Source organism: Dyadobacter sp. CY326 (assembly GCF_021390515.1).
Taxonomy (GTDB): domain Bacteria; phylum Bacteroidota; class Bacteroidia; order Cytophagales; family Spirosomataceae; genus Dyadobacter.
Map to the genome: position 1 here is coordinate 173,015 of NZ_JAJUXI010000006.1, position 57,671 is coordinate 230,685.

Sequence of the window (57,671 nt, forward strand, 5' to 3'; positions counted from 1 at the left end):
AGATCGCGGCCAATGTCAAAGCGGGAAGTGATCTGTAAATCGATCCCTTTGTTCTTCATTTGAGCAATGTTCACAAACGGAACTTGTCCGCCGCCAGCTGTTCCGATCAACGTTGGATTGTACAAAAGATCTTTAACATCTTTGATATAATAATCCGCAATCACGTCCAGTCTGCCTTTGAAGAATGTGGCATCGATACCAAAGTTTGTACTGATGTTTTTCTCCCAAACCGCGTCTGGATTCCCAATCTGGCTTTTTTCAAAACCTTCCAACGCACCCGACCCGCTTGTGCCGGAAAGGTCATAGTAAGAACTTCTGCGATTGGAGCCGTAAGTCGTGAATGCATTCCCGGACCGCACATTGATCTGGTTACCCATGATCCCGTAGTTTGCACGCAGTTTCAGGTCGTCGAGCCAGGTGATTCCTTTCATGAAATCCTCCTGCGAAACGCGCCATCCCGCACTCACGGCCGGAAAAAGGCCGTATCTTTTATTGATAAATTTCGAGGAACCATCCCGACGGATAACCGCGCCAAAAAGATATTTATCATTATAAATGTAATCCAAACGGCCTATCAATGAGAACAATGCATCGGCTGATCGGCTGCTCGAATTACTCCGCGTGCCCGAGCCAGTTCCCAAATTCATGTAATTCGGATCGAAGGAGAAATAGCCCTGTGTGTCGCCGCCTATATCGTAACTCTTGCCATTATACGCTTCTGTTCCAGCAACCACGGTAAGATCGTGCTTTTGGAAGTTTTTATGAAAGGTTACAAGGTTGGTCCAGGTCCAGTTGAAGCCTGAGTAAGCGCCTTCGGAATAAGTGTTCGTGTTGCTGTTTTCTTTGTTTTCGTAAGTTGGGAAATTGAAAGAATTCCAGCGACCTGAATAATTTTCGCCACCGAAGCTTGTCCGCAAAGTAAAGTAATTGAACAAATCAACCTCTGCGAACACATTACCAAACAAGCGATTGTCCAAACCTTTGTTATAACGTGTACGATCCCGCATGGCAACCGGGTTAAATGCATCGCCCATGCCAGCCGCACGGCTCCCAGCATAATTGCCCATAATGTCGCGAACGGGAATGATCGGCTGCATACGGAACGAGAATGCAATGGCCGATCCGCCGTCAGAAAGCGCACTTTTTGGGTTATCAGAAACAGAAAAAGCAAGATTTTCTCCGATCCTGATATGCTTGCCAATATTATACTGACTGTTTGAACGCAATGTGTAGCGTTTCAGATAAGTGTTGGTTAATGCGCCTTTTTGGTTAAAATAATTCAAAGAGAAAAGATAGCTTCCCTGATCGCTTCCGCCACTTATCGAAACATTATGGCTCGTTGAAGGCGCGCGTTTGAAGATCTCGTGAAACCAGTCCGTGCCTTCTTTGTTGGCTTTTACGATCTGATTGAATTTGTTAAAATCATCCACCGAAGTGTATTCCGGATTGACATAATAAAGGTCTGGATTTGTGCCCGGATCGCCTTCTTTCGCGCCTGTTGGCAAAATATAATCCGGCAAAACCGGATTTGGGCCCGATCCGTATTGATCGTCACCAACGGTCGCACCTTCATTGCGCTGCACCTGGAACTTCAATTGCGCTTGTTCCATCGGCGACAATGTGTTCCAAACATTGCCTTTTGGCGGCGTTTGCATGCCATACCAGGCGCTGTAACTTACCTTAACCTTGTCTTTCCCTTTTTTCGTTGTGATAATGATCACCCCGTTCGCGGCGCGGGAGCCATAAATGGAAGCCGAACCGGCATCTTTCAAAACCTGCATGGAAGCAATGTCGTTGCTGTTCAAGTCGGCGATGGAAGTTGTAGGGACGCCGTCAACCACATATAATGGCGAGTTGTTTCCGAATGTGTTCAAGCCGCGGATGCGCACCTGCGGCGTTTCGCCAGGCTGGCCCGAGCCGATAATGGTCACTCCGGAAGCCCTTCCCTGCAACTGGTTAGCTACTTGTCCGTCAGGCGTTTGTTTCAATTGCTCCACATCCACAACGGACACGGCACCGATCAAATCCTTTTTGCGCTGCGCGCCATAACCCGTTACAACCAGCTCTGAAAGCGTAGAAACATCGGGCAAAAGCTTGATGTCCACCGTCGTGCGCGAGCCAACCATGGATTCCTGCGCTGTAAATCCAATAAAACTAAAAATCAAAATGGACTCATCGCCGGCCACATTAATGGTGTAATTTCCGTCCAGATCCGTCATCGTTCCGTCGTTCGTTCCTTTGACGCGGATCGCAACGGAAGGCAATGCTTCGCCTTTGTCGTCTGTAACCTTGCCCTTAACAGGCCGCAGCAAATATTGCGACTGGATTTCGGCAGCCTCGCGCTCCATTTCCAGCCTGGTCTTTTCCGTCACACCGATCATTTTGCCTACCTGCCTGAATTCGAGCGAAGTTTGCTTTTCGATCATTTTCAGGATTTCCGGCACGGGCATGCCCATGGCGTAAAGCGTGATCTGCGGCGCATTGCGAACGAGCTTTTCGTCGAAGGCGAATGTGACGCCGGTCTGCTGTTCAATTTGTTTGAAGACAGTCTTCACTCTCGACTGCCGCACATCCATATTGACGTGCTGAGCCTCGCTTGTGCCGGCCATCAAAAGGGCCGCAGTCAGCATGTTAATGCCCAAAATAAGCGTCGAAATGCGCATAAATTTTTTAAATAAGGGGAGTCCCTTATGGTAATAATTCACCATATTTGTTTGATGTTTAATGGTTAAGCTGTTAAACCGCGCCCTTTCTGACTATTGATGGTTCGAAGCATTGCATAGCAGAGGGACATTCATTTCCGGGGACATTCGCAGTGTTCCCGGTTTCTGTTTTGAGCCCGCCTTCCTGGAAAGCCAGCTACATTTTCTAGGGTTTTTATTTTATTACAATCGTGCTGTCGTTTAATTGTGAGTAATCGAATTTTTTGGAAAAGCCCAACACTTTCAACACGTCGCCAATGGGCTGATCGTCGAGGGTCAGGGATATTTTTTCAGCGGATAAATCGGTCTTTTCAATGACAATGTGCTGCTTGTATTTTCTTTCCAATGCGTGAAAAACTTCGGATAATAATTCATCTTCAAACACCATCCGGTTGTCTTTCCAGGGTGCAATGGCAGGCTTACTGATCTCACTGACATAGATTTCCGCATTTTTTTCAGGGACAACTGCCTGTTCTGCTGGCAACAACATCAATGCGGGACGCTCCGGTTTATCGCGGATCGTTACGCCCACTTTTCCCGTTTTTACGGTCACTTTAATGTCCGGATCATTATGGTAAGCCTTCACATCGAACGAAGTTCCAAGAACTGTAATGTTCAACGTTTTGGCATGGACAATGAACGGCTTATCGGACATGTGTTTTACGTCAAAAAATGCTTGTCCTTCTTTCAAAACAACTTCCCTCGTTTTTCCTGAAAATGCGCGCGGGTAGGAGAGGCTCGAACCGGCATTAAGCCAGATTAAAGAGCCGTCGGGTAGGGTGACTTTCAATGTCTTGCCCAATGGCGCGGTCACGAGCTTAATGCTTGTTTCGGCAGTTTCGTGATGATTGGTCCAAAAAATAAAACCCGCAATGACAAGCGCAGCAACGGCCGTGGACCAGGAAACAAGACGTTTGACCAATGTGAAATCGGGGGTTTTGCGCGTGGGCCGTTGCATGGCTTTCATATTTTGCAACATGCGATCCTTCATTTCGCTCGCCGTTTCAGGACTGCGCGTAAAGACTGTTTCCGTTTCGGGAATGTCCGCTTGCTGGCTGTCATACCATTTGTGCAATATCGCTTTTTCCTCTTCGGAGGCTGTCCCGTTGAGAAATTTCTCAGCAAGTTGTCTGATGTACGCTTGTGTCATTGCAAAGCAGATAAACCCTTTGCAATACATAGAGGGGAGAAGAAGGGGAAACCCCTTAGTTGTAAAATAAAAAATTTTAGATTTTTATCGAAGCGACTTATAATTTGGTAAAAAACAATAATTGCAGAAGAAGATGTGCGACGCCGCTCAGGTTGGATCGCACCATTTTCAATGCTTTGGTCAAATGTGCTTCGGCCGTTTTGGGGGAAATGTTGAGCTCTTCGCAAATGTCCGACAAGGACCTGTCCTGCAACTTATTATACTGAAAAACAAGCCGGCATTTTTCGGGAAGGCGGTTGGTGAGATTGGTGATGATCTCCAAAAGCAGTTTGTTCTCAATCTCCTGATCGATGGAAACCGAAGTTGCTGCGTGTAATTTGATCGTAGATTCCAGTTCCTGTTCTTGCTTGGATTTGGCCAGATAGCGATAAACCTCGTAGCGTAACATGGCCGCCAAATAAGGTTTCAGCGACTGGATTTCCAGCGTCTCGCGCTTCATCCAGAACAACATAAAAGTGTCCTGCGTAATCTCCTCGGCCACTTCGGCAGACTTCACCATGCGGTGAGCGGCATAAAAAAGCTTGTCCCAATGCCGGTTGTAAATTTCGTCAAATGCACCTTCCTCGCCCTCCTTCATCAAAGCGGCCAGCGCATCATCAGAAAAATTTTGAAAGTCAGTCATTGATCGTTTACAGTTGACAAGGTTTAGTATGCTTTACCAAATATAAAAGAAATAAACTATCAACAAATGGTGATTTAATAGAAATGCAATATTAAAAGTGGCTTACTGTGCCATAGGGAGGATTTTTTAACATTAATGCTGGGAATTGCAATATTTTATTTTGCGTAGTTCTCGGAGAAGACTTTCCAAGTTTTGGAAACTTGGAAAGTCTAGCGTTGCGCAATCGCAAAACTTAATGATTAACCAGTTTCATTGAACCTTCATTATAACGTTCTCCTGTGTTTGGAAAGCGGGCCACGAGTTCGTCAATCGCTGTAAGGTTAGCTGCGGAAAGCTCCACTTCGACTGCGCCGGCGTTCTCTTCCAGATATTTGCGCTTCTTCGTTCCGGGAATGGGAATAATGTCTTCGCCTTGCGCAAGCACCCATGCTAATGCGAGCTGTGCAGGAGAGCAATTTTTGCCGGCGGCGATTTCCGCAAATCCACTGACCAGTTTCGCATTGTTATCCGCATATTCCTGCTGGTAACGCGGCAATGTTCTGCGAAAATCGCTTTCAGCCAGCGCGTCGACTTGTAATGTTGCCGTCACAAGGCCGCGCGCGAGCGGAGAATAGGGAACCAATGATATTCCTAAGTCGCGCACCGTGCCCAGAATCTCCGATTCCACATCGCGCGTAATCACCGAATATTCGCTTTGCAATGCAGCGATCGGATGCACCGCATGCGCTTTGCGAATGGATGCAGCGGAGGCTTCGCTCAGCCCGAGATAGCGCACTTTCCCTTCCTTAACAAGCTCGCTCATCGCGCCTACCATTTCCTCAACAGGCACATTGGGGTCAACGCGATGCGCGTAATACAAATCAATGGTGTCGATTTTGAGTCTTTTCAAACTGTTTTCAACAGCCGTTTTCATCCATGCGGGCGAGCCGTCGAAATAGGTGCCGTTTGCATTCTTAGCATCGCCTGCATTTTCCTTGTAACGGAAACCGAATTTTGTGGCAATAAAAATCTTATCGCGGTTAGGCACAAGCACTTTGGAGATCAGCTCTTCATTCAGGCCATTGGCATACATGTCGGCCGTATCCCAAAAGTTAATGCCCAAATCGAGTGCTTTATGCAAAGTCGCAATGCTTTCCGCATCGTCCGTTGGGCCATAAGCGAAGCTCATGCCCATGCAGCCCAATCCAATGGCTGACAGTTTTTCGTTGGTCGTTCCCAGGTTTCTGAATTTCATGATTTTAATCGCTATTAAGTCGTCCAGTTTTGTATTGCTCGAAGTGAGCTTGGTTAAAGTTATAAATTTCAGCTCCGCGACTCTAAAAATATCCTTCCCAATGTTTGAGCGGCAGGATTGCTAAAAATGTAACATTGAATTGGACCACTGATAAAATTGAAAATGGATCATTTCAATAGTCCTGTTACTTGGTAAATTTGAGATAGTAAAATTTAAATGGAATGAAAACAAGAAGTACGCAATCTGAAAAGGCTGATTTACTCAAAAAACTGCATTATAGTAAGCAGATGCTTGTTTTACCCAATATTTGGGATGCTGCGGGTGCTGCACTGCTTGAAGAAGCTGGTTATCATGCTGTTGCCACTGCTAGCGCGGCTATTGCGCGCGCCAATGGTTTCCAGGATGGTGAAAAAATGCCGTTCGAGCAGGCCCTGAATGTGATTACCCAGATCGTGAATGCGGTTGAAGTGCCAGTGACCGCTGATATTGAGTCGGGTTATGCGATGGATTGGTCCGAACTGAAAAACAACATCCGCAAAGTGCTTGCAACGGGTGTTGCGGGAATTAACATTGAAGACAGTGACCCGAAAACCAATCAGCTGCTGCCAACAGAATGGCAGGTTGAACGCATCCGGTTAATCAGAAAAGTGGCTGAAAAAGCAGGCGTGCGACTGTTTATCAATGCCAGAACGGATGTTTTTCTAAAACCCAGTTCACTTTCAAATGAAGAAAAGCTGGAAGTCGCCTTGGAGCGTGGATGCGCTTATGCAGATGCAGGCGCGGACGGGATTTACCCGATTTTTGTCCAGGACGAAGCGGCCATTGCTGCGCTCGTCAATGAGTTTTCAGTTCCTGTAAACATATTAATAACGAAAGGAACGCCTGAGCTCCAAACGCTTCACAAACTGGGTGTGACCAGGGTAAGCTTCGGGCCGAATTTTCAAAAAGCAATGCTGTTAGCCATGAAAGCATCGTTGAAGCAAATGAAGGAAAATTTCAGGCACAGCCCCATTACAGGCTTGTTGACTTAATATTCCGAACTGCTCAGCATGCGCAAACTCCCGGTCCATGAGCCGGGAGTTTTTGTTTTATCCAAAAAATAAAAATAACCTTGTAGCATTATTTGAGGCAGCGCAATCATTTATTTCAGTGTCATGCAGGAAGACATTCTTTTTCAGATCAGCAATAAATTAAAGGAAGTCAGGAAGAATAAGGGCGTTACTTTGCAGGAAATTGCGGATGAAGCCGGGGTGACCAAAAGCCTCGTTTCGCAGATTGAAAACAGCCGCACAATTCCTTCGCTTCCCGTTATGCTCGGGCTCATTAAGGCGCTGGACATTGATTTGAATGTGTTTTTCAAAGACATTATTTCCACTGCTCCGGGCGATAATGTGCTCATTCGCCGCAAAGAAGATTATCAGCCTTTCACCAAAGAAAATGCGAAAGGCTTCTATTATCACCGCATTTTTAGCAAACAATTTAAGGATAACCACATTGACGTGGTCCTGCTCCGCCTCGAAAAAGACGCGAAACGTCCGATGGTGCGAACCAATGCTTATGAGTTCAAATATGTGCTCCAAGGCTCGGTTGAATATACAGTTGGGAAAAATAGATATGTCTTAAATCAGGGCGATTCCATGTTTTTCGATGCGAATGAGCTGCATAACCCCAAATGCGTCAACGGCGAGGAAGCATTGCTGCTCGTTATCTATTTCTTCAACGAGGCGTAACTTCCCCTTCGGTTTTGTCTAAATGTTAAATATTAATTAACATTTGCTTAACTTTATTTTTCACGCATATCGTTAGTTTTGTGGCTTAATTTAGACAATCAGGCAGCTAAATGCGCTTTTTGCAGCGTTTTCGGCCATTTACATATTGACAATCCGCGTAAATCCTCTATAATAAATTCAGTATTTGTTCACCAATTAATAAGCAAGATGTTAATAGAACTGGTTGTTTTTGACATGGCAGGAACCACTGTTAAGGACAAAAATTTTGTAGGAATAGCGTTTCAACAAGCGATGAAGTCGCAGGGTTACGATATTGCCATCGAGGATGTGAATCCATTGATGGGATATGAGAAGCCGCTGGCTATCAGGATGATGCTGGAAACTTTTGAAGCGGATCAAACAAAGATCACAGATGTGCTCGTCGATGGCATTCACAAGCATTTCGTGGACGGAATGATCCAGTTTTACAGCACAACACAGGAAATCGAGCCGTTGCCGCATGTGGAAGAAACATTTGCAACATTGCGCGAAGCGGGTGTGAAAATCGCTTTGAACACGGGTTTTTCAAGAGACATTGCAGATGTGATCGTTAGCCGACTGGGCTGGGCAGACAAAATCGATTGTCTGGTTGCCAGCGACGAAGTGCCTGCCGGCCGTCCGCATCCGGATATGATCAATAAAATAAAGGCTGAACTGAATATTACATCAGCAAAACACATTGCGAAAGTCGGTGATACTGAGGTCGATATCAATGAAGGAATCAATGCAGGCTGTCAATATGTGATCGGGATTACAACGGGCGCATTCACGGCCGAGGAATTGCTTCCATACAAACCGACGCACATCATCGACGACATTGCGGACGTGATCGCGATCATTTCAGAGAGTCCGGCTTATGCTGGCGACATTCATAAATAGCAAATTTTAACAGCACTAGGCATGAGTAAATCTGCTATTGTTATTGGAGCAGGCATTGTTGGATTGGCCACGGCAAGGGCTTTGGTGTCAAGAGGTTATCAGGTTACAGTCATTGAGCGTTCGTCCAAAGCGGTTGGCGCGTCCATCCGGAATTTTGGAATGGTGTGGCCCATCGGCCAGCCGGAAGGGACATTATATAACAGGGCATTAAAGGCCAAAAGCATCTGGAAAGAGGTTTTGACAGAGGCCAAATGCTGGTTTCACGAAGGCGGAAGCTTGCACATGGCTTACCAAAATGACGAACTGGAAGTCATCAAGCAGTTTGTAGAAGTGAGCAGTTACCGGCCTGTGAAAGTGCTGAATGCTGCTGAAACTTTGGCAAAATCGCCTGCGGTGAATGGAAATGGCTTGTTAGGCTCATTGTTTTCGGCGGACGAAATGATCGTCGATCCGAGGGAAGCGATTGCGGGCGTTGCGCGCTATTTGCAGGAAAAGTGGCAAGTTATTTTTCATTGGGACACAGCTATTTCCCAGATCAATTATCCCAATGTAACATCGGGCACGAGAAGCTGGGCTGCGGATGAAATCTTCGTTTGCAGCGGTCAGGATTTCGAAACATTGTATCCAGCTGAATTCGCAGCAGCGCCTTTGACCAAATGTAAATTGCAAATGCTCCGCCTCGAAGCGCAGCCCAATGATTGGAAGATCGGGCCGGCATTATGCGGCGGGCTTTCGCTGATCCATTATGACGGTTTCAAAGCCGCGCCTTCGTTGGCCGGTTTGAAGGCAAGATATCAGTTAGAATACAGCGAACAGCTCAAATGGGGCATTCACGTGATGGCCTCTCAAAACGGTCTGGGTGAAATTACAGTCGGCGATTCGCACGAATATGCGCTGACATTTGATCCGTTTGATCGAGAATTTATAAACAAAATGATCCTGGATTATCTGGGCACATTTGCGCAGTTCAAATCGCCCGCGGTTTCGTCGACCTGGAACGGGATCTATCCAAAAATGACCAATGGCAAAACTGAAATTGTATTGAAGCCGGAACAAGGCGTAACGATCATCAACGGACTCGGCGGAGCGGGCATGTCGCTCTCTTTCGGCCTTTGCGATGAGGTGATCAGCGGAACTTACAATGCATCCTAAACCCTTAATATATGTTGCTCAGATTTTCACTTCTCTTATCATTTGCGGCGTTTTCCAGCATTTGTTTTGGTCAAAAAGACAGGCCAAAAGGCATTGAACACGTGATTATTATCGGCGTCGACGGGCTTAGTCCGGATGGGATTAACAAGGGGAAATCGCCCGTGCTGCACGATATGATCGCCAACGGCAGCGTCAAATGGAATGTGCGCACCGTGCTCACTTCCGCCAGCAGCCAGAACTGGGCTTCGATGATCATGGGTGCGGGACCTGAGCAACATGGCATTATTAACAATGACTGGGAGCTCGACAAACACACTTTGCCGCCGATTGTGCAGGAAAAGGACGGACGATTTCCAACGATTTTCAGTATATTTCACAGAGCGAATCCGAAGGCTGAAATCGGCGTTGTGTATCATTGGGATGGTTTTGGGAGGTTATTTCAAAAAGATGCCGTCAATTACGACAAGCGTTTTGGAACAGAAGATTCAACCGCAACCGATTTTATCAACTATATCAAAACCAAAAAACCTGCATTGGGTTTCGTGCACTTTGACCATGTGGACCATGCCGGACATCACGGCGGCCACGGCTCGGACGAATATTATCAGTCTGTCGCCAAAGCTGATTCGATCATTGGGAAGATCCTTTCTGGCCTGAAAGACGCTGGCATAATGGACAAAACATTGGTCATTGTGTGGGCGGATCATGGCGGAGTGGGCAAAGGTCACGGCGGCGCAACGCCTCAGGAAGCTGAAATTGCCGGGATCTTTTATGGTAAGGATGTGAAAAAAGGTTATAAGATCGAGCAGGAAGTTTACACTTATGACCTTGCATCGACGATTGCATTTGTGTTAGGCGTTCAGCAACCCTACGCCTGGATCGGCCGACCGGTGAAACCTGCTTTTGAAGGTTTGAAAGAGCCGGAAAATCTTTGGAAAGGAGAAAGTAAATGACCACGCACAACAGAACCGAGGGAGACATTAACTTATCCGACGCGCGCCGGGAATGGTATGCCGTGATGAGCGATCCGGAAACGGTTGCTTATCTGGAAGAAGATGCGGAATATTTCCTGCATCAGTCTTTGTCAACGCCTTGTCTGGATGTGCTGGCTTCGTGTGAAGGCATTTATTTAACTGACATTCAAGGCAAACGTTACATGGATTTCCATGGAAATAATGTGCATCAGCTCGGTTATAAGAATCCATTTATCATTGAAAAAATAAAAGAGCAGCTGGATATTCTGCCCTTTTCGCCCAGACGTTACACCAATGTTCCCGCCATTGAGCTTGCTAAAACGCTGGGAAATTTGCTTCCCGGAGACCTTAACCGCGTACTTTTTGCTCCCGGCGGCACTTCGGCGATTAGTATGGCGCTTAAATTGGCCAGAATTGTGACCGGAAAACATAAAGTCGTTTCGCTTTGGGACTCATTTCACGGCGCTTCGCTGGATGCTATTTCAGCTGGCGGTGAGCTCGATTTTCGAAAGGATATGGGTCCGCTTATGCCTGGCGTTGAGCGCATCCCGCCGCCTATGACTTACCGCGGACCATTTTCCGCATCAGGCCATGGTGACCTGCCTTATGCAGATTATCTGGAATATGTGATTGAAAAAGAAGGCGACATAGGGGCTTTTTTAATTGAAACTATAAGAAATACCGACGTTCAGATTCCTTCGCAGGCTTACTGGAACAGAGTGCGCGAAATATGCACAAAGCATAAAGTTCTGCTAATCCTGGACGAGATCCCGATTGCATTTGGGCGGACAGGAAAAATGTTTGCATTTGAACATTATAACATTGAACCGGACATTATTTGTCTGGGAAAAGGCCTGGGCGGAGGCGTGATGCCAATGGCCGCCATTGTTGCGCGTGAGTCGTATAATGTTGCCCAAAGTGTTTCGCTGGGGCATTTTACACATGAGAAAAGTCCGCTGGGGAGCGTGGCCGCATTGGCAATGCTCGACTATATGGAGCAAAATCAGATCCTCGAAAAAGTGCAGGAAGATGCCGTTTTCATGGCAGCTGAGCTACAAAAACTACAAGATAAATTTTCATTGATCGGAGACGTAAGAGGCGTTGGATTATTGTGGGGAATTGAGTTAGTAAGAAGCAAAGACACCAAGGAAAAAGCCGTAAAGGAAGCAGAAATTGTGATGTATGAGTGCCTCAAAAATGGTTTGAGTTTCAAAGTTTCGCAAGGAAATGTGCTGCAATTGTCACCGCCGCTGATCATTAGTCGCGAGCAGTTGCGCGAAGCCTTGGGAATTCTTGAAAACGCCCTTGAGAAAGCCTCCGTCTTTGTGTAATTCATAAAAACCGGTGATATGCGTTTACAAAAAGCATTGCAGCGTTCCAACGCGCTGTTCATTGCCTGGGCCGTCATTGCCTCATTTGGAGCTTATTTTTGCATGTATGCCTTCCGAAAACCCTTCAATGCGGGTCTTTATCAGGGACTTGAACTGGGCGATGTCAGCTACAAAGCAGTCCTGATCATTGCGCAGGTTGCGGGTTACACGCTTTCCAAATTTGCGGGCATTAAGGTCATTTCAGAGTTGAAGCACAGCTCCCGGATCAAGCTTATTCTTTCTTTAATCCTTATTGCTGAAATCGCATTGCTTTTCTTCGGACTTGTTCCTTACCCTTACAATTTTATCTTCCTGTTTATCAATGGCCTGCCCCTGGGCATGGTTTATGGCGTTGTTTTCAGCTTTCTGGAAGGGCGCAGGTTTACGGAAATGCTTGCTATGGGGCTGAATATCAGTGTTGTGGTGGCTTCCGGGATCTTGAAAACCATTTACATTGAACTCCACACCATGCTTCCAGGCATTTCGGAATTCTGGATGCCGGTGTTTATGGGCGCATTGTTCCTGCCGTTTTTCTGCTTTTTTGTATGGATGCTTTCGGTTATTCCAAAACCCACGCAGGAAGACATTCAGCTGCGTACCGAGCGGAAGCCGATGACGAGAGAGGATAAGCGAGTTGTTATGGCGCAATTTGGCTTTCCGATCGTTTGTCTGGTCGTTTTCTACGCAACGCTTGTCGTATTGCGCGATTTCAGGGACAATTTTACCATTGAAATATGGAACGAGATCGATGCAAATTGGGGAAGCAGCGTTTTCACGACAACGGAAATGATCACCGGAGTTGTGGTGCTCGTGATTATCGGCAGTCTGGCTTTTGTACGGGACAACGTCAAGGGTTTCCGCCTTACCAACCTGATCCTGTTCTCCTCTATTTTCCTGATGGGCGCTGGGACTTTCCTGTTTCAGCAAGGGAAAATCAATGGCTTTTACTGGATGCTGATGGTCGGATTGGGGACATTTTTGGCTTACACCATTTTGCAAACAGTTGTTTTTGAGCGGATGATCGCGCTTTTCAGGATGAAAGCCAATGCTGGTTTCTTCGTTTATATCTGCGAAAGCATTGGTTATCTTGGAAGTGTAGCGCTGCTGCTTTACAAGGAGTTTTTCATGAAGGACCTCAGCTGGTCCAAAGTGCTGATGCAGTTTACCTATATTCAATTTTTCCTCGGCTTTGTGCTCCTCGCATTCAGCAATATTTATCTTGAAAAAATCAGGACATCGCGCGAGCAGAAAGCAGACGATTCGAGCCTGGCCGCTGCCTGATTTCGGAAACTGCTTTTCAAAAGACACAAAAAAAGGAGAACTAAGTGGTTCTCCCTTTTAATCTCAATTTCACCTTAATAACTGACTCTCTAACTATTTTGCAACTTTAAGCTCAACGATTGAAGCTTTTTGTGCCGGCGTGTATTTGGCGTAATCATTGCTCGCTTTTTCACGTTGTGGAGCTGGCGTTTCAATGGGCTGAGCCGATGCGGGTAATGTGTTTGGTGCTGCTACTTTTGTTTTATCTTCTATGTTAGCAAATGCGAAAGTAGTGCTGAGCGCCATGGCGCAAACGAATGTTGTGATTGAATTTTTCATAGCTAAATCTTTTTTAAATCTTGTGTTTGTCTTATTTGACTGTGCAAATGTAAGCCAATGATATTATTGAACATAGGATTTTTTCACTAAATGAGCTAATGGTAATATGAGTGGTTCTAATTGATGATGAGTTATTTAACGACATTTGTCAGTTTGCAATAATATTAATTAGCGCTATTTGGATGAAAAATTTGATTCGTATTTAACATTGGAATAATGCAATAATCTTGATATTCTTAGAAAATAAATTTTCCCTAAATTGGGTGCATGGCAAAACTTATCAATCTCAGGTCATTCAAAGAGTTTGTTCAATCCGGATCAGCTGGTGGCATTATCCTCATTATTTGCGTGATCGTTTCACTGATCATTGCAAACACAAGCGCAGGGCCGGGATTGGAAGCTTTGCTGGGCACTAATCTGGGTTATAGTTTCAAAGATATTCATCTCGAATATTCCTTGCTGATCTGGATCAATGATGGCTTAATGGCGATCTTTTTCCTGATGGTCGGATTGGAGATAAAACGGGAATTGGTTGAAGGGGAATTGTCGTCATTGAAGAAAGCTGCGCTGCCGATTTTTGCCGCGCTTGGCGGTGTGATCGTTCCGGCGGTGATATTTTCCGCATTCAATAAAAACACGGAAACGGCTGGCGGGTGGGGAATTCCCATGGCGACGGACATTGCTTTTGCCATTGCGATCATTACCATGTTGGGTAAAAAAGTGCCTGCCTCACTCAAAATTTTCCTCGCCGCGCTTGCTATTGTTGACGATCTGATGGCGATTCTCGTCATTGCTATTTTTTATTCTTCGGAGCTGCATTACACTTATCTGCTTTATGCGGGAGGGATTTTCATAGTGTTGTTAATGCTCAATAAATTAGGCGTCAAGCATTTGGCCGCCTATCTCATTCCAGGCGTTTTTATTTGGTATTTTATTCACCACTCTGGCGTTCATGCAACCATCGCGGGTGTGCTCACTGCTTTCGCCATTCCCACCACGCCCGATGCGACTGAATCACCATTGGAGAAGCTTGAACACATCCTGGTTAATCCGGTTAACTATTTGATTATGCCCATTTTTGCATTGGCCAATACTAACATCAGATTTGAAGATGGCATGATTGCAGGCCTGACAACACCATTGGGTCTGGGGATCATTCTGGGATTGGTTGTTGGAAAACCTGTTGGAATCACTGCACTTTCGTGGCTGTCGGTGAAGCTGGGCATTAGCGCAAAGCCTGATGGGGCCGACTGGCTTCATATTATTGGCGTTGGCATGCTGGGAGGGATCGGCTTTACCATGTCGGTTTTCATTGCATTGTTGTCATTTGCTGGACATGACGACATTCTTTCAGAAGCGAAGTTTTCTATTCTTACCGGGTCTGTTTTGTCAGGATTATTAGGCTGCGCAATGCTGAGCTGGGTCAGCAAGCAAAGGGTGCGCGCATAAAGGCGTTATTCCGTTTTTGCTTTGATCAAAATATATTCAATGTCGTTACCCGATCCGAAAGCTGAGATCTGCGAATATTTTTCATAATTATCCCATCTTTTCAGCTGATCTTCATCTACATTTGGTTTAATGTCTTCTTTCAGATTCAAGATGCCTAACACAACGCGATCTTCGAAATCATAGTCAGAAAGCTTGTTTAACTGAATCTGATCTGCGATTTCATTGATATAAGTGATCTCAATTTTCCCTTCACGATAAGTCATTTTGGGGCACTTTTCGCAGCCGGCAACTTCGTCTTTATAGTAACTGTCCAGTTTGCCTTTTCCCAAAACAGCCTCAACTTCCTGCTTGCTGCGAAAGGCAACTTTCGGCAAATCCAGTTCTACGGTCACGGGCGCGTTTTCATCCCGGTCACGAAGCACGAAGAATTTTACAAAAATGGCGATGAGCACAATGATGAATGCAATGAATTTCCAATTTGCCCATTTGCGTTTAACTGTAGTATTTTCCATGCGGATGGCTTGATTTTTTATTAAGACTGATATTAAGTTTTTACAAAGAATATCATGCCAGTCGTCTATGAGAAGCATTATCGAAACGCCAGAGTCCAATTACGGGCAATTAACCATTGCTGAGGCAACACAGATCCAGGAAAGTTTGCGTGAACAATTGGTTCTGACGCCCATGGAAGGCGAGATCAAAACCATTGCCGGAGCGGATATTTCGCTCGATCTCAATAGCGAAATTGTGTACGCAGGCATCGTAATCCTCAGTTTTCCCGACCTTACGCCCATTGCATATTCGCTCGTTCAGGGCATTAATATATTCCCATATGTGCCTGGTTATCTGGCCTTCCGCGAGATTCCATCCATTCTAAAAGCATTTGAACAGATCCCGGTGAAACCCGACGTTGTAATGTTCGACGGCAATGGAATTTTGCATAAGAAAAGGATGGGCATTGCATCGCATTTTGGCGTTGTAACGGACTCCGTGACAATGGGTTGTGCGAAAAGAAAGCTTGCAGGAATTTATGCTGATCCGGCTGAATCAAAAGGAGAATATGCGCTTGTGACAGATAAGGGCGAAACGATCGGATTTGCATTGCGCAGCAAAAATAACGTGAAGCCGATTTTCATCTCGCCCGGACATAAAATGAGCTTGAAAGACAGCATGGACATTGCCCTGCGATGCATTGGAAAACACCGTCTGCCCGAACCAACGCGAAGAGCGCACGAGTTTGTAAACCGGTTCAGGACAGGTGAGTTAACAGAAGGATACCACGAAATAAGCGAATTGAGCTTGTTTTAATGGTCTGTTATTAACTAACAGACCATCAATTCATTATTTGAAAGACTTGTCAATCTCGTCCAGCAGATAGGTTTTCAAGTCAGAATCATATTCCCAGAACATCACACCTGCCAGTTTTTTGTCCAAAACATATTGGCATTTGTCGTGAACGGACTGCTCATCGTCGTAACTTAAAACGTCTCCCGTGGTTGCATTGAGCAAATAAGGCGCTTTTGCGGTTTTATCACGATATTCTTTAAAGCCTTTTTTGTTGATCAGGCTGTCTTTGATCATGGTGTAACCGTCCACATAATCTTGCTTGATGTGCTTTTGTCCCAATCCCTTGTCCAGCTTTGCAACACGGAACATGCGGCCGTAAAACGGAAGGCCCACAACCAGCTTGTTCATCGGAACGCCCTCTGCCGAAAAAGCCTTCACCGCATTGTCCACCGAATGACTTGCTTTGTAAATATCTGAATTGTATAAAGCAGCATGATGCACCGCAGTGTCGCCCTGAAAAAGGTCGTAAGTCATCATATTCACATAATCCAGAAAAGCCGCCGCCTTACCCATTTCGACCACTTTAAGGAACGAAGTGAAGCCCGGAACAGCAGTTGTCAGGAGTTTTTGCTTGCCTGATTCTTTTTCAAATGTGTCCAGTTCTTTGCGGATCGCTTCGAACATCAATGTGAAGTTTTGCTTATCCTCTTTCCTGAAAACATTCCCATCCTCACCTGCCATTCCGGGATATTCCCAGTCAATGTCCACACCATCCAGATTGTATTTTTTGATAATATCAACTGCACTTGCTGCAAATATTTTTCTTGAATCTGCTGTCAAAACGGCATCAGAGAAGTTTTCACTCCATGTCCAGCCACCCAGGGAAATCAGGATTTTCAGGTCAGGATTTTTCTTTTTCAGTAATTTGAGCTTGCGGAAGTTGGTGGAGTCCGTCTTTTCATTTGTCAGGAATGCTTTGCCTTTTTGCACATCCACAAATGCATAATTAATGTGCGTGAGCTTGTCAACTTCAATGCGGTCTGTGTTGATAAGTCCGCGGAAGCCGCCCACATAACCAATAACGACCGGTTTTGTGGAAGTGCTGTCGTTAGCAGCGATCTGCGCGGAGGCGGTTTCGTCTTTCTTTTCTTCGGATTTGCAAGCATTAAGAAACAGCAGCGAAGTCGAGATAAGCAGGGCTGTGAAAGCGGGAGGCAGGTTTTTTGTAAATTTTTTGAGGAACATGGGATTAGGATATGATTGAAGCAATAAAGTAACCATTACTTCAAAACAACTCCTAATGCGTGGTCGTGAATGTGTCAGAAAAAGCGATGATCAGCGCAATCACTCTGCCTGCATGGCTTCAAGCTTCTGAATCGCCTTGGCCATATCCACACCTTTTCCCAAAACACCTTTAAACAAATCTCCCTTTTCTTCCACACGTTTCAGCATGTTCTTGATTGTGAAATCTTTGGGGCTCAGTCCATGCTTCACCTCACGCCATTCCAGCGGCGCCGAAACGGTTGCTCCGGGTTTCGGACGTACGCTATATGCAGACGCAAGCGTCTGCGCAACGCGGTTTTGCAGATAATCCACATAAATCTGGTTCTTCTTCCGTTTGGAAAGTGAGCGTTCCAATGTTGTAGTTTCGGGAAGCCTTTCAGTCACCATTGTCGCGAGGATTTCAGCGAAACTGCGGCTTTCGTCAAAGGTGTATTTTTTGCCAAAAGGAATATAAATATGCAGCCCGCTCGACCCGGAAGTCTTGCAAAAACCTGTCATGCCTGTCTGGTCAATGAGGTCCTTAATGACGAGCGCAACGTCAATCACTTCTTCAAATGTGTTGTTGTCGGAAGGATCAATGTCCATCACAATGTAGTCGGGATAATCGAGCTTGCTCGTGGTCGAATTCCAGGGATTCATCTCAATGCAGCCCATGTTGGCCAGATAAAGCAGCGTTTCTACATCATTGCAGATGAAATAATTGACCATCTTATCAGTCGATTCCGCGTGGATTTCCACTGTTTTGATCCAGTCCGGAATGTTGTCGCCGGCGTCTTTTTGGAAAAAGCTCGCTTCCTTTATGCCATTCGGATTGCGCCTGAGTGACAATGGCCGGTCTTTGAGATAAGGCAGAATGTAAGGCGCGATGAGGCTGTAAAATTCGAGCAATTCGCCTTTTGTGATTTTTTCATCAGGCCAATAAAGCTTATCCAAATGCGTTAGTTCGGCTTGCTTCTTCATATCAGGATGCTTTACGTTTGGGCGCGCTCAGACTTTCTTTTAATTGAGCCATAAGATCTTTGCTTTTCGAATGCACGATCTTCATTTTCGGCGTTGCCGGTTTTTTGCCTTTGGCCTTAGCCATAATGAGTTGCAGCAGCGATTCGTTGTAAGTGTCTTTATAATTTGAAATATCAAATTCGGTCGTCAGCTGCTCTATCAACTGCACCGCCATGGCCATTTCGGCAGGCTTTATTTTAATGTCCGGAATGTCGAGTTCATCCGTTTCGCGGATTTCTTCCTGAAACCTGATTTTGTTCAAAATCAACAGATCGCCAGCCGCCTTTATTAAAACCAAACTTTCGCGGTTACGCAAAACGTAAGTTCCCAAGCCCGCTTTTCCTGTTTTTTTCAATGCATCACGAAGCAATGCATAAGGCTTGCCGCCTGACTTTTCCGGTTGCAAGTAATATGGCGTTTCATAGTAAATGCTATCAATGTCTTTTTCATTGACAAATTCTGCTATCTCAATAATCTTGGTTTTTTCAGGGCTGGCTTTTTCAAAATCCTTTTCATCCAGCACCACATATTCATCATCAACCTTGTAACCTTTTACAATATCATCCCAATCGACCTCCTTGCCAGTGTTGCCGTTAACGCGCTGATATTTAATGTTTGCGTGATCTTTTTTGTCCAGCATATCCAAGTCCAGCTCGGCATGCTGGGTCGCGCTGAAAAGTTTAACGGGAATGCTGACAAGGCCAAATCCAATGGCTCCGGACCAAATTGCTCTCATAGGTTCTTTGAAAATGATCGTTCGATAATAGGAAACGATATGCTAAAAATCCGTGCCGCGTTACTGTCCAAGCCAGCTCTTGAAAGCGCCCATCCGCTCTCGACTGATGAGAATGTCGTTGTCGGAACAGTTTGCCAGATGAACTTTCAATCGGCTGTTCGAGTAAGTGAAGACGTCTTTGATGGCAGTGATGGAGCTGATATACTTCCGGTTAATCCTGAAAAACCGCTCCGGGGCAACCATATCTTCGATCTCATCCAGAATGTAATCAACATTGTATTTTTTGCCCTGAATCGTTTGCAGGATTGTGACTTTCTCCTCACTAAAAAAGAATGCAATGTCTTGCACATCAATTGTTTGAATGCGTTCGCCGAGCTTTACCAGAAAGCGTGATTTATAGGTTTTGGTTGCAGGCTGGATCAGGTTTCGAATTTGCTCAAGGGAAATGCCAGGTTCTTTTTTGCCTGAGTTAAATTTATTAAGAGCTTGTTTAAGTTCTTCGGGGTCAATGGGTTTTAATAAATAATCAATGCTGTTGAGCCTGAATGCTTTGATCGCATATTGATCATAAGCCGTGCAAAATATGATCGGTGCCGTGACTTTGACTTGTTCAAAAATCTCAAAACTGATGCCGTCCGCAAGTTGAATGTCGAGGAATATCAGATCGGGTTCGGGATTGTTGTTGAACCAGCGGATAGCGGCGGTCACTGTATCGAGGCTTTCAACTACTTTTGCTTCGGGCAAATTCTCGCTTAACAGCTGAATTAAGCGCCGCACGGCCGGTTTTTCGTCTTCTATGATTAATATCGTCATAAGTAGGAAGCTCCTCTGTTTTCACTTTGATGACATCGCCTTTTGGGCAATGTTTAAAATGGGAAGTTTAACAACAAACCAACCGTGATCCTGGCTCACTGAAATCGTCTCGTTGCTTAACAATTCATAACGTTTGCTGATGTTCGCGAGTCCGACGCCCGTTGAATCGTCCGGAATGCTGCTTTTTGGTTGGAAATTATTTTTTGCAATTAATTGATTGTCAATAATTTCAATCTCTATTTTTAATGGCGTTTCGATCGATGCGACATTGTGCTTGACGGCGTTCTCTAACAACAATTGCAATGACAGCGGCGGCAAAAAGCCATCCGCATGGCCATTAACCTGAATGTCATATTGCAGACTTTCCTCAAAGCGGATCTTTTGAAGTGAAAGATAATTTTCCGCGAAATGCAGTTCCTGCCCGACCGTAACCAACTCCTCCTGCTGCACTTCGAGCACATAGCGATAAATGCCCGAAAGCTGGCGAATGAATTTTGCGGCTGTGTCTGGACTTTCATAAACCAGATTGCTCAGCACATTCAAAGAATTGAAAAGAAAATGTGGGTTGAGCTGGTCTTTCAATGATTGATATTGCTGCGCAAAACGCTCCGTTTTCAATTGTTCCGACTCGATTGCGGCATTTCGCCATTCAAGCAGGAATGAACGGCTGATTAATACGAACAAAATGACAAAGGAAAGTTTCATCGGAAATTCCGTCCGGTTAAACAGCTTTTTCCAGGGAATGTTATCCAATGTAAAGTTTTGCCGAAATACGTAATTATGCAGAAAAATAATGACCAGACTTGTGCAAAAAACGTAGAAGAAATAGCTTAAACATTCCAGAAAAAGCCTTTTTGCAGGATAAAGAATCCAGGGAATGGTGCGGTCAAAATAGTCTTCCATCAAGAAACCGCCATAACTCAGCGAGCAGGACATTAGGAAGGAGAATATAATGTCTTCGGCGAATTCACCCAGGTTTTCGCCCGAGACAAGACATTCGGGGCAGAGGCTTGCCGAGATCGCGAGTGCAATGAGTAGGTTAACGCTCAGGAAGGCCGGTGAGAAATTCCAGAATTTTTTTGAGCCGCGCGTTGTAAGTTTCATGGACTGCAATATCGATGAATTTTGATCAATTGTAAAAGTGGGCCTATTGACAACTTTTGACCATTTTTTCTGCAAGATTTTTGCCCCAGGTTGGCATTAATGCAGCTTTTAGCGCTGCTTCGTCCTGTGTGGCGAAGCTAGCCAGACTCTCGTATGCCAATCCGCAGGATTTTTCCGTGCCGGAGCCGAAAAACTTCGCCATGCCGTGTTCCATTTGCGCGAGCAAAACCAATGCGCGCGGATTTTTTTCATTGATTGCCAAAGCCTTCCCAAATGTCTGCATCACCTGAGCCGACAAACTTTGCCCACGACCCGCAGGATCAACGCTCAGTTTTGCCATTGTAATAAACCCCTGTAATGCTACGATCTCTGAATTATTCTTGGAAATCGCATCCGCTTTTTCAGCAATTTCTGTTGCCCTTGCCAGAACTTCGTCCCGCTTGTCGGCAGGCAAATGAATGTCCACACCCTGGAACGTGCAGGCCAATGCTTCATAATAATAAGGTTGCCATTCGTTGGGATTCAGCTGCGAGATTCGCGCAAATGCGTTAGCCGATTGCTGGTAAACAGGAAGGGAATCCGCATCCATCAGTTTCGCAATTTCCTTTTTCATAGCCGCTTGATAAGGCGAATCTTGCGCGTATGCGCTTAGGATTGTGAACAGTAATGCAATGGTAATCTGAGTTAGTTTTTTCATGTTGGTTGGTTGTAAGAGACTTGGTAAGTCTGCGTTCGAGTTATAAATTATTGCAGTTGGTTGCCGGTTAAGAGACTTACCAAGTCTTGGAGACTTGGTAAGTCTGCATTTCGAATCATAAATTATTTAGCTGATTGGCTTTTTTGTCTTTTGAAAGTGTAATGAACAGTCCCGCGAAGAGGAATCTTTTCGCGCCTTGTCCAATCGGCTGACTGGCGTAGGAACCGGCTTCGTCGGGCTGTGCAGCATATTTATAGCCGAACACGTTTTGCCTTCCGAGCACATTGGAACATGCCACGTGGAAGATCACATTAGGCTTGGGCAGGTAACTAATGCTCACGCTCAAATCGCTGTAAGCCTTGGTTTTTCGCTGCATTTCTCCCGCAAGATTTGGGTCATCGTAGGTGTAGCCGCTGTTCCAGGACCAGGACGTTCCTACCAACGATTTAATGGCAGTCACAAAATGTTTGACCACCACGGAGCCATTGTGTTTTGGGGCAAATGAAGGCTGGACCTCTTGTTCATAAGCGGCAAATTTCCGCTTGCTGTCGACAAAACTGTAAGTGATCCAGAAGTCTGTGTCTTTGATTGTTTTCTTGTCGCGCAGGAAAAAGTCGACGCCTTTCGCATAACCGGATCCATTCAATGCAATGTTGTTCGGATTGCTTGCGGGTCCTTTGTAAGTGACGAGGTTGTTATAGTTTTTGTAGAAAGCCTCAGCACGGAATGTGCGATTGTTATTGACAATGAAATAATTAAGAATGTAATGTGTCGCTGCTGAATTCTTTAAATCGGTTTGCAGCACTCTCAATTTCTCTTCCGGCAATTGTTTGAATTTTCCGGCAGCGAATGAGAACTGACCTTGGTTGTTCACCTTGTATGCAACTGAAAATCGCGGCGTAAACCAGGTTTGTTTGGCCAATGCACTGTGCCCCGTCCGCAAACCCGCAACCATGATCAGGCGGTTGCTGAAATAATAACTGGCTTCAATGAAATGGTTGAATTGGTTATCGGTAAAATCCCTTTTGCGATTTTCGTCCAGCAATGACTCGGAATAGCTTTTGGCATAAAACTCCAAGCCGTTTTTAATGGAAAATTGCGGTGAAAAATCTTTTACGGCAACGATTTTGGAATGGAAAATCTGGTTAACCTGCCTTACATCCGCTGCATTCAACTGAACATTGTCCTTATTATGGGACAAAGCAACGCCGCCGTAAAAAAACCAGCCTTTGTTGCCCGAATGGCGAAACGAAATGTTGCCATAATGATAACGGTTATGCAGTTTCACGCGATCTCCACGGCCATTGTCTCCCGGAATCTTTTGCCAGATCACCATATTGCTGCCCTCGGTGTGGAAATATGCTTTGATAAACCCGGCATTGCCTTTAACCGCATTGCCCCATTTCTGGCGCAGCGAAACCTCGCTATCCCAATTTGATGGAGCCTTTTCCCAATCAAAATTTTGCTTGACAAGCGCCTGATAGGGAGCCAGATTATAGTAATTGGCCGATGCAGTCAAAGCCCTGTTGTCCTTCACCAATGTTTGCGTGTAACCGCCGCCAAGTGACATGATGCTGACGTCGCTCTGGTTGCGCATCGGCAGGTCCACTGTGTTCAATGCCAGCGTGGACGACAGCGCTTGTCCGTATTCCGCGGAATATCCGCCTGTGCTGAAAAACGATCCTTTGAAAAGATTCGCGCTGAAACGATTGCGGGTTGGAACATTGGAAGTTGTGCTGCCAAATGCATTTCCTACTTGCAGTCCGTCAATGTAAATGGCAGTTTCGGAAGCGTCACCTCCGCGGACGAAAAGGCGGCCATCATTGCCAATGGTGGAAGTGCCGGGCAGTGTGAGCAATGCTGCTGTAATGTTGCCCATTGCGCCCGAAGTTGTGACGATATCCAATGGTTTGAGCACGACGGATTTCTTTTCATCGCCTGCCTCCATTGCGCCGGCAGTGATCGTCACGGCATTGAGCTGGTTTATCGTTTCGTGCAATGCGATGTCGAGCGCCACAGGTCGCCCCTTCAATTCCAATGTAACTTCCTGGGTTTTGAAACCGACAGCCTGAACAGTTACAATCTGATTTCCCGACGCGTTGGTGCTGAATATGAACTTCCCGTCTGCGTCGGAAGATGTGCCGTCATAAGTCCCTTTCAAATAAACGTTCGCACCGGGAACTGCTGCACCTTTTTGATCCGAAATTTTGCCGGAGATAACAGCTTGTGCCAATACGGCAAAGCTGGTGAGGAGGAAGAATAGGATTGAAAGCGTTTTCATTTTGCCCTTTGTTTGACCCAAAATTGAGCAGAATGAAAACGCCGGGGAATTCAATGTTACCGAAGTTCAGCAGCAGGCATATGAAGTGCGGAATATGTTGACCGAAGTGCAAAACTTGATGCTGTATCTTTGTAATAACCGGCCTTTCGAAAACAGCTTAAATTGGCACTGCTTTCAGATTTCTTAACATTTTCGATAAATTTTTTCAAAAATTCACAAAACGCTTGAAATCAGGATTTTAATTTTCTATATTTCATATCCGGAGGTCGGGAAGTGGAGGTTAACCATGGTTATTTGGTCCTTGTAAAGTTGTGCTGGCATATTTATTTAAGATGCCTCTCGAAACAATGTCACAACGACTTACTCTTAAATCAAATATAGCATGATAGCGACACTTGGCAATAACGCATTAAGTACATTGAAACCTGGCGCAGTTCTTACAGTTACCGGCGCAAATACAGAAACGGATGCGCAGAGAGAAGTAGCAGATTTTTTGCAAATGAGCAATAGAACCGACTTGGGTTATTTTCTTATTTCAAAGGATTACTTCTTGTTGTATTTGAAGTCGGAAGGTTCGTTAAGTGGGGTTGCTTAGACTTACTTTTTTTCCGTTTAAAAAAACATGGTACGATCAGGTACATTTAAATTAATGGGCCAAAAGCTCATAAACATTATCATTCACAGAGACGACGTAGTTAAAATAGCACCGATTAAAAAAGGCCGCGGTTGCATTATTTATCTGAAAAACAAAGTTCCATACACTGTTAGCGAAAGCGAGCGTGAAGTTTATAAGAAGTTGGACTGGATTACGGTTTGAAAATCGAATTTTTGATTGAAAATATAGCTGAGGCTCCGAATTAATCGGAGCCTTTTTTATTGACTAATAGTGAGATAAATCCTATTCGCCCGAACCCTCAGTTGCTAACCCGCGTTATAGCGGCTCAATGCAACGCCACAATAAATAGAAATGTCCAAAAAAACATACTTTTTCTTAATACTGATTTTAGGCAGTTTAACGGCACTTGGGCCTTTTTCCATCGACATGTATCTGCCCGGATTCCCTGCCATTGCAAAAGATTTGCACACAACCGCCGCCAAAGTCTCACTATCCCTTTCCGGCTTTTTCGTTGGAATTTCATTGGGCCAGCTTCTTTACGGTCCGCTCCTTGATCGATTCGGGAGAAAAAGGCCGCTCTTCATTGGCTTGGTCGTTTACATTATCGCCTCGGCGGGTTGCGCCATGGCTGGCTCCATTAATGACCTTATTTTGTTGCGCGTCGTGCAGGCTATCGGAAGTTGTGCGGCCACGGTTGCTTCTGTGGCGATGGTTCGGGATTTGTTTCCGGTTAAAGACAATGCAAAAGTCTTTTCGTTGCTGCTCCTGGTTGTGGGCGTTTCCCCAATGATCGCACCGACAGTGGGCGGTTATGTAACAGATGCTTTCGGCTGGCATGCCGTCTTTTTGATCCTTACCGGAATGGGTATCGCAATTCTGGGCGCAACAGTGCTTTGGTTGCCAGACAGTTACAAGCCCGATAAGACGCTTTCGCTGAAACCGAGACCGATCATCATGAATTTCCTGCAAGTGGTGCGTGAACCGCAATTTTACACTTACGCACTTACGGGCGCGATTGCATTCGCTGGGTTGTTCGCCTACGTTGCTGGCTCGCCTTTGGTTTTCATGGAAGTTTTCCACACCGATGGCAAAGTTTATGGCTGGATCTTCGCATTTCTTTCGGTTGGATTTATCGGGTCAAGTCAGCTGAATACATTGTTTTTGCGCAAATACAGCAGCGAGCAGATCGTTAACACCGCCTTGATTTGTCAGGTTGTGGTGAGCTTCGCATTTCTCGCAGCCGCATTAAGTGGGTTTCTGACACTTCCTGTCACCATTGCTTTCCTATTTTTCTTCCTTTGCTGCATTGGTTACACTTATCCGAATGCCGCAGCACTCTCGCTGGCACCATTCACCAGGAATGCAGGCAGTGCGTCGGCGCTGATGGGTGCCTTCCAGATGGGCGCGGGCACATTGATATCCATTGTCATCAGTTTGTTTGAAGAACCTTCTGTTGTTCCAATGGTCGCTGCGATGGCCGGATCTTCGGTTCTGGCGCTTTCGATGCTCGTTTTTGGCAGGCGTTTTATCAAAGAAAAAGTGGAAGTGCAGCAAGGCGCAGATGCCGGAATAATGCATTAAACCGGTTAGTTGACTTTATTTGCGCATGGATTATTTCAAAAAGCTTCTCGATTTACTCAAAACAGAAAGGGAAGAAGATAAGGCATCTTACCAGCGACTGTTTGAACGCACATCGGTTTCCGAGCGTCGCGCCAGTGGTTTAAGTTGGTATCCCATTGCCATACGCGGCTCCGAAATGAGCCGGGGCGATTATTTGACGGTCGAGGTGGAGCGCACCACGCACCAGGACATTTCGCATCAGCTTCGGTTTGGCATGCCCGCGGTTTTGTTTTCCAATCACGAACCTAAAAAAGATCGGTTAGAAGGCATCATCACGCATCAGGGTGGGAACAGGTTGAAAATCACATTGCGCACAGACGAGCTTCCCGACTGGTCGCGGGATGGAAAACTGGGCATCGATCTGCTTTTTGACGATAACAGTTATGATGAAATGCAAGGGGCCATAAGATCAGCCTCTGCATTGCTTGAAAATAAAAAAGAAGGGCGTCTGGTCAAAATCCTGACGGGAGAAAAAACACCGTCTTTCAATGATGATCTTTTCAAAATAACAATTCCAAAACTCAACAACGCGCAAAACGAAGCGGTTAACAAAATCCTTTCGGCATCGGATCTCGCCATTGTGCACGGACCTCCGGGAACGGGGAAAACCACCACGCTTGTCCAGGCGATAAAGGCTCTGATTAAACAGGATCATCAGCAAATCCTGGTGGTTGCGCCAAGTAACACGGCCGTGGATTTGCTAAGTGAAAAACTTACGGACGAAGGCCTGAATGTGCTCCGTGTCGGGAATCCGGTGCGTGTTTCGGAGCGGCTGATGTCACTGACTTTGGATAGTAAACTGTCGGGTCACACGCGCATGAAGGACATTAAGGCGCTCAAGAAGCAGGCAAACGAATACAAAAACCTCGCGCACAAATACAAACGAAACTTTGGAAAAGCCGAGCGCGATCAACGGAAAGCGCTTTTTGATGAAGCCCACAAGATCATGAAGGAAGTGGGAAGCGTGGAGCAATATGCCATTGACGATATTTTGAGCAAAGCGCAGGTGATCACGGCAACATTGGTCGGTGCAAATCATTACACGGTCAGGAATTTGAAATACAAAACCGTCGTGATCGACGAGGCTGGCCAGGCCTTGGAACCTGCTTGCTGGATTCCGATTCTCAAAGCCGAGAAAGTGGTGCTTGCTGGCGACCATTTTCAGTTGGCGCCAACCATTAAATCAAGTGAAGCTGCAAAAAATGGGTTGAGCACCACATTGCTGGAAAAATGTGTGTCGCTACATCCCGAGTCAGTGATTTTATTGGAAGAGCAGTATCGTATGCATGAGGATATTATGGGTTTTTCTTCCAAAATATTTTACCAAAACAAACTCAAAGCCAACGCCGCAGTCGCCAACCATCTGGTTTTTCCGACGGACACAGCATTGGCATACATTGACACGGCGGGTTGTGGTTATGATGAAAAGCTCGAAGGAACAAGCTCCACCAATCCGGAAGAAGCCGTTTTTCTGTTCAAGCATTTGACGCATTATGTAGTTGAATTAATGCAATCGCCCGGTTTTCAGTCCACACATTTCCCAAGCATTGCCATCATTTCCCCTTACAAGGAACAGATTGGTTTGTTAAAGGAACAACTTGCGCACAGCATTGATTTACAGCCTTTTTTGTCTCAAATTTCAGTTAACACCATCGATAGTTTTCAAGGGCAGGAGCGGGATATTGTCTACATCAGCATGACCCGCAGCAATCCCGAGGGTGAAATTGGCTTCCTTTCGGACATTCGCCGCATGAATGTGGCCATGACGCGGGCGCGCAAAAAGCTTGTGGTGATCGGCGACAGCGCCACACTCTCCAGTTTGCCATTTTACTCGGATTTTATCTCCTATGCCGAGGGCCTGAGTGCGTATCAAAGCGCGTGGGAATTTGCTGACATTTGAGGACGGGGAAAAATTGCTTTTGACTTTTAGATGCAACCCCTTTATATTTAAAAGCATCTTCACCGAAAGTTACACCCGATTCGTCAAACGCCTTTTTGCCATCCTATGCTCAAACTTTACGTTTCAGTCATTCTGTTATTTTTATTGGTTGTTGGTCAAAGTGTGGCTCAAAGCACTTCTTCCAGCGGCATTAAGGGAATAATTAAAACAAAGAACGGCGATCCGCTGCCTTTCGCCGCGATCATTGTGAAAGGCACAGCCATCAGCACCATTTCCAACGAAGAGGGCCGTTATCAGCTGGACCTGAAACCAGGTTATTATGAGGTCATTTTCCAATATTTAGGTTTTAAAACAGGGCAAAAAGGCTTTACCGTTGAAAGCAAAATGGAAACCTTCGACCTCACCATGGAAGAGCAGGCGCTAACCCTTGGCGAGGTGCGTATAGGGAGCCGCGACGAAGATCCTGCCTACACCATAATGCGTCGCGCCATTGCCAAAAGTCGCTATCATTTGCTCCAAGTGGATAGTTATGTGGCCAAAGCCTATTCCAAATCATCCGTCGTCATCACGGATTTGCCGCTTGAATTTTTGTATAAAAAAGAATTGAAGGAAGTTGAAAAGGAGACCAATTTCAAAAAGGGCGTCCCGATCCTGAATGAGAGCGTTTCCGAGGTTACTTTTAAGCAGCCCAATTCATACAAACAGAAGGTTATCGCCGCCAGGAGCAGTCAGGACAAAGATTTTGCCAATCCCAATGCATATTTGCTGACCAGTTTTTATCAGCCGGAAGTGGTTAAGGCCGTTTCCCCATTGTCGCCGCGTGCATTTGCTTATTACAAATTCGAATATCTGGGCGCTTTCCGTGAGAATGGCATTGAAGTGAACAAAATAAAGGTGACGCCGCGCTCCTATGGCGAAGGTGTTTACAAAGGAACCATCCACATTATCGAGGATGAATGGAGCATTTACAGTCTTGATCTGACAACGGTTAACACGGGTTTTACCATCGATATCAAACAGGTTTACAGCCCGGTTCAGGGCGTTTGGATGCCTGTTAATCAGCAGTTCCATGTGCAGGGAGGAATTTACGGGCTGAAAGGAAAAGGTGATTTTGTGATTTCTCAATCCTTTTCCAACATTAAAATCAACCCGGCTTTCAGACCGGACATTGTGGTTGTGGACGACAAAAAGCAGAAAGAAGAAGCAAAAAAAGTGAAGCTTTCGGATCGGGAAATCAAGTCGCAGAAGCTGGAAGAAGTGGTTAGCAAGCAAAGGGAATTTTCTGCTAAAAACCTGCGGAAGATGATGAAAGAATATGAAAAGCAGGATTTGAAAGCGAAGGAGGAAAAAGGCGAGGACATTGATCTCAATTTCAGCAGAAATGATTCAACTGTGGTGGATTCAATGGCGGCAATGCGGAGTATGGCGTTTTGGGATTCCATTCGCACCGTTCCGCTAACAACGGCCGAGATAAAAAGTTATACACGGCTGGACAGCATCGTGGTTGTGACCAAGGGCACGCAGGAGCAGAAAGACAGTTTGAAAGTCGCAAAGTCTGACACAACTAAACGCAACAACAAAGGCGGGGGATTAGGCTTCGTGGGTGACATTTTTACAGGACGCAGTTTCAGATTAGGCAAGAAAAGCCCCTGGCGGCTCGATTACGTGACGCCGCTGCTAGGCGCGCAGGTCAATACGGTTGAAGGTTTAGTTTTGAATGGTGGTGGTTTGAAACTGCATTACAATGGTGGAAGTGCGAGGAGAAAGCCAGACAGCCTGCAAGTCGGGTCTGATAAGGCGAAGCGGTTTCCGGTGCGGCAAAACCAGGAATTAACCTTCAATGCACTCACCCGATATTCGTTCGCAAGACAAAAATTAATGCCCTATGGCGAAATAGACTATGGCTGGCAGCGGCATAAGCTCAGCTTATCGGGTGGACAAAATATTTCGCAATTCAATGGTGAGAACCCGATGCATCCGCTGTTGAACTCAATTACAACATTGTTTTTAGAGCAAAATTTTATCAAGATTTATGAAAAGAATTTTGTCCGGCTGGATTTTTCGACCAATCGCGAAAACGAACATTTCGAGCTGAAAGCCAACATTGAATATGCAGATCGCAGCCCACTCCGCAATGTCAGAAACACGAGTCCTTACCGCTGGATCGACTGGAAACGCAGGGAATTTACTTCCAACATTCCTTTTAATGAAGAATTAACGGACGAAAGCCGGACTGCATCCGTCGAAATGCAGCAGCATCAGGCGTTGACATTGGGCCTTGCGGCAGCTTACAAGCCGTGGCAAAAATACCGGACGCGAAAAGGGAAAACCTCTTATTATGACGATGATTCGCCGAAGTTGTCGGTTAATTATCGCAAAGGAATCAACGATGTGTTTGGCAGTGATGTCAAATATGATTTTTTCCAAATCGGCATCCAGCATGGGTTTGAAACGGGAGTCAGGAGTAAGCTGAGTTATAAGCTTGCCGCGGGACAATTTCGGGGAGACAGCGTTGCTTTTCCGGACTATCAACATTTCGCAGGCAATCGCTTTTTCTTCCAGATGGGCGATCCTGTCAGCACATTCCGGATGCTCGATTATTATCGTTATAGCACATCCAAACATTTCTTTGAAGCCCATGTTCTCAGCGAGTTTCGTAAATTCCTGTTGACTCAAATCACCTGGTTCCGCGTGTTGGGCATCAAAGAAAATTTCATGCTGCATTACTTAGCCACACCCACTTCCAACAATTACGCTGAACTTGGCTACGGCCTCGACGTAGGCATCCGCTTTCCCTTCCGCGTGGAAGTTGTGAACAGTTTTGAGGGTTTCAAATATAAAAATACGGTGTTCCGGATCGGGACGACGATGAATTTTAATCTGGGGCGGAATTGAGAAATTACAACTTTTTAGGAATGGATTCCCAAAAAGTAGTGTTTTTTTAGGAATCGATTCCCAAAAAGTTGGGTTTTTAAATTTGCGCCGCTGCGAATCCTAGTGAGTATTCGAAAATTTAGAAAGACTGTTTGCCAAATTCGAATAGCTTTTCCGCAATCTCCTCAGCCGATGGGAGCATCGTCTCGTACATTTTCGGTAGGTGATTTGAGGTGTTGTAAGTTGCAACGCCAATGGGTTGGGCGGCATTTCACGAAGTCGAATGTATAAGCATCCTTAACGGCAAGCAGCGCATGTTTGCTTATTTTTTCTGGTAGCGCTTCATCGAAATTTGTCTGATTAAGCAAGTATCGTTCAAACGTTTTGTTCTCAATTTGATTGATGAGAACATTCTTGGTCCAGCCGTGCTTCTTGGTTGCCAATATATAAAATTGCTTCTCCTGACTGCTCTTACATTTGGAGAAGATTGTGGTATGCTTGCTCCAACCAATTTCTCCAGCCAATGGCTGGAGATTTATATCTGATTGATAATCAGTATAAAACTGAACCATATACCAAATGTTAGTTGTCGAAAACCCGCTAATCCCAGGAAGTTCGAGTTGGAGCTCTTTGGATAATTTTGGGACGATGGATTTGCCCCAACTTTCAGCTTGCTTCTCAGCAATAGATTTGCCGATTTCCCAATAAAGATTAATTAATTTGACATTTACCTCACGCAGTGCTTCGTATTGCGCCTGCCTGATTTTGTCCTTGATAGTCAATATGAAGTCAACTTCCAATGTGCTCAAACTCATAGCGATCGATTTATGATTTGCATTGATACGCTAATGCAATAGATCGGTCACATTGAATTTGATTTTTTTACCACGAGGTTATCTAAATCTCCAGCCATTGGCTGGAGATTTACAATCGGCTAATAATCAACCCTTAAACCAGCGCCTCCCACAAAATCTCCGCAGGGTGTAGGGCGTGTCTTCCGGTTCCGTCGTGAATTTGATGACGGCAGCTGGTGCCGGGGGCGGCGATGATCACTTCTTCTGGTTGCTGGCGAACTGCTGGAAACAGGACAAGCTCGCCGATTTGCATGGAAATGTCGTAATGCTCTTTTTCGTAACCGAATGAACCGGCCATGCCGCAGCAGCCCGAAGGAATCAACTGCACCGTATAATTCTCAGGAAGCGAGAGCATTTTTTTTGTTGGTATAACAGTGGAAATGGCCTTTTGCTGGCAATGTCCATGCAATTTGATCAGCCGCTTCTGTTTCGTAAACTGATCTTTTGATATGTGTTTTAACTCGATTTCGCGAGCGATAAATTCGTCAAATTGCAATGCATTCTGCGCAAGCTTTTTGGCATCTTCAACAAATGCATCGCTCACAAGATCAGGATATTCGTCGCGGAATGTCAGGATTGCAGACGGTTCAATGCCGACGAGCGGGGTGTCGTAGGAAATCAAATCTTTCAAAAGTCTGATATTTTCTTCCGCAATTTTCTTGGCATCCTTCAAAAGTCCTTTTGACAACTGCGGCCTGCCAGACGGCGCATGGTTTGGAATAATCACTTCATAACCAAGCTTTTCCAATGCAAGAATTGATTTTTTCCCAATTTCAACATCATTATAATTGGTAAACTCATCACAGAAGAGATAAACCTTCCGGCCGGTTACCTTACTTGCATTGCGACTGTCAAACCATTTTTTCAACGTCGTGCTGTGCAGCAATGGCATCGTACGCTCCGGATGAAAACCAACCATGCGATTCGCGATTTTCCGAAGCGGCGCGTTTTTGAAAACCAGATTATAAGCCCAGGGGACATAACTAGCGATCCCGGTCATTTTGGAAAAGTTACCAACCAACCACGAACGCAGCGGAATTCCGTTTGCGTCATGATATTGCTGCAAAAATTCCATTTTCAATTTGGCAACATCCACATTGGACGGACATTCGCCTTTACAACCTTTGCAAGCAAGGCACAGGTCATAAACTTCCTTAATCTCCTTATGATCAAAGCGATTTTCCTTTGGAGAACGCGTCAGCATTTCCCTTAGAATGTTGGCGCGCGCACGCGTGGTGTCCTTTTCATTTCGCGTTGCCATGAAACTGGGGCACATGGTCCCGCCGCTCATTTGCGTTTTACGGCAGTCGCCCGAGCCGTTGCATTGCTCCGCGTGCTGTAAAATATCCTGGTCATGAAACCGGAAATGTGTCTTGAATTCAGGCGTCTGCTGGTCGGCTTCGTAGCGCAAAAACGTGTCCATAGGAGCCGTATCCACGATTTTTCCAGGATTGAAAATGTTGTTCGGGTCCCAGGCTTTTTTGATTTCCTTGAAAAGCTGATAATTATGCTCACCAACCATTTTTGGAATAAATTCGCCTCTTAACCGCCCGTCTCCATGCTCCCCGGAAAGAGAACCGTCATATTTTTTTACCAATTCGGCAATCTCCTCCGCAATCATCCTGAATTGCTTGTGACCTTCACTCGTTTTGAGGTTAATGATTGGGCGAAGGTGAATCTCACCCGTTCCGGCGTGCGCATAATGCACGGCAGACATGCCATTTTTCTTCAAAATCTCATTGAAATCGCGGATATAATCAGGTTGATCATAAACATCAACTGCCGTGTCTTCAATCACCGCAACGGCCTTTTCATCCCCTGGAATGTTGCCCAGCAAGCCCAAACCGGCTTTTCTCAACGACCAGATCTTTTTGGTGTCGTCTCCGAAAAGCAATGGATAGTGAAACCCAATGCCCGCTTCCTGCAACTCTTTAGTCATTTCAGCTGCAAGTGATTCAACTTCATCTTTCGTTTCGCGCGACAAGTCCACAACCAAAATGGCCGGAAATTTGCCATCGGGTTTATTTTTTACAAAAAAGGCGTTTTTCTTCTGTTCAACATTCGTAGCGGCACATTCGAGGACATAATCATCAATCAGTTCCACCGCATGCGGCTGATACTTTAATGTTAGGATCGTGGCTCGCAATGCTTCGTCAATGGTATCGCAATGTACGCAAACGAGCCCCTGCGTCTTAGGCGGAAGTGGGACAAGGTTAAGCTTGATTTCGGTCAAAAAGCATAACGTTCCTTCCGAACCTGCGATCAGACTGCACATGTTGAATGGCTGAACAGGCGCATTGGCACTGGCTTGATCGGCATAAGGTTCCGTATGCAAAAGCATATCCAATGCATAACCCGTGTTGCGTCTGCCAATGCTTGGTTTTGGGAAGTTTTTCCTTATTTCGGATTGATTTACAGGAGATTGTAAAATTTCATTTGTTTTAAGATAGATCTTATCCAGCAGCGTTGCGCTTCCATTTTTTCGCTGGGCGCTGGCAAGCAGATTTTTAAAATCATTGCCTTTAATGTCCTTAAACTCCACTTCCGAGCCGTCTGCCAAAATCGCTTTTACTTCCAGCGTGTGCTCTCTTGCGCTTCCATAAACGATTGAATTTGAGCCGCAGGAATTATTCCCAACCATCCCACCGATCATTGCGCGATTCGCAGTTGACGTCTCCGGACCAAAGTATAGTCCATAGGGTTTGAGTGCCATGTTGAGCTCATCGCGCACAACACCGGGCTGCACGCGCACCCATTTCTCGACCGCATTTATTTCAATGATTTTTGTAAAATTCCGCGAAACGTCCACAACAATGCCATTGCCCACAACCTGTCCGGCAAGCGACGTCCCGGCCGTTCTCGGGATCAGCGAAATGTGCTTTTCGGTTGCGTAAGCAATCAAGGTTTTAATGTCAGCAATGGACTTTGGAATGGCAACGGCAAGAGGCATTTCGCGGTAAGCGGAGGCGTCGGTTGCGTACAAAGTCCGCATGGTGTTATCGAAATGCAGTTCACCTTCAAGTTGGTTGGCAAGAAGACTCAAATCACTATGGGTTACAGGAAGCGGCGCGGTCATGGTGTTGGAAAACGGGAAATATCAGCACCAAAGTTACGAACAACGGGCAATGATTTCCAGCAAATATTTGCCAAAGTGTCAATCCCACCTGATTGTAAAAAATTAAACTTTAATTAAAATTTTTCAAAGATGTCGCCTCATTTGTACTTCTCAAATATAGTGTTTGCACTATAACTATATATTGCTATTTTTTGTCTGAAAAGTTGATTTTAAAGGACAATTTTAGGTAAGAGCGTATTGCATTTTCCGAACTATTTATATTATTTTGTATGACCGTCATTGAATAATTGTAACTATTTCGCATTTTAATTCAGTATAAATGGCCAATGCGTTGTTTTAGGGCCGTTTTTAGCGAAAAAATGGGATGATGTTAAAATGATACAAAGCGGCAATCAGATTTACCAAATCAATTATCTAACCTATGATGAATTTATCCCTTTATGAATTTCGTCAACACGATTCATCCCAAGCGAATCATGTTGTGACGAAAGAAAAACTATCAAGTCGAGGGGCAAGTCTACTTGCATTTTTGATGCTTCTTATCGGTGTAACTACAAGTGTTCTGGGACAGGACGTAAACGTCTCGGGGAAAGTGACAGACGCGAGAAGCGGCGGAGTTCCGGGTGTAACCATAACAATAAAAGGAAGCACAAAAGGAACGAACACGGACGTTGATGGAAATTATCAGATCAGCGTTCCGGGCAATGCGACATTGACTTTTAGTGCGATCGGCTTTGAAACGCAGGATGTCCCTGTTGGCAACAAATCAACATTAAATGTAGTGCTAGGCGAAGACATTAAGGCACTCGAAGAAGTGGTTGTTGTCGGTTATGGAACGGTTAAGAAAAAAGACGCAACCGGTGCTGTTTCTGCTTTGGGCTCAAAAGATTTCCAAAAAGGAATTGTAACATCTCCTGAGCAATTGATGCAGGGACGTGTTGCCGGTGTGCAGATTACCCAATCCAGCGGTGAGCCGGGCGGTGGTATTAATGTGCGTATCCGGGGAACGTCGTCTGTTTTGGGTGGAAACAACCCGCTATTTGTAATTGACGGTGTGCCTTTGAGTGGCGATAACACTTCGTCAGGCGGTGACAACCAGGGTGTTGGTCGTCAGCCAGCGAAAAACCCGCTTAACTTCCTTAACCCGGACGATATTGCAAGCATGGACATCCTTAAAGATGCTTCTGCAACAGCGATCTACGGTTCACGGGGAGCGAATGGTGTTGTTTTGATTACCACAAAAAGAGGAAAAGGGAAAGGTGCCCTTGATTATGGATATTCATTGGGTATCAGCAACATTACTAAAAAATATGACCTGCTGAACGCGCAGGAATACAAGGCGGCAGGCGGACAGGATCAGGGTTCTGACACGGACTGGCAGGACCTGTTGTTCAGAACGGCATTGACGCACCAGCACAATCTTTCTTATGGCGGCGGTGATGCATCAGGAAACTATCGTTTTTCTCTTGGTTATATGAACCAGGACGGGATTGTTCAAACATCTAATGTGAAGCGTTACAGCGTTGGTTTCAGCGGAACGAAGAAATTCATCGGCGACAAACTGACTATCGGAAGCAACCTGAACTTTGCAAATACACAAGACACAGGCGTTCCGATTTCTGAGAACATTGGTTTTGAAGGTGACTTGATGGGGAGTATTTTGAAAGCGAATCCAACCCGCCCTGCTTACCGTGGCGACACATTGAACCAGTCGACAACTACGGAACCGAACCCGCTTGCATTTGTCAATCTTTCAAAAGATAACAGCAACACGCTTCGCGCATTGGGTAACATCAATGCAGAATTGGAGATTTTCACCGGCTTGAAATTTAAAACCGTTCTTGGTTTTGACAAATCAATGTCTACGAGAAAGCAGGCTTATTCAAGAGACCTTGTTGTTGCCGGGATCGAAAAAATCGGTCGCGTTTACATTCGTGACGTGGAAAGCAACAACCAGTTGATGGAAAACTATTTCACTTATGATAAGGAAATCGGAAACGTAACATTGAATGCGCTTTTGGGTTATTCTTATCAGAGTTTTGAAAACGGAAGCAAAAACGTTGCAGCCGCCAACTTCCGTACGAATGACCTGGACTTGATGATCAATAACTTGGGTATAGCCGGAACCGTTAACATTAAAGACGGAACAGCATTGTCAAGCGTCGGTTCTGTTATCCAGAATTCAAGTTATGTGAAAGATGAGCTACAATCTTATTTTGGTCGTGTTAACTTAGGTTTTGGAAGCAAATATTTGTTCACAGGAACATTGCGCGTGGATGGTTCTTCTAAATTTGGTGGAAACAACAAATATGGTTATTTCCCATCAGGAGCATTCAAATGGAAACTGGTTGAAGAAGATTTCGTTCCTAAAACGGTTTTTACAGATCTTTCGCTTAGAATTGGATATGGTGTAACGGGTAACCAGGCGATCCCTCACAACGTCTACGACAGACGTGACAGATACAGCGATTACGCAATCAACCAGGGTGGTGACGGCATTACAGGTGGTGGTTTGAATGCAGTTGCCTTTAACAACCCGGATTTGAAATGGGAATCAACAGCAGCATTTAACTTCGGACTTGACTTCTCCATCTTGAAAGGAAGATTGAGCGGAACGGTTGACCTTTATAATAAGAGCACAAAAGATCTTCTATTTAAAGTTGTTGCGGCGCAACCTGCACCAAATCCATTCGTTTATCGTAACCTGGATACAGACATTCAAAACCGCGGTATTGAACTGGCTTTGACCGGAGTTATTGTAGATGGAAAGAAATTCTCGTGGGAAATGGTCGTGAATGCATCTTATAACAAGAACCTTGTGAAAAACCTGATCGGAACATATGATACAGGTGAAATCAACGGACAAGGTTTATCAGGAGCATTTGCACAACGTTTGGCAGAAGGACAACCTTTGTTTGCTTACTTCCTTCGCGAGTTCGGCGGCTTTGACGACAACGGAAACTCACTTTATCCAAATGGTGACTTCCAGCAATTCCTGAACGGAAAAAGCCCGCTTCCAAAAGTTAACGCTGGTTTAACCAATAATTTAGCTTTTGGACCGTTTGATATGAGCCTGTTCTTCAATGGTGTTTTCGGTCATTATTTGTATTCCAACACTGCTAACGCTTTCTTTACACAAGGTTCGTTTGCAAACGGTCGTAACGTAACGAAAGCCGTTATCGGCAATGGAGAAGGAGCACTGAATGCTCCGGACGTTTCTACGCGATTCCTGGAAAAAGGTAACTTTGTTCGTTTGCAAAACCTTTCACTTGGATATCGTGTTCCGATGAAAAGCAACAAAGTGCTAAGCAATGCAAGAGTCTTCGTTACAGGCCAGAACTTGCTGACCATCACAAAGTATAGCGGTCAAGATCCAGAGGTAAGCACCAACAAATCGTTGAATGACATACCTTCTTTTGGAATAGATTATACCGCTTATCCAAGGGCAAGAACATGGACTGTTGGTGTTAATGTTTCATTCTAATTCAAATTCATTAAAAAAATGAAAACCAGTCAGATATATAAAGTAATGGTTACCGGGGTTTGCATGGCGACATTGTCGGCCTGTACGGACCTTGTTACCGACGAAAAGGACTCCGTAGTTAACAAAGTTGTAGAAGGCAATTTTGCTCCGGTGAATGTGGTTGAAGCACTTTCGTCTGCTTACAAAGATCTTTCAACCTATTCTGACCAGGCGGGTATTTATGCGCTTGGCGAACATACAACGGCAGAAATGATCCCACCAACACGCGGTGTTGACTGGGGTGACAACGGAGTTTGGCGGACTTTGGATCAGCACACTTGGGATGCTTCTCACTCGTACATTTTGAGCGCGTGGAATGCATTGAACCAGAGAGCTTATAAAGCAACCGAAATCATCGCATCCAATCCTACGGCTGTTCAGAAAGCTGAGGCGCAGTTCCTGAGAGCATACAACATGTATTGGGTAATGGATTATTGGGGCGCAGTTCCGGTTCGGGAAGTGACGCAGGGTGTGAATGACCTTCCGAAAGTGCTAACTCGCTCGGAAGCATTTGATTACATCATTAAGGATTTGGAAGAAGCACTTCCTAACCTGCCTAAAAAAGGCCCATCTGTTACAAACGGAACGGCTACGAAAGCAGCGGCAAATTTCCTTTTGGCTAAAATGTATCTGAACAAAGCTGTTTACAAAGGCGCTACACCAGAAGGTCCTTACACATTTGATAAGGCGGATATGGACAAAGTTGTTGCTTACGTAGACGCGGTCACAGCTGACGGATACGCTTTGGAAAAGGATTATTTCTCAGCATTTTCATCAAGCGCAAAGACCGAGCCTATCTTGAATGTTCAGGAAGGAACAGCTCAGAACCGTTGGATGATGACGTTGCACTACGGACAAAATCCATCAGGATGGAATGGTTTTGCAACATTGGCTGACTTTTATGACACATTCGAAGCAAAAGATACGCGTATCGGAAAGCCTGCTAAGAAAGATGGAACGCAGTTCTCTGGTATCAGCTATGGTTTCTTGATCGGTCAACAGTATGACGAAAAAGGTAAAGTCATTATTGATACACGTACGCAGAAGCCATTGCAATTCACGAAAGATGTGCCTTTGGCTGGTGCGGCAACTGATAAGGGGATTCGCGTTATCAAGTATCACCCTGCAAATGCTGGAAAATACATTCTGATGCGTTATGCTGAGGCTTATCTGATGAAAGCAGAAGCACAATTGAGAGGCGGAAACGCTGCGGGTGCTTTGACTCAGATCAATGCATTGAGAACATTGCGTGGCGCAACAGCACTGGCTTCCTTAACAGAAGCAAATCTATTTGAAGAAATCGGCCGCGAATTGTATTGGGAAGGTGGAAAAAGAACGACAGAAATTCGTTTTGGTAAATTCACAACTGGTGAGGGAACGTCTGTTAAAGAAGCCTACACAGTGCTTTATCCAATTCCATCTGCTGCTTTGGTTTCCAATGCTAACCTGGAACAAAATCCTGGATATTAAAATTTAAACCATATTTTTTGACAAAAATGCTCGATCATTTCGGGCATTTTTGTTTTTTATTGATAGATAAAATCATTTGCAAGTAATGACCCGTTGCTTACTTTTATTTTTCGCATTATTTGTTTTTAGTTGCAGTTCAAAAGATTCTTCCGATCAGGCAGCAGACCAGCTTTTTCAATCATTAAAAGAAAACGAGGCAAAGATCGTCGTCACAATTAATGGTAAAGCATTTTATCCAAAAGAAAGCGTTTTTTCAGGGCAGGCGCTTCTTTCCGATCAAATCATGAGTCTTACATTTACAGATCAGTTTGGCGGCAAAACCATGATCAACTTAGGAGGAGAGAAATGGTATGCTGGAAAGCCGATCAAGAAAGTAATCGGCGCGGATGGCCCCATTGAAACGAGCATTAAAATGGGAAAGATCATTGATAAAATAAATATGATCGGCGAAGGTTACATGATGGCGGAGGGCGAGATTACCGCAACATCATTTTCAAAAGATAAAATGGTTTTTCGCATTAAAGGAAAGGTCGGGAAATACAGTGATTTTCAGCAGCCCGACAAATACATTCCTGCGGAGGGCATCATCGTATATAAAAAGCCTAAACTTAGTTTGGGAAACATTACTGAAAAAGAAATTTTCAGCTCCTCGATATCAACTCAATGATCACAAAATACCTGGGCTACGTGCAAGCGGCAGCCATTTTTACCTTTTTGGTTTCTCTTTCTTCTTGCAAGGATTCCAGCAAACCGGATGCTTTATTTGAAGAAATGGATGCATCCGCAACTGGCATTGATTTCGTCAATAAGGTGGAGGATAGGGAGGATATCAACATCTTCAATTACCGGAATTTCTACAATGGCGGCGGCGTCTCGATCGGTGATATTAATAATGATGGTTTGCCGGACATTTACTTCACGGCCAACATGGGCGACAATAAGCTCTATCTCAATAAAGGCAATTTCAAGTTCGAGGACATTACAAACAAAGCTGGCGTGGCCGAGCCGATGAAATGGAGCACAGGCGTTGTCATGGTCGATATTAATGGAGACAATTTGCTCGATATTTATGTCTGCAACGCGGGTTATCAGAAATTTGTCAAAAAGCAGGGCAACTCGCTTTACATTAATAACGGCAACCTGACTTTCACTGAATCAGCGGCCAAATATGGCTTGAACGAAACGGGTTACACAACGCACGCAGCATTTCTGGATTATGATTTGGATGGCGATCTCGATGCCTATATTTTGAATAATAGTTTTATCCCGGTCAACACACTGAATTACGCAAACGACCGGACCACACGCGCAAAAGATTGGCCGGTGAAGGATTTTCTCAAAGGCGGCGGCGACAAGCTGCTGCGGAATGACGATGGGAAGTTCGTGGACGTCAGCGAGGAAGCGGGCATTTATGGGAGCCTGATCGGTTTCGGTTTGGGTGTCACGGTGGGCGACATCAATGGCGACCAATATCCCGACATTTACATTTGCAACGACTTTTACGAAAAGGATTATTTATATATCAATCAAAAAGACGGCACATTCTCCGAGGAGATTGAAAAACGCATTAAACACACTAGTCTGGCATCCATGGGCGCGGATATGGCAGACATTAACAATGACGGTTATCCCGAATTATTTGTCACAGACATGCTCCCACGCGATGAATATCGCTATAAAACGACCACTTCTTTTGAAAACCATTATCTCTTCAACTTGAAAAAAGAGAAAGGTTTTTACAATCAATACATGCAGAATAGCCTGCAATTCAACAATCAGGACGGGACATTCAGTGAAATAGCAAATTATTCGGGTGTTGCGGCGAGTGATTGGAGCTGGGGCGCGTTGATGTTTGATGCAGACAATGATTCGAAAACGGACATTTACGTCTGCAACGGCATTTATCATGACATTCTGGATCAGGATTTTATCGACTTTTTTGCTAATGAGGTGACGCAAAAAATGGTCATGTCGGGGGAGAAGGAGAATATGCAGAACATTATTGACAAGATGCCTTCCAATCCGGTGCCCAACAACTTTTTTCATAATGAAGGTGATTTGCAGTTTAAAGAGCGCGCGGATGAGTTTGGGCTGGGAACAAAATCCTTTTCAAACGGAGCGGCTTATGCGGATCTGGATAATGATGGCGACCTGGATCTGGTTGTGAACAATGTGAATCAAACCTGTTTTGTATATAAAAATAAGTCGGAAGCAAGGCCAGCAAAGAATCATTATATCAAGCTGAAATTAAGCGGAGAAGGCAAAAACACTTATGCAATTGGCTCAAAAATTGAGGTTTTCGCAGGCAAACAAATTTTTAGCAAACAGGTAAATCCTGCGCGCGGCTTCCAGTCCAGCACAGAATATCCGGTAACCATTGGTTTGGGAAAAATTGCTTCCATTGACTCCATTCGCATCATTTGGCCTAATAGAAAGGTCACAACTCATCCTAAAATCAATGCAGACACAACGCTTAATTTCAAGATCAATGACTCCGGAGAAGATTTTAAAAATCCGGTTCAGCAAAGGTCACTTTTGTTAACCGAAGTTGCTGCAAACGGCTTCGACGCGCACCTGGAAGACAAATACGAAGATTTTTACCACGAGCGAAACATTCCGATGTTGCTTTCGCAGGAAGGTCCGAAAGCTGCGATTGGCGATGTGGACGGCGATGGCAAGGCGGACGTTTATATTTGCGGGGCGAAGGGTCAGGGTGGACAGTTGTATTTGCAAAAAGGCACTTCGTTTGTCAAACGAACACAAAAAGTCTTCACAGATCTTTCGGGTTTTGAAGACACGGCGGCCACATTCTTCGATGCTGATGGCGACGGCGATCTCGATTTGGTTGTAGGAAGCGGCGGAAATGAAACCCTTGTGACCAGCCCGGATCTGCCTACAAGGCTTTATCTGAATGATGGAAAAGGCAACTTTGCAATTAACACACGCGCATTGCCGCCGAATTCCATGAACACGGCAGTGATCGTTGCGCACGATTATGACAATGACGGCGACGCCGACTTGTTTGTAGGAAGCCGCAGCGTGCCACGCGAATATGGTTCAAGTCCGAGAAGTTACTTGTATCAAAACGATGGCAAGGGCGTTTTCAAGGAAGTGGGCAAATCCATTGCGCCGGATATGGCGAAATTGGGCATGATCCGTGACGCAGCTTGGGCGGATGTGGACGGCGATAAATCCAAAGAACTGATCATTGCGGGCGATTGGATGGCGCCGGTTATTTTAAAATATAATGGCGGAAAATTCGAGCGGCTGACATCTGGTCTGGAACAGTTTGCGGGTTTTTGGGGCTGTTTGAAAGTGGCGGATATGGACAGCGACGGCGACCAGGACATTGTCTTTGGCAATATTGGCGAAAACTTTTCGCTAAAAGCATCCGCAAATTCACCGTTGAAAATCTGGATCAATGATTTCAATAAAAACGGAACCATTGAAAAAGTGATGACCAAAACGGTGGATTCGAAGGACATGCCGGTTTTATTGAAACGCGAGCTTACGACGCAGTTTCCATTTTTGAAAAAGGAAAGTCTCAAACATTCCGAATATGCCGAAAAATCGGTTCAGGATCTATTTCCGAAGGATCTGTTGCAAGCAGCAGTTGAGAAATCGGTGAATTACTTGAAATCTGCCGTGGCGGTTAACAATGGAAAAGGGCAGTTTACGATCAAAGAATTGCCGCACATGGCGCAAATTTCGTGTTTAAATGCCATTGAAAGCGCCGATGTAAATGCCGACGGAAAGCCTGATCTCATCGTAGGAGGAAATTACACGCACTTCATTCCGCAACTGGGAGCGCTGGACGCGTGCCGGGGCAATGTGTTGATCAATAAGGGCAATATGCAATTTGATTTGCTGCTGAGCACGCAGAGCGGCTATGCCATTGACGGCGAAGTGAAGCAGATCAGTCCGATCACCATTCAGGGCGCACCTTATCTTATCAATTTGGTAAGCAATGCGAAGCCCGTTCTTTTCAAGATTAACAAGCCATAAAGGCCTTTTTTAGCCATTCCAATGCTTTTTCAACAATCAATTAATAAAACATTGTTTTTTTTCTTGTTCCTCGCGGGCTTTTCCTGCTCCAAGGAAAAGGACTTGTCGGAATATGATTTTGATTTGCTGACAGCCGAAAAAACGGGGATTGATTTTGCCAACACATTGAAACCCACCAAAGATTTCAATATTTTCTACTACATGTATTTTTACAATGGCGGTGGAGTGGGAGCGGGTGATTTGAATAATGACGGACTTGTTGATCTGTGCTTTACAGGAAATCAGGAGCCTAACCGCATTTATTTAAACAAATCGGGGCTGAAATTCGAAGATGTTACAGAGAAGGCAAATTTCAAAGGTGAAAAGGGCTGGTCAAACGGAGTTTCCATTGTGGATATTAACCAGGATGGAATGCTTGATATTTACATCAGTCAGGTCGGAGATTTTGAGTCAATGAAAGGGCATAACCTGCTTTTTGTTTGTCAGGAAATAAAAAATGGCGTGCCGGTTTATGCTGAAAAGTCGAAAGATTATGGCCTCGATCTGGTTGTTTTTGGCACACAAGCCATGTTTTTTGATTATGATCTGGATGGCGATCTGGACATGTTTCAACTGAATCATTCGGTGCACCAGAACGGGACATTTGGCAGACGGGCGCTTTTTGAAAATGTATATCACCCGCTGGCGGGCGACAAGCTGTTCCGGAATGATGGCGGGAAATATATTGAAGTTTCCAAAACGACCGGCATTCACAGTTCTGCATTGGGTTATGGGCTCGGGTTAGGCGTCGGCGACATTAATTTTGACGGTTATCCTGACATGTATGTTGGCAATGATTTTCACGAAAATGATTATTTGTACATCAATCAAAAAAACGGCGCATTCCTGGATATGACCGATTCGTCGATCATGCACACGAGCCAGTTTTCAATGGGTGTGGATGTTGGGGATTTGAATAATGACATTTTCCCTGAAATTGTCTCGCTCGACATGCTTCCTTCCAATTACGAGATCCTCAAAAAATCGGAAGGAGAGGACATGTACAGCATTTTTAAATACAAGATCAGGCAGGGTTATAATTACCAGTTTGCCCGCAATAATCTGCAATACAACAACGGAAACAGCACATTTAGTGAAATCGGCATGTATTCGGGTGTGCATTCCACGGATTGGTCATGGGCAGCGCTTTTCTCTGATTTTAATAATGATGGTTTGAAAGATCTGTTCATTTCCAATGGCATTCCAAAGCGGATGAACGACACGGATTACATCAAATTTGTGTCCAGTGACGTGGTTCAGGAAAAGATCAGAAATAAAAATTTTGACGAAAACGACCCAGGGCTGGCGGAGAAACTGCCTGAAATAAAGCTTAATAACAAGTTTTTTGCTAACAAAGGCGACCTGGCTTTTAAGGATATGGACGGGCTGATCCGCAATGATCAGGTTTCTTATTCCAATGGTTCCGTTTACGCCGATCTGGACAATGATGGAGACTTGGACATTGTGACCAATAACATCAATGAGAGGGCTTTTGTCTACGAAAATCTGAATGATAAAAAGGCTTCCAAAAGTGCATTCACACGACTTTATCTGAAAGGAAAACAAGGAAATCGCAATGCAATTGGCACAAAATGTCTGGTTTTCAAGAAAGACAAAGTGCTGAGTTTTGAGAAATTTCCGGTTCGTGGTTTTCAGTCGAGCATGGAAGTTCCTGTGAACATGGGTCTGGGTCAAAAGGCGGATGTCGATTCCATGTTTGTCATTTGGCCGGATAACCGCTTCGAGGTCTTGAAACCGGCTGATTTAAAGGATTCATTGTCATTGGAATACAAGCCGGGACTTCCGGTTTTTGATTATCAAAAGTTCAAAGCAAGCCGCGAAAGCAAGGATTTTTCGTTTGAAGATATTGCTGCACAGCTGGGTGTGGACGTGAAGCATGAAGAGAATAATTTTGTTGAATTTGACCGTAACTCTCTCATTCCGTTTGAAGTAACAGCCGATGGGCCAGCATTAGCGATCGCGGACATTAACCACGATGGACTGGAAGACATATTTGTCGGTTCATCTAAAAGGCATAAAAACCATTTATTTCTCCAGACCAACACTGGAAAATTTAAAGAATCTGTTCAGCCTGCTTTGGCAAAAGACAGCACTTATGAAGAAGTAGGCGCTGAATGGGTAGACGTCAATCGCGACGGACATTTGGACCTGGTTGCGGCAACGGGAGGCAATGAATATGTCAACAATTCCGAGTTTCAGATGCCACGGGTCTATCTCAATGACGGCAAGGGAAACGTAAGTGCCAAAGCGGATGCATTTACGGGCATTTACGTCACGGCGTCCTGCGTTGTTCCGTTTGATTTTACGGGTGATGGCATTGTCGATCTTTTTATCGGCGGTCGTGCCGTTCCGCTTAATTATGGTGAAGTTCCAAAGTCTTATTTGCTGAAAAATGATGGTTCCGGCAAGTTTACGGATGTTACGAGTCAATATGCGAAGGAACTGTCTTCCATTGGTTATGTCAAGAACGCGCGGCTGGCAGATCTGGACAAGGATGGCGATCAGGACTTGTTGCTTGCATTGGAATGGGATGGCATTTGCATGATGCAAAATGATGGCAAAAGCTTTTCTAAAAAAATGCTAACTGACAAAAAAGGCTGGTGGAATTTCATCATGCCATATGACTTTGACGGAGATGGCGATCTGGATATTCTGGCTGGTAACCTGGGGGTTAACAACAGATTGAAAGCCAATGCGGAGCAGCCGGTGAAAATGTATATCAATGATTATGACGGCAACGGACGCAAAGAGCCGCTGTTAACTTACTTTTTGAACGGAAAAGAAGCGCTGTTTCCAACCAAACTGGAAATGGAAAAGCAGATGCCGGTTATTCGAAAAAAATACATTTTCGCAACAGACTTTGCCAAGGCCAGCATTGGCGATCTGGTGGGCGAGGATAAGATACAGGCTGCCCAGGTTTTAACTGCCAATTATTTTGAGAATGCTGTTTTGGTGAATGATGGAAAAGGGAATTTTACTGTAAAACCATTGGGATATAAAGCGCAATGGACGCCATTTTACGACGCGCAGATCATTGATGCAAATGGCGACAAACTGCCTGATGTCCTGATTATGGGCAATTTCTACAATTGCAACATTCAAATGGGCCGCTACGACGGCGATTTTGGAACCGTGCTCATTAACCGCGGCAACTGCAACTTCACACCCGAATCGCTAAAAGGATTGCAGGTCAAAGGCCAGGTTAAGCATTTGAAAAACATCAAATTGAAGGACGGGAATGCCATTGTCGCTGCAAGAAATGATGACAAACTGGTCGTGATCAGGAGGAAAAAGGACTCGCTTAAAAAGTAAAATTATAAGCGACCGTTGCGATGGGCGTTGCAAAAATATTGAGCTGATAACTTTTTGTCACCGCATTCTCCGTTTTGAAAAACACCGAATAAGCATTCTTGCGCGCGTAAAGATTGTAAATCGAGAACGTCCAGTGCCCCTGCCACTTGCGATTTTTCATGCTCGGGTTGTAAATGTTCCAGGCAAAATCGAGGCGGTGATAGTCGGAAATGCGCTTGTTGTTGCGCTTGTCGTAAAAAGGATAAATGTTGTTTTGATAATTAATGAATCCGATCGGCTCTGAATACGGCCTTCCTGTGCTGTATGCGAATGTAAACCCGAAAGAATTGTGACTGTCGACTGTGATGTCCAGCGACGCATTGAATGTATGCGGTTTGTCGTAATTGGCTGGATACCAGTCTCCACGGTTCACTTTTTCAATTAATGCCGCGTCCGCGTCAACAACATTCAGCGACCGTGCATACGTGTAATTTGCCCAGCCTTTCATCTTCCCTTTTTTCTTAGAAAGCATCATTTCCAGCCCATAGGAGCGATTTTTTCCCTGGATCAATTGCGTTTCCGGATATTGTTGCAAAAGGAAATCAGCTCCCGGTTTGTAATCAATGATGTTTTTGGCATTGCGATAATAACCTTCCAAGGTGATTTCATAAATGTTGTCATCGAACGATTGATAAAATCCTGCCGTGAAAAGGTGGCTGATCTGCGGCTTAATGTGCGTATCGCTCGTTTTCCAGCGCGAAGTAGGAATAGGCGTAGCTGTGTTTGAAACCACCTGAATGTATTGACGCATCAGGTTGTAGCCAAATTTCAATGAAATCCGGTCGTTCAATGCGTAGCGCAACCCGACCCGCGGCTCCGGCCCGCCGTATGCTTTTGAAATCTTGCCTTTGTTGTAAACCGTTGAGTCCACAACCGAAAAATCATCCCGAGGCTGACCCGACAAATAATTCCGGACAACAGACTTCCCCGTTGCCATGAACAAAGAATAGCGTAACCCAAGCGAAAGGGCCAGGTTTTTGGAGAAATTAATTTCATCATCAGCGTAAACTGCAACTTCACTTGCATGCTCGGTCGGCGTGCCGATGAAGTTGACGCTTTCGCTCAATCCGGGCAGTAACGAGCCCGGTTTTATCACATATTGGGTCGCAATTACGCCGGTTTCAAACTTGTGGTTGGTCAATTGATAATTCACATTGGACTTGATCTGCCGCTGCTCCACGGACGAGCGCAGCTTCACCACATTCCCGGTCGCCTGCTCAGCTGTGCCAATGTCTGGTGCATATTTCGCATAAATGGCCGTGGTCTGCAGGTTAACCTCCGAATTGATCACATGCAGCCAGCGCAGCATGCCATTGGTTGTAATGTGTTTGTAATAAGTGTCCGTCCCCACCACATTGGGAAGATTCGTCAAGAGGTCCGTTTTGAAATAATCATTGCTGTAATAGCCCATGAAAGTGAGCGTATTTTTGTTATCAATCTTCCAAAATGACTTGGTGGAAAGCTCGCCAAACTTGGCTCGAATGTTATTCAGCTGCTTGTCGAGCTTGGGAAGAATGAAGTCATTGAATGCACCACGGCCTGCCACGTAAATGCCCAATTTGCCTTTAATGATCGGCACATCCACCATTAAGCGATTGGAAACCAGGCTTATCCCGCCCTCGATTCTAAGCTTTTCCAGATTGGGATTTTTGGTAGAAATATCTAAAACAGAAGCAACCCGCCCGCCAAAACGAGCCGGCACATTGCCTTTGTACAAATCGAGGCTGTTGACCGTGTTCGGCGGGATAACCGAAAACAGGCCAAACATATGCGTAGGATTGAAAATCGGCGTGTCATCCAGCAAAATGAGCGTTTGGTCCGTGGTTCCGCCCCGAATGTTGACGCCGTTGGAGGCTTCGCCTACGCTCGAAACGCCCGGCAGCATTTGCAGGCTTCGCAAAATATCAAGCTCTCCGAAGGCCGAAGGCAGCTTTTCAAGCGTCTTAATGTTGATCTGCAAGGAGCCAAGAATGGGTTGCCGAATGGTTTGGTCAAAACCCTTGCTCGTAATGATCACCTCTTCCAACTGACTCGATGTGGTGGTCATTAATACATCGAAATGCGCTTTTTGCGTGCCGCTTTTGATAAAAACTTTAAACGATTCGTAACCCACATGCCGGATCACCAGCACGTGATCGCCGCTGGGCAGGTTAATGGTGAAATTGCCTTTTGCGTCCATTTCGGCAGCCGACCAGCTTTTCCTGTAATCCATTACGATAGAAGCACCCGGCAAAGGAGCAAGCGTCGCCGAATCGCGTACCGTGCCCGTGATCGTAAGGCCCTGCGCGAAGGCAGGGAGAACATTGACCAATAATAAAAAAAAACAGTATAATCGCTTCATTCACAAATCGTTTATTGCGTCCATTTCCAATCTTTTGGTAAAAATGGCGTGCGCGATCTGCTCTTTTTGCAAATGGCCAGGGGAATGTAAGGCCTTCCGGCCGAGCGCTCTTCCAGGATCGGATCGCGGTTGTGAATGGTCTTAAAAAGCTGGTTCAAAACGGCCGCATTCTTGATATTTTTCCGCCAAAGCATGGTTCTGTATTCTGCAACGGACGAGGCTGTAAAGAAACCGATAATCAGCTCGTTTTTGTCATTTTGGTTCATAACATTGCCCTGAATGGGCGCAGGTGGCGTGTCGGCCAGCGTCCCGGAATTATTCGCCTGATCCTGGATTAGTTTCAAAAAACGATAAGCATTGGGTGTGAGCGAGTTTTGCTGTAAGCTTACCAGGCATGGATTGGATTGTAAAAGCGGAATTTGTGCGACAAGCTTGTCCTTTTGCCCTTGTCCGTTGGTGTAAATGTCCGAGAAAATAGTGATGTCTTTGCTGTAAAAAATGTCCCAGCAAAGATCCTCACAAGTATAATCGTAAATGTCGTTGTATTTCAATGTCAGATCCTTAAAACAGTCACCATCGACGCCATTTTCAGCATCGAAAAGATAGTATTTTCCCTGGTTACAGGTTGTGCAGGTTTTTTGCAATTCCCACAGCGTCCATTGCCAGCGGTAGAAATTCTTCTCACCGGCTGGGTCGTCAAAATCAAGGTAAATGTCGTTGCTGGGCGTGAATTCGCCATAATATTCAGAAAGTTTCGGAATCCCTTTTGGATTGAAAACATCGTAAGCGCGTTTTACGGCGGAAACCGGCGGCATGACTTCGGCGGAAGACTTGTAATGTTTTCCATTTTCCGTCAAAAAATCCAGCTCATAAGCGTCTCCTACTCTTCCTTTAAAATTGGCAGGCAATTGATAGATGCCCGGCTCAACTTCCGTGAGGTCAAGGACTTGTGTGCCGTTTACAACGATCTTGGCCTTCGCTTTTTCCAGCGGCAATGTGGAAAGGCCCTTTGTCCAGATCGTTTGCGTGAACTCTGAGCTTTCGTTCGTTGCCTCTGGATTGGTTTTCGACAAGGTGATAAACTGCGGCCCATCCAGATCGGTAACCACGCCATCCACCACAACATATTCCTTTGCACTCTCGAAATTGACACTATAAGGCTCCACACAAGCCGTAATGCCGGTTATTATAAGGGTCAGCAAGAATGAAAGCCTGTAATTCATGGCTATTGAATAACTATTTTCTTTGTAAAAAACTGCCCGTGGTCGTTGTTAAGCCTCACCAGATATGCACCACTCGAAACATGTAAATCCAGGCCCAGATCCAGCATTTTTCCTTTGCTATGCTGCCCTAACGTGCTCTTATAGACTGAAATCCCGGCTATATTGTACACTTCCAACTCATAAAAGCCCGTTTCCGGAACGGTTACTTTTACCGACACACGTGACCCGGCTGGATTTGGAAACACAGTCAGCACAGAATCATTAACATTCGGTTCAGAACCCGTGATCACGTCGAGGCCGTCGCGTGTGACTGCAATGGCTGCCGTTGTATTGCAATCCCAGTCAAACTGCACTTTAAGCTGCTTGCCCAGCAAGTCATAATAAGCCGTGTTGTTCTTGAATTCAGTGCTGAGATACACAACAGGAATTGCTTGACCGTTAAGAGTGACGGCAGTAGGATTGGAAGTAAAGTTTTTTATTTCAAATGTTAAATGTCTTCCCGCAAGCGATTTATCAAAGCTTTTTGTCCGCTGAACCGTCACGTTAACCTGATCACTGGAAACCTTCCCGCCAAATTCAACAAGTTCAAATTTCGATTTCGCCAATGAATTTGGATCAACGCCGTCATCATGGAACATGGTGAATGAAGATGTGGGAACCGAAATGTCCTGGTAAAAGCGCACCGTCAGGCTGTCTGAATTATAATAGTCGGTTGATTTTTTAGTCGTGGAAGTGGACATTGGAATAAAGCTGCCGCCCCTGGCATAAACCGGAATATGATCCACAGTAAGTTTCGGGAAAATGTTCGCGTTGCCATTGTAAACTTCGTTGTTCCAAAAATTAAACCATTTTCCTGGCGGTAAAACGACTTTCCGTAACGGCATTCCATGGAGAAGAACGGGTGCAACCAGCAAATTTTCTCCAAAAAAATACTGATCGCTGATATTCCCAAGCGCCCTGACATTGTTGAAATAGTCCATCGGCAAACAGATAGGCCGTCCGGAAACGCTGTTTTTCCAGGCTAATGAATAAATGTATGGCAGCAGCTGGTAACGAACAGTCGCATATTTTTTGACCGTGGTGTAAAATGGCTCGCTGAGGTTGAATGGTTCTATATTCTCACGCTGGCCGGCGATTTTCAAAATTGGGGTGAATGTGCCGAATTGAAACCAACGCAGATCAAGTTCTTCGTCCTTTTCCGCCTTGTCTGACATGGTGATGGCCCCGCCCACATCCGAATGCATATAACCAAGCCCGGACATGCCAGACTGTAAAAGGATCGGGATTTGCAGCTTTAACCCAGCCCAGTAACGGCTAACATCGCCACTCCAAGGTAAAGCGCCGTATCGCTGCGAACCCGCCCAGCCAGACCTTGTCATGTGAAAAATTCGCTTTTCAGGAAAGTCTTTTGTGACGTTGTTGTAAAAGGTTTTGGACCAAAAAAGCGCATACAGATTGTGGATTTGAAAGGCGTTTCCCAGCTCGTGGACGGCATCCATCGGGTGTGGATCGGGCTCTGTCTTCTCGCTCCACCAGCCCGCAACACCCTGAACGGCCATTTTTTTATGTTTTTCCCAAAGCCAGGCTTGTGCGGCGGGTTTAAAAATATCAAGCAGTCCCGCCGTAGCAGTGCCTACATCCTGCGTGTAAGTTTGGGGGCTACTGGGTTTTTTTGCGAAAAGGGATTGCGTTTCGGCAGATTTATAATTGGTCGACTTCGTGCTAATGTAAGGATCTGCAGCGAGAATGGTTTTGACACCCTTATCAAGCAGGCTTTTTACCATTCCAGCCGAATTAGGCCAATTTTTTGTATCCCAATCCATATTACCGCGAACATTTTGACCGCCGTACCAATGCTGATCCAATGCCAGTGCATCCACCGGAAATCCCTGGTCTTGGAGCTTCGTAATGGCCACCGTCGCTTCACTCTCATTGTCGTAACCTGATTTCGACTGAATGTAACCGAAAGCCCAGCGCGGAGGCAGTGGCTGGCGGCCCGTCAGAAGCGTATAATTGGCAAGAATTTCGTCATTACTGTTCCCGTGGATCAGATAATAAGCCCACTTCCCGGTACTAGCCGACTCCACGCGCAGCAATGTTGAATCCACAGCGCCCACATACATCCGCATGGAACCCGGTCTGTCGCTATCGAATAACAGCCCATATTTGTGGGAAGAAATGATAAAGGGAACATTAAAACCTTGGGCTAAACCGGTGGACTGGTCAAAATATTCGTACTCCCAAGAGTTATAAAAGTCGAACCCTTTCCGATTAAGATCCGGGCCAAATGGCCGGCCGCCTGCGCCGTGAAAAACGTCTTTTGGATTAATGTTGAACAGGAAACTAACAGAATCCTTCGCTTGCACAAAACCCCTTGTTTCCTTGATCCTAATGTCCTTACCCGACTTCAGGGCGACATTCAACGGGAATTTATCAATGACTAACGTACACTTCTCGGAGCGGATTTCAATGTTATTATTGGTCTCAACAATGTTTTGAGCAGCGCTTGAAGGTGGAAGAATTATGGAAAAAGAACTATCAAGCGCAGGCGCATTTTTCGACGAAAGTGACTGAACCTTAAATATTTCCGGGCTGAATGCCTGAATAAGAAGCACTCCTTTGGTCCCCTGAATGATAATGCTTCCTTTCCCCTTTTCATGGCTTACATAATTTCCCGCACCCTGCCCAAAAGACAGTTTGCCAACGACGACAAAAAGCAAAGCCAGGAAGTATTTGTATATCATAAACTTAAAGACGACCGCACCCAGCGCACAATCCTAAATTAAGTCAAATAAATCAAATTTTCCTGGCTATTGTTTAATTATTTGGAAGTGGAGTTAATTGCAGTTTTCGTAATTGAATTTTGTGATCCAGGTTACCTTATTTCCGGGATAGTCGACTGTTAGCGTTGATGTTTCCGGAAGGCCATTCGGATTATATTGCCATACTGTATTTTCGATATATGGCTCACGATCGGGATAGGTCAATGTTTTTTTAACCATGTTATTTTGCTCACTTGACGCAAGAAAAATGTTAACATTATCAGGAATTCCTTTGTAACGGCGAGGAATCAGGAGTTCTGGATTCTTCTTGTTATCATATAATCGCCTTTCTGAATAGACCAGTTTTGACTGGTAATGACTTTCTACAAATATAAGATTGTCGTTAGCATCATATTCCACAACCAGCTCAGATTCGCCATACGAAGTCTTGATCAGCCTGCCTTTTGAGTCATATTTCGTGTTCTCGGTATCTGCAACAACAAGGATGCCATTCTTAAATTGAATAGTTGCTCCCGGACCTTGTTCGGTTTTTTGTTCTATTGCCTGTACCAAACCTTGTGGATCATATTTATAGTTTTTGGTAAGTTCAGTTTTATATGTTTTGGGCGCATAGTTGTCTCCCTGTACAATCGTGCTTATTTTGTTGGAAGATGATTGTACCAGATTGCCGTTGTAAATAAATGTTGTAATGTCATTTATCTCAATGCTGCCTTTTTTGTAAAAAGGGTAATCATTATAAGAGAAGAGGCCTTGCTGAAGCGTTAACTTACGGCGGCTAATTTCTGTCAGAAATCCATCAGCATTATACTTGAAGGCAAAGGTTTCATCTTCGCTGGACTTGGTAGGAAAGTCAGGGCTGCTGTTCTGAACATTATTTTCTACTGTTATGGATGTTAGTTTACCCTCATTATCATGTTTCAAATGCGATTCATAAATATAAGTGGTTGTATCGCTGTAACTGATTTGCTTGGTAGTATACGACTTTCCAATAAACCGGCAATTTGAAGATGGTTGAACCTCGTGGTCTTTCTTGCTACAAGAGAAAGAGAATGCCAAAACGGCAATTAAAGTAAATGTAAATCGATAGAGGCGCATTGTTGGGTTGATTATTGGTTTAATTGCAGTTTTCGTAACGATAAGTAGTCACCTGTTTTTGAACACTTCCCGGCTTATCAATTGAAGATGTTGAAGTTGTTGGCAAGCCAGTCGAATTGTATTCCCAAACTATGTTCTTTGTGTATCCGTCCTGACTCGGATAGGAGTAAGTGCTTTTTACTTGGTTGTTTTTGCCCTCTGTGTAGCGTAAGAACGGCATATCGTCAGGGATTCCTTTAAAGCGAAACGGAATAAGTGACTCGGGATTAATCTTATCATCATAGGTTCGTTTGTCTGTGAAGTTAAGGTTGGACTGAACGTAAGTTTGATACAATATAATGTTATCGTTGTCATCGTACGCTATGACGACATTGCCGGAGCTGGCAGTTCTTCCTTTTTCGTCATACTTGGCAGTAAGCGTGCCGTTCTGGTTTATAGTCGTGGCCCTGATGCCGTTTTGAAAAGTGGTGATGGACTTATCCCCATTGCGATTTGTTGAAATTGTTTGTTGAATGACGCCCTGAGCATCATACTTATAAGTTTTGCCTGCTTCATATTCGTAATTTTTTGGAGGGTTTTCGTCTCCCTTGACCACCGTTAGCGTTTTCCTCTGATACGATTCAATAAGCTTATTGGCGTAAATGAAAGTTGTCGTTTCATCGGTCTCAATTCTTCCTTTCTTGAATTGACCATAGTCATTGTATGAAATGTTGCCCGTATGATTAATGACTTCATGTCTCTTAATCTCCACTAAAAAACCTTCGGAATCATACTTGAAGGTGTAATTTTCTCCCTCGTTGACGGTTATTGGAAATTGTTTGCCCGGATTTTGATCACGTGTTTGCAACACAGAAAATTCAGTAAGTCGACCCTCATCATCCTGCTGGATGTGCGATTCATAAGTTTCGGTTGATTCGTATCCGGATGTGAGTTGCTCCAAGCGATAAGTTTTTCCTGCGAAGCGGCAGTTCTCAGGCGGCTTAACTTCATGGTCTTTTTTACTGCAAGAAATGGAAATCGCCAAAAAAGGCAATTAAGGTAAATGTAGATCGATAGAGGCGCATTGTTGGGGTTTGATACATTTGGAGTTGCGTCCAAATGTATCAAAGTAAACGCAGATATACTTAATTTTTTATAAAATTAATACTACAAACTCTCCGTTCTGCCGCCGTCGACGGGTAAGTTGATTCCGTTGATGCTGCCTGCTGCGGGGCTGCATAGGAATGCAACGGCTGCGGCGACTTCTTTGGCTTCGCTAAATCGGCGGATTGGGATCGTGGATTGTAATTCGCTGGCGATTTCGTCTTTTGATTTGCCTGAATTATTACTTCTCATTTCCAAAACGGCGTCCAAACGCGATGTAACTGTGTAACCCGGCAGCACATTGTTAGAAGTGATGCCAAACTGACCAAGTTCCAAAGACAATGTTTTGGACCAGCTTGCCACAGCGCCACGGATGGTGTTTGAAACGCCGAGCCCTACGATCGGCTGCTTTACAGAAGTGCTGATAATGTTCACAATGCGTCCGTAACCTGCCTTTTTCATTGACGGAACGACCGCTTGCGCCAGAAACTGATTATTAATCAGGTGCATTTGGAAGGTTTTGAGAAACTGGTCGGGTTCGGCTTCAATGATCGGACCGCCGGATGGGCCGCCGGTGTTGTTGATGAGAATGTGGACGTCGGGAACGAGGCGGAGATAATTTTCGATGGCTTCTTTTACATTTCCATGATCTGCAAAATCGGCTACAACATAGCGGTGAAGCTGTGCAGCAGAAGTGTCGAGTGAGTCAACGGCTTCGCGCAGTTTTTCTTCATTCCTTGCAACCAATGTAACATTAGCGCCTAATAATGCCAGTTCGATGGCAGTCGCGAGGCCAATTCCCTGTGTGCTCCCGCAAACCAATGCCGTTTTTCCTGTCAGATCCAGATTCATTGCTTTTGATTTTAATGCTTGTAATTCGTGAGTAATGTCGTCGATTTTAGCGGTTTTCACCTTAAACTTCGTACTTTTTTCGGCTATCTTTGCGGTTTATTTTTCAGTCAGAGAAATCATTAGTCCAACATTCCACAATGTCGAAAAAAATCCAATCCGCTCTTATATCTGTATATTATAAGGATGGACTTGAACCTTTGGTTCGCCTGCTGCATGACAATGGTGTTAAACTTTATTCCACCGGCGGGACGCAGACTTTCATTGAAAACTTAAATATTCCTGTTGTCGCAGCGGAAGAATTGACGGGTTATCCATCCATTTTTGGTGGCCGAGTTAAAACTTTGCACCCCGCAATTATGGGTGGCATTTTATATCGCCGTGATGATGCCGGCGACGTTGCCCAGGCTCAGCAATACAATATTCCTGCCATCGACCTCGTGGTGGTGGATCTTTATCCATTTGAAGAAACTGTGGCTTCGGGTGCAGGAGAAGCGGATATCATTGAAAAAATCGACATAGGCGGCATTTCGCTCATTCGCGCGACTGCCAAAAATTTTAAAGATACGCTCATCGTTTCATCCCGGAGCCAATACGCGGAGGTTGTCGAATTACTGACTGCGAAAGCGGGAGCGACAGACATTGAAGATCGTCGGCATTATGCGGGTCAGGCGTTTGCAGTTTCTTCGCATTACGATGGCGCAATTAATCGCTTCTTTACTGCTGACAAAGAAAAAACGGATAAGGATCTTTTTGACTTTACAAACCTGACTTCGCAAACGTTGCG

At 45.0% G+C, this 57,671-nt stretch carries 40 protein-coding genes (2 of these 40 running past the window's edge); 19 read left to right on the forward strand and 21 right to left on the reverse strand.

The window, feature by feature from the left end; translation table 11 throughout:
- The 4 genes from LZG73_RS13580 to LZG73_RS13595 all read right to left on the reverse strand — a co-directional run.
- Positions 1-2,663, reverse strand: partial view of a TonB-dependent receptor gene (locus LZG73_RS13580; RefSeq protein ID WP_233850326.1) — the 5' portion only. Its footprint begins 856 nt before the window's first position; the window shows 2,663 of its 3,519 coding nt (coding positions 1-2,663); the start codon lies at positions 2,661-2,663; its stop codon lies beyond the left edge, outside the window.
- A gap of 214 nt (positions 2,664-2,877) precedes the next feature.
- Positions 2,878-3,852: a FecR family protein gene (locus tag LZG73_RS13585; protein ID WP_233850328.1), complete on the reverse strand. Its 975-nt coding sequence runs from the start codon at positions 3,850-3,852 to the stop codon at positions 2,878-2,880.
- Positions 3,853-3,949: 97 nt separating this feature from the next.
- A complete protein-coding gene (locus tag LZG73_RS13590) occupies positions 3,950-4,534 on the reverse strand; it encodes an RNA polymerase sigma factor (protein ID WP_233850330.1) in 585 nt (194 codons plus the stop codon).
- 232 nt (positions 4,535-4,766) lie between these two features.
- Positions 4,767-5,768: an aldo/keto reductase gene (locus LZG73_RS13595; protein ID WP_233850332.1), complete on the reverse strand. Its 1,002-nt coding sequence runs from the start codon at positions 5,766-5,768 to the stop codon at positions 4,767-4,769.
- A 221-nt stretch (positions 5,769-5,989) separates the two neighbouring features.
- Between LZG73_RS13595 and LZG73_RS13600 the strand changes: the two genes are divergently transcribed.
- The 7 genes from LZG73_RS13600 (at position 5,990) to LZG73_RS13630 (ending at position 13,193) form a co-directional block, all read left to right on the forward strand.
- A complete protein-coding gene (locus LZG73_RS13600; RefSeq protein WP_233850334.1) occupies positions 5,990-6,799 on the forward strand; it encodes an isocitrate lyase/phosphoenolpyruvate mutase family protein in 810 nt (269 codons plus the stop codon).
- Positions 6,800-6,922: 123 nt separating this feature from the next.
- Positions 6,923-7,498 (forward strand): helix-turn-helix domain-containing protein, encoded by a 576-nt coding sequence (locus LZG73_RS13605; RefSeq protein WP_233850336.1) that lies wholly within the window; start codon positions 6,923-6,925, stop codon positions 7,496-7,498.
- 207 nt (positions 7,499-7,705) lie between these two features.
- Positions 7,706-8,416: an HAD-IA family hydrolase gene (locus tag LZG73_RS13610; RefSeq protein ID WP_233850338.1), complete on the forward strand. Its 711-nt coding sequence runs from the start codon at positions 7,706-7,708 to the stop codon at positions 8,414-8,416.
- A gap of 21 nt (positions 8,417-8,437) precedes the next feature.
- On the forward strand, positions 8,438-9,568 hold the full coding sequence (locus LZG73_RS13615; protein ID WP_233850347.1) for a TIGR03364 family FAD-dependent oxidoreductase: 1,131 nt from the start codon (positions 8,438-8,440) through the stop codon (positions 9,566-9,568).
- 11 nt (positions 9,569-9,579) lie between these two features.
- Positions 9,580-10,521 (forward strand): alkaline phosphatase, encoded by a 942-nt coding sequence (locus LZG73_RS13620; RefSeq protein WP_233850349.1) that lies wholly within the window; start codon positions 9,580-9,582, stop codon positions 10,519-10,521.
- Positions 10,518-11,873: an aspartate aminotransferase family protein gene (locus tag LZG73_RS13625; protein WP_233850351.1), complete on the forward strand. Its 1,356-nt coding sequence runs from the start codon at positions 10,518-10,520 to the stop codon at positions 11,871-11,873. Before LZG73_RS13620 ends, LZG73_RS13625 begins: the two co-directional genes overlap by 4 nt.
- An 18-nt stretch (positions 11,874-11,891) precedes the next feature.
- Positions 11,892-13,193: a DUF5690 family protein gene (locus LZG73_RS13630; RefSeq protein ID WP_233850353.1), complete on the forward strand. Its 1,302-nt coding sequence runs from the start codon at positions 11,892-11,894 to the stop codon at positions 13,191-13,193.
- Positions 13,194-13,286: 93 nt separating this feature from the next.
- On the opposite strand, the gene LZG73_RS13635 is transcribed toward LZG73_RS13630, so the two are convergent.
- The gene (locus LZG73_RS13635) at positions 13,287-13,511 is read right to left on the reverse strand and encodes a hypothetical protein (RefSeq protein WP_233850355.1); all 225 of its coding nucleotides are present in this window, start codon (positions 13,509-13,511) and stop codon (positions 13,287-13,289) included.
- Between the two features lie 267 nt (positions 13,512-13,778).
- Here LZG73_RS13635 and nhaA point away from each other — a divergent pair, with 267 nt between their 5' ends.
- Positions 13,779-14,960 (forward strand): Na+/H+ antiporter NhaA, encoded by a 1,182-nt coding sequence (gene nhaA / locus LZG73_RS13640; protein WP_233850357.1) that lies wholly within the window; start codon positions 13,779-13,781, stop codon positions 14,958-14,960.
- 5 nt (positions 14,961-14,965) lie between these two features.
- On the opposite strand, the gene LZG73_RS13645 is transcribed toward nhaA, so the two are convergent.
- The gene (locus tag LZG73_RS13645; protein WP_233850359.1) at positions 14,966-15,472 is read right to left on the reverse strand and encodes a hypothetical protein; all 507 of its coding nucleotides are present in this window, start codon (positions 15,470-15,472) and stop codon (positions 14,966-14,968) included.
- 67 nt (positions 15,473-15,539) lie between these two features.
- On the opposite strand from LZG73_RS13645, the gene nfi reads away from it, so the two are divergent.
- The gene (gene nfi, locus LZG73_RS13650) at positions 15,540-16,268 is read left to right on the forward strand and encodes a deoxyribonuclease V (protein ID WP_233850361.1); all 729 of its coding nucleotides are present in this window, start codon (positions 15,540-15,542) and stop codon (positions 16,266-16,268) included.
- A gap of 33 nt (positions 16,269-16,301) precedes the next feature.
- Here nfi and LZG73_RS13655 read toward each other — a convergent pair whose 3' ends face one another.
- From LZG73_RS13655 to LZG73_RS13685, 7 genes are all read right to left on the reverse strand, one after another.
- Positions 16,302-17,492 carry a glycoside hydrolase family 18 protein gene (locus LZG73_RS13655; RefSeq protein ID WP_233850363.1) on the reverse strand — a complete coding sequence of 397 codons (1,191 nt, stop codon included), beginning with the start codon at positions 17,490-17,492 and terminating at the stop codon, positions 16,302-16,304.
- Between the two features lie 99 nt (positions 17,493-17,591).
- Positions 17,592-18,491, reverse strand: a complete 900-nt coding sequence (gene ligD / locus LZG73_RS13660) for a non-homologous end-joining DNA ligase (RefSeq protein ID WP_233850365.1) — start codon at positions 18,489-18,491, stop codon at positions 17,592-17,594.
- A 1-nt stretch (position 18,492) separates the two neighbouring features.
- Positions 18,493-19,266, reverse strand: a complete 774-nt coding sequence (locus LZG73_RS13665) for a Ku protein (RefSeq protein WP_233850381.1) — start codon at positions 19,264-19,266, stop codon at positions 18,493-18,495.
- Between the two features lie 60 nt (positions 19,267-19,326).
- On the reverse strand, positions 19,327-20,079 hold the full coding sequence (locus tag LZG73_RS13670; RefSeq protein ID WP_233850386.1) for a LytTR family DNA-binding domain-containing protein: 753 nt from the start codon (positions 20,077-20,079) through the stop codon (positions 19,327-19,329).
- A 21-nt stretch (positions 20,080-20,100) separates the two neighbouring features.
- Complete coding sequence (locus LZG73_RS13675) at positions 20,101-21,183, reverse strand: sensor histidine kinase (protein WP_233850390.1); 1,083 nt, start codon at positions 21,181-21,183, stop codon at positions 20,101-20,103.
- 43 nt (positions 21,184-21,226) lie between these two features.
- Positions 21,227-21,880 carry a hypothetical protein gene (locus LZG73_RS13680; protein ID WP_233850392.1) on the reverse strand — a complete coding sequence of 218 codons (654 nt, stop codon included), beginning with the start codon at positions 21,878-21,880 and terminating at the stop codon, positions 21,227-21,229.
- Positions 21,881-21,995: 115 nt separating this feature from the next.
- Positions 21,996-24,161, reverse strand: coding sequence for a TonB-dependent receptor (locus LZG73_RS13685; RefSeq protein WP_233850395.1), 2,166 nt, complete (start codon positions 24,159-24,161; stop codon positions 21,996-21,998).
- A 382-nt stretch (positions 24,162-24,543) separates the two neighbouring features.
- Here LZG73_RS13685 and LZG73_RS13690 point away from each other — a divergent pair, with 382 nt between their 5' ends.
- The 4 genes from LZG73_RS13690 to LZG73_RS13705 all read left to right on the forward strand — a co-directional run bounded on the left by LZG73_RS13690 (position 24,544) and on the right by LZG73_RS13705 (position 31,192).
- A complete protein-coding gene (locus LZG73_RS13690) occupies positions 24,544-24,756 on the forward strand; it encodes a hypothetical protein (protein ID WP_233850397.1) in 213 nt (70 codons plus the stop codon).
- Between the two features lie 372 nt (positions 24,757-25,128).
- Positions 25,129-26,358, forward strand: a complete 1,230-nt coding sequence (locus LZG73_RS13695; RefSeq protein WP_233850399.1) for a multidrug effflux MFS transporter — start codon at positions 25,129-25,131, stop codon at positions 26,356-26,358.
- A 25-nt stretch (positions 26,359-26,383) separates the two neighbouring features.
- Entirely contained in the window at positions 26,384-28,297 is a 1,914-nt protein-coding gene (locus LZG73_RS13700) for an AAA domain-containing protein (protein ID WP_233850403.1), read from the forward strand.
- Positions 28,298-28,402: 105 nt separating this feature from the next.
- Complete coding sequence (locus tag LZG73_RS13705; RefSeq protein ID WP_233850405.1) at positions 28,403-31,192, forward strand: DUF5686 and carboxypeptidase regulatory-like domain-containing protein; 2,790 nt, start codon at positions 28,403-28,405, stop codon at positions 31,190-31,192.
- Between the two features lie 164 nt (positions 31,193-31,356).
- Here LZG73_RS13705 and LZG73_RS13710 read toward each other — a convergent pair whose 3' ends face one another.
- Together LZG73_RS13710 and LZG73_RS13715 are read right to left on the reverse strand one after the other, a co-directional pair.
- Positions 31,357-31,986 (reverse strand): DUF1016 N-terminal domain-containing protein, encoded by a 630-nt coding sequence (locus tag LZG73_RS13710; protein ID WP_233850407.1) that lies wholly within the window; start codon positions 31,984-31,986, stop codon positions 31,357-31,359.
- Positions 31,987-32,119: 133 nt separating this feature from the next.
- Positions 32,120-35,101, reverse strand: a complete 2,982-nt coding sequence (locus LZG73_RS13715) for an FAD-binding and (Fe-S)-binding domain-containing protein (protein WP_233850419.1) — start codon at positions 35,099-35,101, stop codon at positions 32,120-32,122.
- 421 nt (positions 35,102-35,522) lie between these two features.
- On the opposite strand from LZG73_RS13715, the gene LZG73_RS13720 reads away from it, so the two are divergent.
- The 5 genes from LZG73_RS13720 (at position 35,523) to LZG73_RS13740 (ending at position 47,471) form a co-directional block, all read left to right on the forward strand.
- On the forward strand, positions 35,523-38,585 hold the full coding sequence (locus LZG73_RS13720; RefSeq protein ID WP_233850421.1) for a SusC/RagA family TonB-linked outer membrane protein: 3,063 nt from the start codon (positions 35,523-35,525) through the stop codon (positions 38,583-38,585).
- Positions 38,586-38,603: 18 nt separating this feature from the next.
- Positions 38,604-40,094 (forward strand): RagB/SusD family nutrient uptake outer membrane protein, encoded by a 1,491-nt coding sequence (locus LZG73_RS13725; RefSeq protein WP_233850423.1) that lies wholly within the window; start codon positions 38,604-38,606, stop codon positions 40,092-40,094.
- A gap of 85 nt (positions 40,095-40,179) precedes the next feature.
- On the forward strand, positions 40,180-40,761 hold the full coding sequence (locus LZG73_RS13730) for a hypothetical protein (protein WP_233850426.1): 582 nt from the start codon (positions 40,180-40,182) through the stop codon (positions 40,759-40,761).
- The gene (locus LZG73_RS13735) at positions 40,758-44,099 is read left to right on the forward strand and encodes a VCBS repeat-containing protein (protein WP_233850427.1); all 3,342 of its coding nucleotides are present in this window, start codon (positions 40,758-40,760) and stop codon (positions 44,097-44,099) included. The genes LZG73_RS13730 and LZG73_RS13735 overlap by 4 nt, the downstream gene beginning before the upstream one ends.
- A gap of 51 nt (positions 44,100-44,150) precedes the next feature.
- Entirely contained in the window at positions 44,151-47,471 is a 3,321-nt protein-coding gene (locus LZG73_RS13740; protein WP_233850429.1) for a VCBS repeat-containing protein, read from the forward strand.
- On the opposite strand, the gene LZG73_RS13745 is transcribed toward LZG73_RS13740, so the two are convergent.
- The 6 genes from LZG73_RS13745 to LZG73_RS13770 form a co-directional block, all read right to left on the reverse strand.
- Positions 47,461-49,851, reverse strand: coding sequence for a TonB-dependent receptor (locus LZG73_RS13745; protein WP_233850439.1), 2,391 nt, complete (start codon positions 49,849-49,851; stop codon positions 47,461-47,463). The genes LZG73_RS13740 and LZG73_RS13745 overlap by 11 nt on opposite strands.
- A gap of 11 nt (positions 49,852-49,862) precedes the next feature.
- Positions 49,863-51,074, reverse strand: coding sequence for a DUF4249 domain-containing protein (locus tag LZG73_RS13750; protein ID WP_233850441.1), 1,212 nt, complete (start codon positions 51,072-51,074; stop codon positions 49,863-49,865).
- Between the two features lie 2 nt (positions 51,075-51,076).
- Entirely contained in the window at positions 51,077-53,818 is a 2,742-nt protein-coding gene (locus tag LZG73_RS13755) for a TIM-barrel domain-containing protein (protein WP_233850443.1), read from the reverse strand.
- 93 nt (positions 53,819-53,911) lie between these two features.
- A complete protein-coding gene (locus LZG73_RS13760) occupies positions 53,912-54,952 on the reverse strand; it encodes a hypothetical protein (protein ID WP_233850445.1) in 1,041 nt (346 codons plus the stop codon).
- 19 nt (positions 54,953-54,971) lie between these two features.
- A complete protein-coding gene (locus LZG73_RS13765) occupies positions 54,972-55,976 on the reverse strand; it encodes a hypothetical protein (RefSeq protein WP_233850447.1) in 1,005 nt (334 codons plus the stop codon).
- A 122-nt stretch (positions 55,977-56,098) separates the two neighbouring features.
- On the reverse strand, positions 56,099-56,887 hold the full coding sequence (locus tag LZG73_RS13770; protein ID WP_233851016.1) for an SDR family oxidoreductase: 789 nt from the start codon (positions 56,885-56,887) through the stop codon (positions 56,099-56,101).
- Between the two features lie 137 nt (positions 56,888-57,024).
- Here LZG73_RS13770 and purH point away from each other — a divergent pair, with 137 nt between their 5' ends.
- Positions 57,025-57,671: the beginning of a bifunctional phosphoribosylaminoimidazolecarboxamide formyltransferase/IMP cyclohydrolase gene (gene purH, locus LZG73_RS13775; RefSeq protein WP_233850449.1), read on the forward strand. 889 nt of this gene lie beyond the right edge of the window; only the first 647 of its 1,536 coding nucleotides appear in the window; its start codon is at positions 57,025-57,027; its stop codon lies beyond the right edge, outside the window.

Coding starts and splice junctions, on each gene's coding strand:
- LZG73_RS13670 (WP_233850386.1), bottom strand. CDS start 20,079: ATGACGATATTAATCATAGAAGACGAAAAACCGGCCGTGCGGCGCTTA.
- nhaA (WP_233850357.1), top strand. CDS start 13,779: ATGGCAAAACTTATCAATCTCAGGTCATTCAAAGAGTTTGTTCAATCC.
- LZG73_RS13730 (WP_233850426.1), top strand. CDS start 40,180: ATGACCCGTTGCTTACTTTTATTTTTCGCATTATTTGTTTTTAGTTGC.
- LZG73_RS13595 (WP_233850332.1), bottom strand. CDS start 5,768: ATGAAATTCAGAAACCTGGGAACGACCAACGAAAAACTGTCAGCCATT.
- LZG73_RS13590 (WP_233850330.1), bottom strand. CDS start 4,534: ATGACTGACTTTCAAAATTTTTCTGATGATGCGCTGGCCGCTTTGATG.
- LZG73_RS13700 (WP_233850403.1), top strand. CDS start 26,384: ATGGATTATTTCAAAAAGCTTCTCGATTTACTCAAAACAGAAAGGGAA.
- LZG73_RS13705 (WP_233850405.1), top strand. CDS start 28,403: ATGCTCAAACTTTACGTTTCAGTCATTCTGTTATTTTTATTGGTTGTT.
- LZG73_RS13745 (WP_233850439.1), bottom strand. CDS start 49,851: ATGAAGCGATTATACTGTTTTTTTTTATTATTGGTCAATGTTCTCCCT.
- LZG73_RS13635 (WP_233850355.1), bottom strand. CDS start 13,511: ATGAAAAATTCAATCACAACATTCGTTTGCGCCATGGCGCTCAGCACT.
- LZG73_RS13675 (WP_233850390.1), bottom strand. CDS start 21,183: ATGAAACTTACAACGCGCGGCTCAAAAAAATTCTGGAATTTCTCACCG.
- LZG73_RS13690 (WP_233850397.1), top strand. CDS start 24,544: ATGATAGCGACACTTGGCAATAACGCATTAAGTACATTGAAACCTGGC.
- LZG73_RS13600 (WP_233850334.1), top strand. CDS start 5,990: ATGAAAACAAGAAGTACGCAATCTGAAAAGGCTGATTTACTCAAAAAA.
- LZG73_RS13610 (WP_233850338.1), top strand. CDS start 7,706: ATGTTAATAGAACTGGTTGTTTTTGACATGGCAGGAACCACTGTTAAG.
- LZG73_RS13685 (WP_233850395.1), bottom strand. CDS start 24,161: ATGAAAACGCTTTCAATCCTATTCTTCCTCCTCACCAGCTTTGCCGTA.
- LZG73_RS13725 (WP_233850423.1), top strand. CDS start 38,604: ATGAAAACCAGTCAGATATATAAAGTAATGGTTACCGGGGTTTGCATG.
- LZG73_RS13645 (WP_233850359.1), bottom strand. CDS start 15,472: ATGGAAAATACTACAGTTAAACGCAAATGGGCAAATTGGAAATTCATT.
- LZG73_RS13625 (WP_233850351.1), top strand. CDS start 10,518: ATGACCACGCACAACAGAACCGAGGGAGACATTAACTTATCCGACGCG.
- LZG73_RS13665 (WP_233850381.1), bottom strand. CDS start 19,266: ATGAGAGCAATTTGGTCCGGAGCCATTGGATTTGGCCTTGTCAGCATT.
- LZG73_RS13710 (WP_233850407.1), bottom strand. CDS start 31,986: ATGAGTTTGAGCACATTGGAAGTTGACTTCATATTGACTATCAAGGAC.
- ligD (WP_233850365.1), bottom strand. CDS start 18,491: ATGAAGAAGCAAGCCGAACTAACGCATTTGGATAAGCTTTATTGGCCT.
- LZG73_RS13680 (WP_233850392.1), bottom strand. CDS start 21,880: ATGAAAAAACTAACTCAGATTACCATTGCATTACTGTTCACAATCCTA.
- LZG73_RS13655 (WP_233850363.1), bottom strand. CDS start 17,492: ATGTTCCTCAAAAAATTTACAAAAAACCTGCCTCCCGCTTTCACAGCC.
- LZG73_RS13585 (WP_233850328.1), bottom strand. CDS start 3,852: ATGACACAAGCGTACATCAGACAACTTGCTGAGAAATTTCTCAACGGG.
- nfi (WP_233850361.1), top strand. CDS start 15,540: ATGAGAAGCATTATCGAAACGCCAGAGTCCAATTACGGGCAATTAACC.
- LZG73_RS13770 (WP_233851016.1), bottom strand. CDS start 56,887: ATGAATCTGGATCTGACAGGAAAAACGGCATTGGTTTGCGGGAGCACA.
- LZG73_RS13735 (WP_233850427.1), top strand. CDS start 40,758: ATGATCACAAAATACCTGGGCTACGTGCAAGCGGCAGCCATTTTTACC.
- LZG73_RS13755 (WP_233850443.1), bottom strand. CDS start 53,818: ATGATATACAAATACTTCCTGGCTTTGCTTTTTGTCGTCGTTGGCAAA.
- LZG73_RS13605 (WP_233850336.1), top strand. CDS start 6,923: ATGCAGGAAGACATTCTTTTTCAGATCAGCAATAAATTAAAGGAAGTC.
- LZG73_RS13715 (WP_233850419.1), bottom strand. CDS start 35,101: ATGACCGCGCCGCTTCCTGTAACCCATAGTGATTTGAGTCTTCTTGCC.
- LZG73_RS13620 (WP_233850349.1), top strand. CDS start 9,580: ATGTTGCTCAGATTTTCACTTCTCTTATCATTTGCGGCGTTTTCCAGC.
- LZG73_RS13750 (WP_233850441.1), bottom strand. CDS start 51,074: ATGAATTACAGGCTTTCATTCTTGCTGACCCTTATAATAACCGGCATT.
- LZG73_RS13760 (WP_233850445.1), bottom strand. CDS start 54,952: ATGCGCCTCTATCGATTTACATTTACTTTAATTGCCGTTTTGGCATTC.
- LZG73_RS13630 (WP_233850353.1), top strand. CDS start 11,892: ATGCGTTTACAAAAAGCATTGCAGCGTTCCAACGCGCTGTTCATTGCC.
- LZG73_RS13615 (WP_233850347.1), top strand. CDS start 8,438: ATGAGTAAATCTGCTATTGTTATTGGAGCAGGCATTGTTGGATTGGCC.
- LZG73_RS13695 (WP_233850399.1), top strand. CDS start 25,129: ATGTCCAAAAAAACATACTTTTTCTTAATACTGATTTTAGGCAGTTTA.
- LZG73_RS13720 (WP_233850421.1), top strand. CDS start 35,523: ATGATGAATTTATCCCTTTATGAATTTCGTCAACACGATTCATCCCAA.